Raw genomic sequence first — 57,671 nt, 5'->3', positions numbered from 1 at the left:
GCTGTGACCGTCGCCGCAATGCGCCACGGCGCGGCACGCGCGGAATGCCGAACCGCTCGGCGAACTCGATTCAGGCGGCGGCGAGCAGGGTCTTCGTGCGGCCAGGGTGGTTGGTCGCGACCCAGCTGACGCCGAGGTCCGCGCACAGGCGCACGTCCTTGGGATCGTCCACGGTCCAGCAGTAGGTGGCGCGGCCCGCGGCGGCGGCCTTGTCCACCAGATCCGGATGCTCGCGCAGCGTCTTCACCGAAGGACCGACGGCCGTCGCGCCGACGGTGGTCGCCGCACCGCCGCCGAGGTAGCGCGAGGACTCGCCGAGCAGCACCGTGGGCAGCAGCGGCGCGGCGCGGCGGATACGCCACACCGCGGTGGCCGCGAACGACATCACCACGGCGCGTGAATGATCCGCCGACGCCGGCGTGGCGATGCCGAAGCGCTGGAGCTCGGCGAGCAGCTTGTTCTCCACCAGCGCGCCGTAGCGGACCGGGTGCTTGGTCTCGATGAAAAGCTTGGTCGGCCTGCTGCGCCAGTCGAGCACCAGCTCGATGAGCTCGCTGAGGGTGAGCACGGAGGCGGGTTCGCCGTCGGCGCCGAAATCGAGCGAGCGCAATTCGTCCAGCGTCATCTCGCTGACCAGTCCGGAGCCGGTGGACGTGCGGTCGACCGTGCGATCGTGCACGCAGACCAGATGTCCGTCCCTGGTCAGCCGGACGTCGCACTCGACGCCGTCGGCGCCCTCTTGGAGCGCGAGATCGTACGCGGCGAGCGTGTGCTCCGGGAGCGCCGCCGAGGCGCCACGGTGCGCGACGACGAACGGTGCGCGACTGCTCTGGCTCACTTGGCCATGACCTCCTCGTGCTGAACAGCACCGTTGTCGGTATCCAGATCATCGGCGATCTCGGCGTCCGCCGCATTTCGCGCCTCGGTGGTGCGCGCGGCGCCGCCCGGATGAACCGGCTCGATGACCGGTACCGCCGGGTCGACCGCGACCACCCAGCGGCGGGCCAGCCTCACCCTGCCGAACAGGTCGCGGCCGTCGAGCAGCCGCAGCATCCAGAGCGTCAGCACCGTCACGGCGGCGGCGACCGCGTCCGTCCACGCCGTGAACAGGACGCCGTCCGCCTTGACCTGCAGCGAGTCGGCCGTCCGCCAGATCAGCGCCGCCGCGGCCATCAGTCCGCCGAAGACCCAGGCGCACCACCAGATCCGGATCGCGCGCAGCGCCCTCGGGTCGGCGCGCGCCACGGCGATCTCGGTGAGGAAGACCCCCGGCCACACCAGGTTGACCACCGGGATCAGGCAGCCGAGCACGAGCAGCGGCACCGGACGGGAATCGCGGCGGCCCACCCGCGCGAACACCGCGCTCCTGGTCTCGATCAACCAACCGAGCAGAGCGATGCCGCTGCCGAGCGCGAGGGCCAGCGCCAGCGCCGACGACCCGGTGAGTAGCCAGTCCGAGAACCGCAGCACCAGCGGGTCGATGAGACGCGTCCGGTTGACCAGCAGAATCACATAGCGCACCAGTTCGGCGACCGCGGCCAGCGCGAACATCCCCGCGGTGCCGAGCAGCAACGGCGTGACCCAGCTCGCCAGCGCCGCGGCGCGACCGCGCGACGCGGCCGTGGCCGAAGCGGGCGTCTCGTCGCGCAGGCCCCAGCGCGGGATCTGCGTGTAGCGCGGTGTCGGTGCGGGGGGCCTGCGTCGCGGCGCCGCGACGGGTCTGCCGTTCCGGTGATCGGGGCGGCGCGCGACCCAGCGATAGTTACGCCGTTCGGCGGGCGCGTCGATGGGGGCGGGTGAGAGCAGCACGCCGTGGCAGCGGGGGCACCAGTGCATCGGTGTGCCGTGCACGGCCCACCGCGCGCCGCAGCGGGCGCAGGGTTGCAGCACGGTACTCACAGCATGTCCTTCGCTCGCCCTGCGTTGTCCCGCGGGCTGCCGCTTCCCGGCCTGACGCTCATTGCCTGGGCACCTCGCTCTTCCGTCAGTAGATTTTGGCCGGATGGTCGCCCTCGGCGACCAGCGGGCGACCGATCCGCTGCCAGGCCACCATCCCGCCGGTCACCTGGACCACTTCGAAACCGATGTAGGCCAGATACTTCGCCACCTCGATGGACCGGCCGCCCTGCCTGCAGATGACGTAGACGTCGGCGTCGTAGTCCAGCTCGTCGGTGCGCGCCGGCACGTCGACCATCGGGATGTGGATCGCGCCTGGGGCGTGCCCGAGCTGCCATTCGTCGTCTTCGCGCACATCGAGCAGAATCGCCCGGACCGGGTCCGGCCGCTCGCCGTGGTCGAATTCGCCGGGCAGGTCTTCCACCGACACCGACGGAATCTCGGGGCTCGTCACGATACGATCCTGCCATGATCGCCGCACCGCCGGGGATCAGGCGTACTTCCCGCATTCGGTCCGGTCCGGCGGGGGTTTTCGGGCGGACTACCGGGCGGGCTCGCGGCGGGGTCCGCGCGGCTCAATAGGGCCGGTAGCGGGGCAAACCGTATCGCCAGGGGGTTGCGGGCTCGGCACTGGGCCGGACTATTTCATACCCGAAGTCCGTTTCCGCCGCGGTTGACATAACCTCGCCCCACTCTCCCACCACCTGTGCATATCTTCACCGAAGTTATCCACACAATCCACAACCTGATCCACAGGCGGTGCCTATCACTATCCGGGACAGTCACAGGGCGCGACTATAAGCAAACGTCACGCGAACCCAATCCCTTCCACGCGGAACGGGATCGGGACCCACACGGCCCTGTCCAGCTCATCCTCAGCGAAGCGGGGGTCTCCGAACGACCGATCCGGGACTCCCCTCCTTGTCCATCCCGGAGCGGTCGTTCGCCGCTGCCTCGGAACCGCGGCCGAGCGGGTCCCGACATCTACTTGGACGGTGCGCCGGACGATTCGGTTCCAAAAAAACGACAACACTAGTGAAAAACTCAAATACCGGGCTTCAGCGGGGGTCGTCGGTAGCCTGGGTGCATGAACGCGCGCAGGGGGCTATTCGACGGATTGGATTCGACCGGACTCAACACCGCGATCTCCGAGGCGACCTGTCTCGGGCTCGAGGTGGATACCAAGGCGGCCACACTGCGCCTGGATCTGACAGTCATGACGGTGCCCGCCGACGGCGCCGCGCCACAGGACCATCAGGTCCGGCTCGACTTCACCGGCGTCAGCCGAGTCGCCGCTTCGCTGCGCATCCAGCGCTGGGACGACATCGAGGCCCAGATACTTCCGCTCGAGCTCGACGGCCTCGACGAGGCGATCCGCAGCTTCGGCGGCGGCCGCCTGCACGGCTGGGAATTCATCGACGTGGACGACAGCGGCTGGTCGCTCTGGCGGGAACTGCTCAGCTTCGACACCAAGATCGACGATCACACCCCGTCGCACGTGCTGGAGTTCTCCCAGGAGGAGGGCATCGACCCGCGCGAACTCGACGTGCGTGTGTGGTTCGACAGCGTCACCGTGTACGACGCAAAGGGCGAGGAGATCGCGCCCGCCGACTTCATCGCGGGCGGCGTGCGCTGGTGGAAGGCCCATGACGCGGGCGATCCGCGCACAATCCGCCCCGGCGTCGTGCCGCCGCTGTAAACCGAACCACGGCGACCGCCGCGCGTCCGATCACACCGGATGCGCGGGTTCGCCTTCCGCACAGTACTTTTCAGGCCCCGAGCCCGACCGGACAGGTCACGCCCGTGGCGTGCACCGGGCAGTAACCGCCGGGGTTCTTCGCGAGATACTGCTGGTGGTAGCCCTCGGCGTAATAGAACCCGGACAGATTCGGCGCTGGACCCGCTTTCGGTGTGGGCAGGGGCGTGATCTCGGTGGTGATGGACCCGTATCCCGCCTCGGCGAGCCGCTTTCCGTACGTCTCCGCGGTGCTTCTGGCCAGGGCGGCCTGTTCGTCGCTCAGCGTGTAGATCGCCGAGCGATACTGCGTGCCGCGGTCGTTGCCCTGACGCATGCCCTGCGTCGGATCGTGGTCCTCCCAGAAGTGTTTCAGCACGGCGGTGTAATCCAGCACCGCGGGATCGAAGACGACGAGCACCGCCTCGGTGTGCCCGGTGCGGCCGCTGCACACCTCCTCGTAGGTGGGGTTCGGCGTGTATCCGCCCGCGTAGCCGACCGCGGTCGTATAGACGCCGTCGAGCTCCCAGAAGCCCTTCTCTGCGCCCCAGAAACAACCCATCCCGAGGACCGCCACCCGCATGTCGTCGGGAAACGGCGGACGGATGGGATTGCCGTTCACGAAATGGGTATCCGGCACCAGAATTGGTTCCTCCCGGCCAGGGAGCGCCTGCTCGGGCGTCACCATCGCCGGCTCCGGGAGACGGATCCGTCCGACCAGTTCGTCGAAGAACGACATGGTTTCGATGCTACTCACCAATGATCGTGCTCGAATCACCCTTCTGCTCACGCCGGAACCAACCACTGCGTTATCGATCGATCTCCGATGGAATGAGGGGGCACACGGCCCGGTTGGAACCGAGCGGGTGTACGAATGATGGTTGGAAGCGCTCGAATCTCCGAGCGTCACAGCCCGACAACTGAGAAAGGGACATCGTGGCTGAGTACACGCTGCCAGATCTGGATTACGACTACAGCGCCCTGGAGCCCCACATCTCCGGGCAGATCAACGAGCTGCATCATTCCAAGCACCACGCCGCCTACGTTGCGGGCGCGAACACCGCACTCGAGAAGCTCGAGGCGGCTCGCGAGTCCGGCGATCACGGCGCGATCTTCCTCTACGAGAAGAACCTCGCGTTCCACCTCGGTGGCCACGTGAACCACTCCATCTGGTGGAAGAACCTTTCCCCCAACGGCGGTGACAAGCCGGTCGGCGAGCTGGCCGCCGCGATCGACGACCAGTTCGGTTCGTTCGACAAGTTCCGCGCGCAGTTCACCGCGGCCGCCAACGGCCTGCAGGGCTCCGGCTGGGCCGTGCTCGGCTACGACACCCTCGGCCAGAAGCTGCTGACCTTCCAGCTCTACGACCAGCAGGCCAACGTCCCGCTCGGCATCATCCCGCTGCTGCAGGTCGACATGTGGGAGCACGCCTTCTACCTGCAGTACAAGAACGTCAAGGCCGACTACGTGACCGCGTTCTGGAACGTCGTCAACTGGGAAGACGTGCAGGAGCGCTTCGCCCGCGCCATCAGCCAGGGCAAGGGCCTCATCTTCGGGTGAGTCTCCGCGCGCCGAGGCGCGCGGCTGGAGGCCCGCCGGGTAGTGGAATCGCCCGGCGGGCTTTTTCGTGTCCGCTGCCCGATCCGCGCATGCACTGCCGGGTTAGCACTCATTGGTACTTGTGTGCCAGTTGATTCGTGAGTCATCCTCTGAATCCATACAGTTCGAGGACGGGCAAGGCCGCCCCGGTTTCATCTCGGGAGGCACGATGCGGACCAACGGGCCGATCGGCGTCACGCCGTTCCACTCGCGCGGATCGCTGCGCGGGTTCGTCATTTCCGGTCGCTGGCCGGACACCACCAAGGAATGGGCGCAGGTCCTGGTGCTAGCCGTGCGGGTGGCGAGCCTGCCCGGCCTGCTCGCCACCTCCACCGTCTTCGGCGTCCGCGAGGACCTGCCCGACGACCCGGAGCCGGGCACGGTCGGGCTGGTGCTGGCCGAGGGCACGGTGCTGGGCGAACAGGCGCTCGAGCCTGGCCGGTTCGCCGATCACGTGCCGCCCGCGCTGCTCATGCTGCATCCGCCGTCGGAGACCCGCCCGACGCTGCCCGAATGCACGGGCGCGGCCTCCGGCTGCGTGCTGCTGCCCGGCGTGCCGCATCTGGGACTGGAACACCGCGCCGCGTGGGTCGAGGCGGAATCCGACGGCACCGTCACCTCGCTGGTCAGCCGGGTCGGGCTGGACCCGATCAGCGATCCCGATACCGCCGTGCTCGCGATGCTGCTCGCGGCCTGAGGATCGCCCATCGAAGCTCGGCGAATGCGGACGCCGATGCGTCGCTCGGCTGCGGCCTCGAACACTTTCGGGCACAGACATATTCGCGCGCGTTGGTGGTTTGCGAGGGGGCTACGCAGTTAGCCTGTCACGGTCGAAAGGATCGTGGAACATGTCCGGTAATCCCCTCGCAGCCGCCGAACCGTGGGACTTGGTCGCCGACGGCTACGCCGAATCCGCGCTCGCGATCATGGCTCCGTTCTCCGACCGCGCACTCGAACTCGCCGATCTACCCGCCGACGCGCGCGTCATCGATGTCGCGGCCGGGCCCGGCACGCTGAGCCTGCCCGCCGCGGCGCGGGTGCGCAGGGTGCAGGCCGTGGATTTCGCCGAGCACATGCTCGAACGCCTCAGCGACGCCGCGCGGGCAGCCGGTATCACCAATATCGATGTGCGAGTTGGCGACGGTCAGGCGCTGCCGTTCGAGGACAACGGCTTCGACGCGGGCTTCTCGATGTTCGGCCTGATGTTCTTCCCTGATCGGATCAAAGGCTTCGCCGAATTGTTCCGGGTGTTGCGACCCGGCGGTGTCGCGGTGGTGTCGAGCTGGGCGCCGGTGGCCGAATCCCCTTTGATGCGGATGATGTTCGGCGCGTTGGCCGCGGCCGATCCGACCGTGCAGGAGCCGCAGCCGAACTTCCTCAGCCTGGAGAATCCGGAGGTCTTCGCCACCGAGATGCGCGAAGCGGGGTTCGCCGGGGTGTCCATCCAGCGGCACACCACGTCGGTGTCCTATCCGGACGGGGACCGGCTGTGGGAGGAGATGTCGCGCAGCAGCGCGCCGATGATGCTGATGCGACGCTCGATCGGTGAGGACGCGTGGGCCGCGCGCTCCGAGGCGATGCGGGCCTACCTCGCCGAGAACTACCGGCCCAACACCCCGCTGGCCACCACGGCGTTCCTCGGCACCGGCCACAAGCCCTGACCTGATCACGCAACCTGATCACGCAACCGAAAAGGCCGCCCCCGAAGCGAATCGGAGGCGGCCTTCGCGTGGCGGGCCGATTACCGCGGCGCCATGCGCAGCGCGCCGTCCATGCGGATGGTCTCGCCGTTCAGGTAGTCGTGCTCGACGATGTACTGCGACAGCTGGGCGTACTCGTCCGGGCGGCCGAGACGCGACGGGAAGGGCACGCCCGCCTCGAGACCCTTGCGGTACTCCTCGGTGACGCCCGCCAGCATCGGGGTGTCGATGATGCCGGGGGCGATGGTGTTCACGCGGATGCCGAACTGCGCCAGGTCGCGCGCGGCCGGAACGGTCATGCCGTGCACGCCGCCCTTGGAGGCGGAGTACGCGATCTGGCCGACCTGGCCCTCGAACGCCGCGACGGACGCGGTGTTGATGACGACGCCGCGCTGGCCGTACTCGTCGACCGGATCGGTCTTGGCGATGGCGTCGGCGGCCAGCCGCATGACGTTGAAGGTGCCGAGCAGGTTCACGGTGATGACGGTGCGGAACAGCTCCAGATCGTGCGGGCCGTTCTTGGACAGGATGCGACCGGCCCAGCCGACGCCGGCGCAGTTGACCACGATGCGCAGCGGCGCGCCCGACTCGACCACCTTCGCGACGGCGGCCGCGACCTCGTCGTTGCTGGTCACGTCGGCCGGAATGAGGGTGACCCCGGCGGGCACGTTGTCACCGGCGCGCTCGATCGACTGCGGCACGTCCAGGCCGAACACAGTGGCGCCGAGCTCGGCGAAACGCTTGGCGGTGGCGGCGCCGAGGCCGGATGCGCCTCCGGTGACGATGGCGGCGGAACCCGAAATCTCCACGATGGTCCTCTCGTTCGTGACAGCCAGTTGGCCCTCTGTCAATTGCACACTAATAGATGCCGCGGGCCGAAGTCCGTCCCCCGACCCGGGCATCGGCCGCGTAGTCTCGTGAGAGACAATGCACGATTGTCTCTCACGCCCCGTTCGAGTCGAAAATATTTGCGAACATCACTGTTCATCGGTGGTATCGTCGCCGCATGAAGCTGTTCTCCGGCCAAGACGTCGCCGGTAGAAGGGTGTTGATCACCGGGGCCGCGCGAGGCATCGGGGCCGCGCTGGCCAAGCAGCTGCACGCGCACGGAGCGTCGGTCGCGCTGCTCGGCCTCGAACCCGATCTGCTCGCCGAGGTGGCGCGCGAATGCGGCGACGCGCCGTGGCGCTATTGCGATGTCGGCGACCATGCCCAGGTCGAGCGTGTGGTGACGACGCTGGCGAGCGAGCTCGGCGGCCTGGACGTGGTGGTCGCGAACGCCGGGGTCGCGAAGCAGCTGGCGCTGATCGGCGGAGATCCCTCGATCATGGAGGAGACGCTGGCGGTGAACGTGCTCGGCGTGTACTACACGCTGCGCGCCGCCGGTCCGCACATCTGCCATCCACGGGGTTACGCGCTCATCGTCTCGTCACTGGCCGCCGCCGTCAATCTTCCGCTGGCGGGCGCGTACAGCGCGTCGAAGGCGGGCGTCGAGGCGCTCGGCCACACCCTGCGCCACGAGATCAGGCACACCGGCGCCAAGGTCGGCGTCGCGTACTTCGCCGAACTGGACACCGACATGACCAGCCGCGGTTTCGGCACGGCCGCGGCACGCGCCATCCTCGGCCGCTCCACCGTCTCGGGCGTAGCGCCGCTCGGACCCGCCATCGATGCCACCGAACGGGCCATCGCGCGCCGTCGGCGCCAGACCGTCTCGCCGTGGTGGGTGGCGATAGTGCTGCCGTTCCGCCCACTCGCCCAGCGCATCGTCGACGCCGCGCTGCGCCGCGGGGTGGCCGAGGCGCTGGAGATCGCCCGCGCCGAGGACGCGCCCTTCACCACCGATCAACCGAGCAGGCCACGCAGAATGGAGCGACCCGCCTGACGGGCGCGGCGCCGAGCGAACGGCGCCGTTCCCGTCGAAAACCAGTGCCCGCCGAACATCTGCCCACCGAACCATCCGGAGCCACCGCATGACCGACACCCCAGGCACCGCCCGCCAACTCCCCAGGGGCAGGCACGGTTTACCTCGGGAGCAGGTGATCGCGTCGCAACGGGACCGGATCCTGGACGCGATGGCCGAGACGATGGCGGTCACCGGCTACGTCGGGACCTCCGTCGCGGCCGTCCTCAAACTGGCAGGCGTTTCCCGGGAGACCTTCTACGAGCAATTCCGTTCCAAGGAGGACTGTTTCACCGCCGCCTACGAGCGGGCCGTCGAGCGGCTGGTCGTCCGGATCGCGGCGGCATCAGGACCGCTGGAGGACGAGAACGGCCAGGGCGGAACGCATCTGCACCGGATGGAGCGCCTGCTCGACGCGTATTTCGAGGGGCTGATCGAGGACCCCGCCTACGCCAGGCTCTACCTGGTCGAGGTCTACGCGGTGGGTTCCGACGCTTTGGCGCGCCGCGCGCAACTCCAGGACTCGTTCGTCGCGTTGATCGCCGAAGTGCTCGACGCCCGCACCGAGGAACAGCGGTTCGCCTGTCAGACCTTCGCAGCAGCGGTGAGCGCTATGGTTACCGCGCGGATCGCCGCGGCCGATCTGGAAGGGCTGCGGGGGCTTTGCGCGCCGTTGCTGGACATGGTGCGGCGCAGCGGAGACCTGTACGGCTCGGCGATGACCGAGGAAGTGCGCGCCTCAACTCGGTGACTGGGTCTCGCGCGCTCGGTCCATGACGGGAGCTTCGGCCTTCGGCTCCACCCGCGAGCGCCGCGTCAGGAACACCACCGCGACCACCGCAGGAACGACAGCCGCCAAGCCGGCACCCGCCAGCACGCCCAGCGACGGCGCTGCCGCACCGAGCAACGTGGCGCTTCCGAAGTACAGGAACAGCAGGCCGGAGCAGATGCCGATCAGGCGTTCGGGCAGGTGCTTGCCCACCGCGATGCCGACCGCGATGGCGAGGGCGTCGGCGGCGACCATGCCGATGGTGGAGCCGAGCCATACGCCGAACCAGCTGTTGTCGGTGGCGAGGGCGGCCGTGGCGAACATGGTGCGGTCGCCGAGTTCGGCGAGCAGGAAGGCCGAGAGGACGACGAGGAACGGGGCGGCGGTCGAGCGGGGCGGGCGCGGCTCGTCGTCATCGTCGGGAGCGCCGAAGTGTTCGCGCAAGGACCACAGGCCGACGGCCAAGAAGGTGAGGGCGGCGACCAGTGAGATGGCCCGGGTGGGCAGGGCCGCGCCGAGGAAGTAGCCGACGGCGACCGAGATCAGGTGCACGCCCGCGGTGGCGGTCGCGATGCCGCCGATAACCACCCACCAGCGATAGCGCAGCGCGAACGTCAGCGCCATGAGCTGGGATTTGTCTCCGAGTTCGGCGAGGAAGACGATGCCGATACTCAGCAGGATGGTGGCGATCATGTGTGGCGTACTCCCGGTCTCCGGCCTGCCTGCCGGAGATCTGGGTACGCCTCCGGCCGACAACGTGGGTTGTTCAGGCCGAAGGTCTCGCCCACCGGATGAAAACCCGGTTCACACAACCGGACCCGAGCCTCGGGAGGCAGCGGGCCAGTATGTCGACTGCGTGATTGGGGGCTACTCCCCTTCGCTGTCTCCGACCTTACCCCAGCAACCTCGGCGACGCCAACTCGCTGTAAGCCAAATCGCAATGCGCACAATAAGTTTGGAGCACCTGTCGACCAGTTTCGGTAACCCTTATTAACCGGGCAGCAAACCCTTATCGCCGAGGCAGGGATGCTGAACGAAGGCATCCGGGAACCCGTCCGGGAACGACGAAGGCCCCTCCCGATGCGGGAGGGGCCTTCGAGGAGTGCGTTTACAGAGTGCGGGTGAGTCGGTCGGTGAGGATGTGCGCGAAGCGAGCCGGGTCCTTCAGTTCGCCGCCCTCGGCGAGCACCGCGGTGCCGTAGAGCAGTTCGGCCGTCTCGGTGAGTTCCGGAACCTTGCCTTCGTCCGCGTCCTGCTTGCGGGTGTCGTAGGCGTCGCGCAACCCGGTGACCAGCGGATGGGTCGGATTGAGCTCGAGGATGCGCTTGGTCTCCGGGAGGATCTGGCCCGAGGCGCGGTACATCCGCTCCAGCATCGGCGTGAAGTCGAAGACATCACCGACCAGGCAGGCGGGCGAGGTGGTGAGCCGGTTGGTCAGGCGCACCTCCTTGACGCTCTCGTCGAGGGTCTTGCCGAGCCAGGTCAGCAGCTCGGCGAAGTCCTTGTCCTGCTGCTCGCGCAGCGCCTCGGACTCCTTCTTCTCCTCCTCGGTCTCCAGATCCACCTCACCCTTGGCGATGGACTGGAACCGCTTGCCGTCGAACTCCGGCACGGAACCGACCCACATCTCGTCGACGGGATCGGTGAGGATGAGCACCTCGAGCCCCTTGGCCTGGAGCGCCTCCATGTGCGGGGAGCTCACCACCTGCTGGCGGGACTCGCCCGTCATGTAGTAGATGGCGTCCTGGCCGTCCTTCATCCGCTCGACGTACTGCGCGAGCGTGGTCAGCTCGGTCTCGGAGTGCGTCGAGGAGAACGAGGAGACCTGCAGGATGGTGTCGCGGTTGTCGAAGTCCGAGAGCAGGCCCTCCTTGAGGACGCGACCGAACTCCTTCCAGAAGGTCTGGTACTTCTCCTGATCCTCGGCGCCCTGCAGTTCCTTCACCGTCGAGAGCACCTTCTTCACCAGGCGCTTGCGGATCATCTGGATCTGCCGGTCCTGCTGCAGGATCTCGCGGGAGACGTTGAGCGAGAGATCCTGCGCGTCCACCACGCCCTTGACGAAGCGCAGGTACTCCGGCATCAGCTCTTCGCAGTTGTCCATGATGAACACCCGCTTGACGTAGAGCTGCACGCCGCGCTTGTGCTCGCGGGTGAACAGGTCGAACGGCGCGTGCGACGGAATGAACAGCAGCGCCTGGTATTCGAACGTGCCCTCGGCCTTGAGCGGAACGATCTCCAGCGGGTCGTCCCACGCGTGGCTGACGTGCTTGTAGAACTCCTTGTACTCCTCTTCGGAGACCTCGCTCTTCGGACGCGTCCAGAGCGCCTTCTGCGAGTTGAGGGTCTGCTCCTCGAGGACCGTCTTCTCCTGCTTGTCCTCCCCCTCGCCCTCGGTGACGGTCCGCTCGACCTGCATGCGGATCGGCCAGGCGATGAAGTCGGAGTACTTCTTGACGATCTCCCTGAGCTTCCACTCCAGGGTGTAGTCGAAGAGGTGATCCTCCTCGTCGGCGGGCTTGAGCTGGAGCGCGACCGAGGTGCCCTGCGGCGCGTCGTCGACGGCCTCGATGGTGTAGGTCGAGCTGCCCGCGCCCGCCTCCCATCGAGTGCCCTCGGTCTCGCCCGCTTTGCGGGTGGTCAGGGTGACCTTGTCGGCCACCATGAAGGTCGAGTAGAAGCCGATGCCGAACTGGCCGATCAGCTCCTCGGCCGCGGCGTCGGTCTTCGCGTCCTTCAGCTGTCTGCGCAGGTCCGCGGTACCCGACTTGGCGAGGGTGCCGATCAAGTCGACGACCTCCGCGCGGGACATGCCGATGCCGTTGTCACGGACGGTGAGTACCCGGTTGTCCTTGTCGACCTCCAGCTCGATGCGCAGGTCGGACGTGTCGACGTGCAGGTCCTTGTCCTGAAAAGACGCCAGCCGCAGCTTGTCCAGCGCGTCGGACGCGTTCGAGATCAGCTCCCGCAGGAACGTGTCCTTGTTGGAGTAGACGGAATGGATCATCAGCTCGAGCAGCTGATGGGTCTCTGCCTGGAACTCGAGTTGTTCGACGTGCTGAGTCACGTCGCGATGTTACCGCCGCGGACCGACGGCGCGGTTGCGCACCCGATCAGGCGCCCCGGCCGAACGAGGAAGCCGAGCCGCCGCCCGGCAGCTGCGGCACGCGACCGAAATCGGCGAGTGCGGGCACCTCCAGCTCCGCGCAGTGCGGGTTCGGCACCCGCGGCGACATCCATTCGCGCAGGACCTGGGTGGCCCGCACGTCGTCCTCGTTGTATTCGAGCAGCCGGGTGCGCTGGGTGAGGTCGGGCGCGCCGTCGTAGCCGACGGCCTGGCGGTACCAGCTCATCGATGCCTCGCCGCCCGCCTCCGGGTCACGCCAGGAGAAACCGGCGACCGGCGCGATCTTCTTGAGCCCCTTGCCGTTCGGGCAGATGAACTGGTCCGTTACGGCCTGGAACATGTCCACCCACTCGGGTCCGTCCACGAACGCGCGCACCTGCTCCACCGTCGGCACGCCGGGACGTCCCGCGAACCTGCGCGCCGACTCGTACAGCCACTTGTCCTCGGCGGTGCGCGAATAGCAATAGGCGGCAAAGGTTTTCCCGCTCGTCGCGGCCTCGGCGCGCACCGTCATCAGCCAGGTCCAGAACTCGCCGAAGGAACGGCCCTCGTCCTCGGTCGGCAGCGGGTCCCAGGTGACGAACGGCCGGTAGCGCCCGTCGAGCAGGGTGCCCCACAGGTAGGCGCCGTGCTCCTGGAAACTCTCCAGGTCGACATCCACCTCGACGTCGGCGCGGCGCACCTGCACCCGGTCGTAGCGACGCACCAGCGGCGCGCCCGCGAGCCAGGCGCGTGCGGTGACCACGGCCTCGTCGAAGGGGCCGTGCTGCCAGTCCTCCGGGTCCTCGCCGGTCCACGCGGCCAGGTCGTCGATGGTCTCCACGCCGTGGCCGCGCAGCACGTCGGCACGCGAGCCCGGCGCGACCAGGCTGACGTCGCGGTGCTCGGCCAGCCAGCTCTCGCAGCTCGCCCCTTCGACTCCCCTTGTCCACCAAGGGCATTGCCTGCATTCGGGCACCTTGGACGGCACCGTCGGCAGTTCGCCGCGCACCACCGCGATGCGGTCGGCGTAGCGGCGGTCGTATTCGTCGAGCAGCGGGCCCAGGTCGTGCACGAGGATGCGGTCGAAGTGGTAGCCGATGACGCCGCCGACCAGGGACGGGCTGGCCAGCCCGTGGCGCTGCAGCATCCGGTAGAGGTGCGCGAGGCGCTGCTGATCGCGCGGCTGCTGGCGCAGCTTGCGGGCCGGGTCGGGGCGCGGGTCCCAGTGATACGGATCCGAGGTGGTCGGGTGGAAGTCGGCCGGTTCCGGTTTACGCGGATCGGTCACCTTGTGGTTGACCACGATGATCGGGATGTAGCCGCCGCGATCGGGGTCGCGCAGCAGGATCTCCGAACCGCCGCGCCTGCCGGTGTCGGGCTCTTGCGGCAGCAGTCCACCCCAAATGTTCCGCGCCCCAGCGGCGCACGCGCTCATGGTGGCCGCGGCGCGGTCCGACGCCCGCAGCGCGGGGTCGATGATCACCCAGTTGTCCGGATCGGCGGCGACGAGCGCGTCGCGCACCCGGTTGCGATGCGCTGTCGCCGCCTCGCGCCGCTGGCGCACACCCGGATCCTCGAGTATGCCCGTGAGCATCTGCGGATGTGCCGCGTCCAGGTGCAGCCGGTGCCTGCACCCGATCAGCGCTCGCGCGTCGATGAACGCGACCTGCGCGTTCACCGCCGGATCGCGTTCGATCGGCTCGTTTCCGGCCGGCTCGTTCTCGATCGGCGCGTTCTCGATCGGCGCAGCGGCGAGCTCGCCCGACCGGTCCGCGGCCGAGCCGTCCACCTTGCGACCCTCACGGTCACCGCTGCCCGAATACACGTATGCAGTATGGTCCAGACCCCCGACAGGACACGGTGTGCCCTCGCTGCCGCCGCCCTCGACCGGATAAGGTGGGCGCAAACCGCGTGGTAGACGGCAGAGGGCCTCGCGCCGACAGCGCTGCCCTGGCACACAGCATTGACGGAGGGCCTTCCGATGGGGTTGTTCACGAAGCGAAAGCGGCGTCCGAGTCGCCGGGCCGAGGCGAAAGCCCTCAAGCACAAGGCCGCGATCGAGGCCAAGCTGTTCGCCAAGAACGATCGCAAGGCCAAGCGGGCCGAGGCCCGCACCCAGGCCAAGGTCGCCAAGCAGCAGATCGCCACCTTGCAGGCCGAGGAGAAGGCCGCGCAGAAGATTGCCGCCAAGGCCGAGCGTGACGTGTTCAGCGCGAGCCAAGTGCGCAAGTACCTCGGCGTGGCCCGGGTCCTCGTTCCGGTGCTCGCTCCGTTGGCCTACCGCGGCGCCACCTTCGTCCGCGGCCGGCTCGACACCCGGCGCGCGCAGCAGCTCGGCATCGGCATCGACCAGCTCGGTGATTACACCGGGCACGGTGCGAAGCTCCAGGCCCGGCTCGCCAACGCCGAGGCCGCGCTCGGCAAGATCGAGGACAAGGGCGAGGGTCAGAAGTTCGTCATCGCCACCAGGGCCCGGCTCGACAGCCTCGGCGCTGCGGTCCGCACCGCCGAGCAGATGCCCGCCTCGCGCAGGCGCGCCGTGCACACCTCGATCTCGCACGAGCTGTCCGGCATCGAAGCCGATGTGCTCGCCCGCCTCGGCGTGAGCTGAACGCGTCTCCGCGATGAATCCCGGCCCAGGCACCGGCTGGCCGCGCGGCGGCCTGGTCGGCGCGCTGGTCGGCCTGCTCAGCGTCGCCGCGCACGGCGTCGCGGGCGGTCGCTATCCCGATTCGCCGGAATTCGCACTGCTGCTGACGGTTTCGGCGCTGGCGGGATGCGCGGCGACGGGTTTCTCGCGGAGTTCGGACCGCGGCGAATGGCTCGAGGATGTTCGCCGCCGTGCGGGACTGGCGTACGCCGCCGGGCCCGTGTTCGGCGCGCTCGCGGCCGGACAACTCGCCGGGCACGCGGTGCTGACCGGACTGATCGGGCACGCGCACGGCGAGCGAGACGCGCATATCGCGGTCGGCGACGCGCCGCCGGCGGGCTTCCTGCCGACCGGCTGGATGCTGTTCGCGCACCTTCTCGCGACCCTCGTCTGCGTGGTCTCGCTGCTGGCCGCCGAACGTCTCTACGGGATCGTCTCCAGCGCCGTCCGCTCCGCGCTCGGCGGACCGCACCACCTCCCGGTCGCACGATCGAGCCGCTGGTCCGACGCCGGGACATCGACCTACCGCTTTCCGCCGCACGGACCCGCCGGGCCGCGCGCACCACCGGCGTTCGCCTGATCCGCGCACCCCAATTCCTTTCGGACAGAAAGCCTCTCATGCGAAGTTCGCTTTCCCATGCCTGCGGCTCGGTCGCGACCGTCGGCTTCGTGCTGCTCTCCGGCGGTGTCGCCGCCGCGCACGTGACTGCCGACGCGCCGGGCGCCCAGCAAGGCAAGTACTCCGTCGTCACCTTCCGTGTGCCGACCGAATCGGACACCGCCTCGACGACCGCGCTCACCGTCACGCTGCCCAACGTGCGCAGCGCGCGCACCGAACCCATGGCGGGCTGGACGGCCCGCGTCGAGCGCAACGACAAATCCGAGGCCGTCGCGGTGACCTGGACCGCCGACCCTGGCGCGCCCGGCGTCGGCCCCGGCCAGTTCCAGCGTTTCGTCGTATCGCTCGGCCCGCTGCCCGCCGCGGAGACGGTGAGCTTCCCGGCCAAGCAGACCTACAGCGACGGCAAGGTGGTCGACTGGAATCAGCCAGTCGGCCCCGACGGCGCCGAACCGGAGCATCCGGCGCCCACGCTGACCCTCGCGGCAGGCTCGGGCGATCCCGCCGACGGCCACCGCGTCGACAACGGCGCCGCCGCGCAGGCCGACACCGCCGACAACACGGCGCGCTGGCTCGGCGGCATCGGCTTGGCGCTCGGCGCGCTCGGCGCCGCGCTCGGACTCGGCAGCTTGCTCAGGAGGCGCTCATGAAGACCACCCGACGTCTCGGCGCCGCGCTGGTCGCCGTACTGCTGCTCTTCGGCGTGGGACTGGCGACCGCGGGCGTCGCCGCGGCACATTCCGCCGCCGTCGGCAGCGTGCCGGAGGACGGCTCGACGGTGGAAACCAGCCCCGGCCGGATCAGCGTCACCTTCAACGAGGAGTTGCAGCCGAACTTCCCGTCGCTCACCCTCACCGGCCCGGACGGCAACCTCTGGTCCAAGGGCGAGCCGGTCGTCGACGGCAAGACGGTGAGCATCGAGGTGGGCGAGCTCGGCCCGGCGGGCGACTACGTCATCGCCTACCGCGTGACCTCCGCCGACGGTCATCCGGTCAGCGGCAAGCGGACGTTCACGCTCAGTCAGCCGGGCAAGGGCACGCCCGGCCCGCGTGCGGACGCGAAGGGCAGGGCCACCGAGGACGGCGGCTCCGATGGAATCCCGGTGTGGATCTTCGTGCTCGGCGCGGTCGTGCTGTTCGGCGGTGGTCTCGCCATCGCGCTGATCGGTTTCCGCGGCGGTCAGCGCCGATGAGCACGCGGTGAGCAGCGGGGCGACCGGCGTCCGCGAGACGGGAGCGCTGCTGCTGATCGTCCCGGCCGGGCTGCTGGGTGTCGGGTTGGCTTGGCTGCTCACCACGGGATCGGCGCCGGCCGAAGCCGCCGTGCGTGTCCTCGCGGACGGGCTGGGCGCGACGGTGCTCGGACTCGCCGCGCTTCCCCGTCTGCACGAGCGGCTCGCGCCGCCGTGGCGCATGCTCGCCGCACTGGCCGGGGCTTGGTGCGTGATCGAGTTCGCCGTGCTCGTCTTCGAGGCGGCCGAGGTGGTCGGCGTTCCCGCGCGGCGACTGGCGGCCGGGCAGTTCGGCACCTTTCTCACCGAGATCAGCGGCGGTCAGGTCGGCATCGCCATCCTGACCGCGACCGCCGCGGTGGCCGGCTATTCGACGCTGGCCTTCCGCGGCGCCGGCACGGCCTCGACCGACCTGGTGCTGGTGTTCGCGGCGGTCGCCGTCGCGCTGCGCCCGATCACCGGGCACATGTCGCAGCAGGCGTTCGGCTCGGTTCTCGCCGCGATGCACGCGCTCGCGGCGGGAGCCTGGTTCGGACTGCTGGTCGCGCTGGCGTTGGTGGTCCGCACACGCGGCGAATGGGCCGCGACGCTGCCGCGTTATTCGTCGGTGGCGCTGCCGCTGATCGGCGTGGTCGCGGCGACGGGCGTGGTGAACGGACTCGTCCGCCTCGGCGGCCTCGGCCCGCTGCTCGACACCGGGTACGGCCGCATCCTGCTGGCCAAGACCACGGTGCTGACGGTGCTGCTCGCGCTCGGCTGGTGGTGGCGGCGCGGCTGGGTCCGCCTGGCCGCCGACCATCGCATGGACGCGTCGGGCTCGCTGCGCCGCGCGGTGCTCGAGGTCACCATCATGGCCGTGGCCTTCGGTTTGGCGGCGACCCTGGCCGTCACCGCGTGATCCGACGGCGCGACGAAACCCGTTACAGTTGCCCGCATGACCGAAGTGAAGATCGTCGAAGACTGTGCGGGGTCGGCCGAATCAGCGTTCCAGTACGTCAACGATTACCGGAACCTGCCCAGTTTTCTGCACGGCATTCAGTCCTTCACACCGGTCGGCGAGCAGACCGAGGGCGTCGGCGCCGTCTTCGACGGGCACATGAAGCTCGGCCCGGCCTCGCTGCACTCGCGGGTCGAGGTGGTCCGCTGGGAGGAGAACTACGCCATCGGCATCAAGTCGATCAAGGGCTTCGAGATCGTGTCGACCTTCCTGTTCCACCCCAGGAGCGACGACCTGTGCACCGTCGACGCCATCATCGACTTCCGGGTGCCCGGCGGGCTGGCCGGCAGGGCGCTCGGCAAGACCATCGAGCCGTTCGTGAAGATCGCGGTCAAGCACACGACGGACAATCTCGTGAAGGAGATCGCCGCGTACCACGCGAGCCGCGCCTGATGGCTCCGGAGCCGGGCGAGGGGCGAGGCACCGCGCGGACGATGAGATGCTGAAAGCATGAGCGAGCGCACCACCCCGACCTTCGCCCAGCGGATGGGCTACATCTGGGGCCGGACGTTGCCCCCGACGATGTCGGAGTGGGTGGTCGCCGACCTGACCGGCCCCGGGGCCACCCGCCGCTACCTGCTGCGCATCCTGGTACCGATCATCCCGGTGCTGAGCCTTTTCCTTCTGGTGCCAGGCCCGCTGTGGATGGGCTTGGCGATGATGGCGCTGCTCTACCTGCCGCTGATCTATTTCACCGTGGCGCTGATGTACGTCTTCCGGCGGCACCGCCTGATCAAACACGGGCTCGACCCAGCGCTGGCCGACGCCGACGCCAGGGAGCGGGCCGCCGCGGACCGGCTGGCCTACGAGCGCAAGCACGGCCGCGCCTGACGCCCCGTTCAGCGGCCGGAAAAACGCATCGTGGGAACGCCGTCGATCGCGAATACGAGGCTGGCGGTGACTTATATCACGGGCATAGCCTGTAGACATGAAAAAACCCACATTCGGGCAGCGGATCACCTACGATCTGGGCCGCGAGCTCCCGGAGGAGTTTCACGAGTGGGTCGTCCACGACCTCGTCGGACACGGGGCCTCGGAGCGTTACCTCGTCCGATTCGTCGTGCCGATCATCCCGTTCTTCGCGCTGGTGCTGCTGTTCCCCGGACCGATGCCGCTCAAGATCGGCATGATCGTAATGATGATCGTGCCGCTGATCGTCTTCACGGTGGCGCTGACCTACGTGTGGCGCCGCTTCCGCTTGATCCAGCACGGACTGAGCCCTGACCTGTTGGACCACGGCCGAATCTCCGACATCGACCGCGAGAAGTACGAACTGCGCTACCGGCACCATTGACGCCGGACATCACCGCCGAACACCGGTGACCGCGAGGGCGAGCGGCCACCGCCGGAGGCGGCCGCGGCCATGACAGCGACCGAGCTCACATCGAGCAACCGGCCGACGCCACCGCTCGGCCCCGCACCCTAAGCTGACATTCGTGACCGAATCAGTGAACATTGCCACCGCCGATCTGGCCGACGAGATCGGCCCCGAGATCCGCAGCTGCGACACGCAGTTCATTCAATTCGGCGGCCGCGAGGTGTTCTCCGGGCGCATCACCACCATCCGCTGCTTCCAGGACAACCTGCTGGTCAAGCAGACGCTGAGCGAACCGGGCAATGGCGCGGTGCTGGTGGTCGACGGCGGCGCGAGCGTGCACACCGCGCTGGTCGGCGACATCATCGCGGGCCGCGGCGTCGACAACGGCTGGGCAGGCGTGATCGTCAACGGCGCCGTGCGCGATTCGGCGATCCTGCGCACCCTCGACATCGGCATCAAGGCGCTGGGCACCAACCCGCGCAAGAGCACCCAGACCGGCAGCGGTGAACGCGACGTCACGGTCGAGTTCGGCGGCGTCACCTTCGTGCCGGGCGAGATGCTCTACAGCGACCACGACGGCATCGTGGTGCGCGCCGAATCCTGAACCGCCCCGGCTAGTCCGGGGCGACCCGCGCCTTGTGACCGGCGAGGGCGACGACGTCGCCGACGTGCAACTGCCGTCCGCGCCGTAGTTCGACCTCGTCGTTCACCCGGACCAGGCCCGCGGCGATCACCGTCTTGGCCTCCGAACCGGAATCGATCAGATTCGCCAGTTTCAAGAACTGGCCGAGCCGAATGACGTCGTCATCAATCGGCACATCGACTGGATCCGACATGGCGTACATCCTCGCGCCAGGAACCCCGGATCGGCAAACCGCCTGCCAGCGAACACGCCGCGCGAAGGCTCGGCAAACAATCCCGGCAGCGTCCACACTGGATTGGTGACTACCACGCAAGCCGGTGAGCGCACCGAGATCGAACGCCTAGCGGAAAAGCCGACTCCCCCGGTTCCGCACCGCGGGCACGGCCGGTTCGCGCAGGTCCCGCACATCGCGGGCACCGTGCTCGGCGTCTTCGCCGTGTCCTGCTTCCTGTGGAGCCTGTCGCCAGCTCTGCGATTCCTGACCGAGGTGCCCCGCCGCTACCTCGACGACTACTACTTCGACGCGCCCGACACCAACCTGATGTGGGCGCTGATCGTCGGCCTCCTCGCCGGCGCGATCGCCAGCCGCAAACGGATCGCCTGGTGGCTGCTCGTCGGTTATCTCGCGCTGTTCGCGCTGACCAACGCCGTGGCATTCGTGACCGAAGGCAATATCGACGCGCTCGTCGCGTTGATCGTGCAACTCGGCGTGATCGGCGTGCTGGTCGCCTCGTGGCGGGAGTTCTACACAAAGGTGCGGCGCGGCGCGGCATGGAAAGCGCTCGGCGTCCTGGTCGGCGGGCTGGCGGCAGGCTGTCTGCTCGGCTGGGCCTTGGTCGAGCTGTTCCCCGGCACGCTGCCCGTCGGTGTGCAGCGGCCCGCGTGGGCGGTCTACCGGGTGACCGCGGCGATCCTGGTGGACAACGAGCATTTCGATGGCCACCCGCGCCCGTTCGTCAACTTCCTGCTCGGCCTGTTCGGCGCGATCGCGCTGCTGGCCGCGGCGATCACGCTGCTGCGCTCGCAGCGCGCGCAGAACGCCATGACCGGCCTGGACGAGTCGGCGATCCGCGGCCTGCTCGAAACCTCCGATGTGGACGATTCGCTCGGCTACTTCGCCACCCGCCGCGACAAGGCGGTGGTCTTCGCGCCGAGCGGAAAGGCGGCCGTCACCTATCGTGTCGAGCTGGGCGTCTGCCTGGCCAGCGGCGATCCGATCGGCATCCGCGAAGCGTGGCCGCAGGCGATCGACGCCTGGCTGTGGCTGGCCGACCGATTCGGCTGGACGCCCGCTGTCATGGGGGCAAGCGAAATCGGAGCGACCGCCTACCGCAGGGCCGGGCTTTCCGCGCTGCGCCTCGGCGACGAGGCCATACTCGACACCAGAAGCTTCTCGCTGGCGGGCCCGGAGCTCAAGCAGGTCCGCCAAGCCGTGAACCGGCTGCGCAAGCACGGCATCACGGTGCGCATCCGCAGGCACGGTGACATCCCCGCCGAGGAGTTCCCGCAGATCATCGCCAGGGCCGACGCCTGGCGCGACACCGAGACCGAGCGCGGCTTCTCGATGGCGCTCGGCAGGCTCGGCGATCCGCTCGACGGCGACTGCCTGCTGGTCGAGGCGGTGAATCCACAGGACCGGGTGCTCGGCATGCTGTCGCTGGTGCCGTGGGGCCGCACCGGCGCGTCACTGGAGTTGATGCGCCGCGATCCGCAGAGCCCCAACGGCGTGATGGAGCTGATGATCTCGCAGCTGGCGCTGAACTCCGAACAGTACGGCGTCACCAAGGTGTCGCTGAACTTCGCGGTGTTCCGCTCGGTGTTCGAAGAGGGCGCGCGGATCGGAGCCGGCCCTGTCCTTCGGCTCTGGCGCGGCGTGCTGATGTTCTTCTCGCGATGGTGGCAGCTGGAGGCGCTGTACCGGTCGAACGTGAAATACCAGCCGCACTGGGTGCCGCGCTTCTTCCTGTTCGAGGAGCGCAGGCAGTTGCCGCGGGTCGCGGTGGCCAGCGGCTTGGCCGAAGGCTTCCTGCCGCGCTTCGGCAAGGAACCCGAGACCACCGTGCACACCGGTCTGCACAGCGCGGTCCCCGACACCATCACCGGCCTGAACGCCGACGGCAGCGCGCCAGACGTTCCGGAGGTCGGTGTCGCCGAACACCTCACGCGCCGCCCCGAGCAGGTCCGGGTGCGGATGGACAAGCTGGACCGGATGACGGCGGCGGGCATCGACCCGTATCCGGTCGCCTATCCCCCGACGCACACGGTGGCCGCGGCCCGGCGCTCGCCGCGCGGCACCACGGTCAGGGTGTGCGGCAGGCTGCTCCGCATCCGCGACTACGGCGGGGTGATCTTCGCGGTGCTGCGCGACTGGTCCGGCGACATCCAGCTGGTCATCGACCGCGATCGGGTCGGCGTCGAGCGCAGCGCCGAGTTCGGCGAGTATTTCGACCTCGGCGATCTGATCGAGGTGAGCGGCCAGATCGGGCTGAGTCGGCGCGGCGAACTCTCCCTGCTGGCGTCCGACTGGCGGATGATCGGCAAATGCCTGCACCCGCTGCCGGACAAGTGGAAGGGCCTCGCCGATCCCGAGGCCAAGGTGCGACAGCGCTACGTCGACATGTCGATCAACCAGGAGACCCGCGAGGTAATCGCCAAGCGCAGCGCGGTGGTGCGTTCGCTGCGCGACTCGCTCAATTCCTGGGGCTACCTCGAGGTCGAGACGCCGATCCTGCAGCGGGTCCACGGCGGCGCCAACGCGACCCCGTTCATCACCCACATCAACGCCTACGATCTCGACCTCTACCTGCGCATCGCCCCCGAGCTCTACCTGAAACGACTATGCGTCGGCGGCATGGAGAAGGTCTTCGAGCTGGGCCGCACCTTCCGCAACGAGGGTGTCGATTTCAGCCACAACCCGGAATTCACCATTCTCGAGGCGTACGAGGCGCACAGCGATTACGAGCGCATGATGCACACCTGCCGCCACCTGATCCAGAACGCCGCGATGGCCGCCAACGGCGCCGAGGTCGCTCTGCGGCCGACCGACGACGGTTCGTTCGAGGCCGTCGACATCTCCGGCGAGTGGCCGGTGAAGACGGTGCACGGCGCGGTGTCGGAGGCCATCGGATCGACCATCACACCGCAGACCTCCGTGGCGGAGCTGCGCAAGCTGTGCGACGGTGCCGACATCCCATACCAGCACGGCTGGGACGCGGGCCAGGTGGTGCTGGAAATGTATGAGCACCTGGTGGAATCGCAGACCAGGGAACCCACCTTCTATATCGACTTCCCGACTTCGGTGTCGCCGCTGACCCGCGCGCACCGCAGCATCGCCGGTGTCACCGAGCGCTGGGATCTGGTGGCATGGGGCGTCGAACTCGGCACGGCCTACAGCGAACTCACCGATCCGGTCGAGCAGCGGCGCAGGCTCACCGAGCAGTCCATGCTCGCGGCGGGCGGTGATCCGGAGGCGATGGAGCTGGATGAAGACTTCCTGCAGGCGCTCGAACACGCCATGCCGCCCACCGGCGGTCTCGGCATGGGCGTCGACCGGATCGTCATGCTGATCACGGGCCGCAGCATCCGCGAAACGCTGCCGTTCCCATTGGTGAAGCCCCGCTGAGGATCTCACTATGAGGGACTGCACCGTCGAAGGATTAACGGTGATCGACAGCTGCCGATAACCTTTGAGACTCGGCTCCGGGAGGAGGCCGATACCTTCGACGATCGGGATGGGACATATGTACGTTGACCTGTTGACCAATGCCGGCCTGCTGGATCCGTCCGTGTGGGCGAGCCCGGACACCTGGACAACGGCCATGGAGTACGCGGCGAAGAAAAAGAAGAAGAGCAACAGCGGTCTGCTCTTCGGCGGCATCTGCTGCCTTCTCGTGGTCGTCGCCATCGGCGTTGGCATCTACCTGCTGCTCAACAAGCGCAAGCAGGGCAACCAGCAGCCTCCGAACGGCCAGCCGCCCTACGGCCAGCCGGGCCAGCCGCCCTACGGCCAGCACTGATCGGGTCGCTGTTCGCGCGGAAAGCCCGGGCCGCGTAGGCATTCTAGGCTTTCGTGTGCGGCGCGGAATCGGCTCGGTCCGCGTGGAGGTCGGCGGCCGAGTCGGTTCGGCCGGACTACCTCCGGCCGATCCCGGTCAGGTCGATGTCGATATGAAACGGGACGCTCAGGCGCAGGCGGTCGTGGTGGATGCCGGTGAGCGCGTAAGTCTTTGTCGCGGGGTCGAGTTCGTACACGTAAACGACCGGGTGCCCGTCGCCGTTCTCCACTCGCCAGAAGTATGCGATACCGGCCTTGGCGTACAGCTGAGGTTTCCGCTCGCGATCCCGAGTCCGGGATTCGATCGACACGACCTCAACGGCCAGCACGACTTCATCGGGCCAATAGGTGGTCCTTTCCAGACCGCCATCGGTGTGCGCACGCACCACCAGCACATCCGGCTCGGGCCGCTGGTCCCGGCCGAGCGTGACGGTCATCTCGCGACGAACCCTCATGCCCGCGGGCGCCAGGCGACCCAGGGCCGATTCGAGCAATGAGATGACCTGCACGTGGAACTTCACCCGCGGGGACGCGAAGACGAAGCTCCCGTCGATCAACTCGGTGTGTGGTGGCAGATCGGGCAGGCGGTCCAGGTCCTCGGCGACGAACCCGCCGGGCGGCGGACGCAACCACTGCGGAAACGGTTCGGCGGTCACGGCGACGAGTATGTCACCGCACTTCGACGCGATGTATCCGAAAAGCACTGCCTGAAGTGAACAACAGAGATGCATAGCGAAAACCCGAGTCGAAGCCCGGGCCCCAGAGCTTCTCCCGCCTGACAACGCCACCTGGGCCGGACGGCCGCGGGAGCATGCGGCACAGTGGGTGGGTGCAGTTGATTCTCGTTCGCCATGCGCAGCCGCTTCGGGTGTTGAGCGCGTCCGGTCCCGCCGATCCCGAGCTGTCGGAGGTGGGGCGTGAGCAGGCGGAGCGCGTGCCCGGCGCATTGAGCCACCATCGGATCGCGCGGGTGTTGAGCAGTCCGCAACGGCGGGCGCGGGAGACCGCGGCGCCGACGGCCGCCAAGCTGGGCCTGCCGGTGGAGATCGTGGACGACCTGGCCGAATACGATCGCGACCTGCCCGCCTACATTCCGATCGAGGACGCCAAGCTGGAGTTCCGCGACGCCTACGAACGGATCAAGGCCGGATATCTGCCGGAGCAGATCGACGGTCCCGCGTTCGTGCACCGGGTGCGCGATGCCGTGACGGAGATCGCCGCGAGCACCGATCCGGCCGATACCGTGGTCGCCTTCGCGCACGGCGGCGTGATCAACGTGCTGTTGCAGGAAGTACTCGGCCTGCCGCGGCCGCTGACCTTCCCGATCGACTACTGCTCGGTGACCCGAATCCTGTTCTCCCGCACCGGCCGCCGCTCCGCCGCGACCGTCAACGAGAACGGCCACGTGTGGGACCTGTTGCCCCGTAACATCGGCCGCTGATCGCGGGCGGGGCCGCCCAAGTCGACCTCGGCCGCGGATTCAGTGGGACCTACCGCCCACAACATCGACCGCCGGGATCGCGGAAGAGCCCGCCGACATTAACGTCGGCCGCGGATCGAGTGGGGCCTGTTGCCTCGCGACATCGACCGCCGGGATCGCGGAAAGCCCGCCGCTGTTAACGTCGGCCGCGGATCGAGCAAAACCTGTTGCCTCGCAACAGCGGCCGTGGAATCGCAGGCAGACGCGCCGCCGTTAACGTCGGCCGCGGATTCACAGCGAAGCCCGCCCCTCACAGCCGACTACCAGAATCGTCGCACCCCGGTCACAGCGCCAAGCCCTTCGATGGGAGTTCGTGAGTCACCCGCGACTCACGCTCTGAGAGAAGGGAGTTGCGAATGTTTTCCAAGACGAAGAATGCGCGCCGAGGAGCCATCCGAGCCGCCGTGGCGGGCGCGATGGTGACCGTTCCTTTGTCCGCGGTGGCGGCGACGGCCAGTGCGGAAGCGCCCGCGGCCGACACCGCTCAGGTTCAGCAGGGGACGGAGGGTCTGGCGCTGGAAGGCACCGATGTCAGCCGCCCGCATTCGGGTGGGTACCCCGGGCGACCGGGCAACAGGCCGGACCACGACAGGCCGAATTCCCACGAGGCGGACTACTACACCACGCCCGGCGCCGGGCCCCGCGTTCACCGGGAGGGAATCCCGCCGACCAAGTAGGGCGGCGGCAGTGTGGGCTGATCAGCAACGACGAAGGCCACCCTCCGCACGGGGGAAGGTGGCCTTCGCTGTGTCCGTGGACCGATCAGGCCATGCCCGCGAGCCAGTTGTGCATCCAGGAGATCGCGGTCTGCCCGCCGCCGACCGAGTAGCTGCCGTACACGGTGTGCGCCTGCGAACGGTAGAAACGCTCCAGGTCCTTGGCGCGCTGCTGGTTCGCCGTGTCGGTGAGCTGCGACTGGAGGGTGGGCACGCCGCCGAACGCCATCAGGTCGTTGATGATCGCGCCCGCCTCGAGCTGGTAGCGCCAGATGTTGGCCGGGTTGGCGTCCGAGCTCTGGGCGAGGAAGCCGGCGAAACGGGTGACGAAGTCGTCGGTCGCGGTCGCGCAGTACAGGTCGTCGACCGCGCAGATGGTGCGAGTGCGGTCGCTCACCCAGCCGAAGCCGCCGACCCGGGCCCCACCGGCGCCCGCGCCGGGCGCCACCGGACCGACCTGGACGTCGGTCGGCGAGCGGCGCGGGTCGGAGATCAGGCCGACGCCCGCGACGCGATCGGGCGAGACAACGCCGAGGCCGGTGCCGATCTCGGCCGCGAGATCACCGGCGGCGTCCGCGCCCTGGCTGTAGCCGACCAGCGCGATCTTCGTCGCGCCGCAACGCTGGGCCACCTCGCCGATCAGCCCGCGCGCCGCGCTGACCGCCTCTTTCTTCGAGTTGCCGTAAACCTCACCCTCCCAAGGGAAGGCGGTCGCCGCGTAGGTCACGTAGTCGACGTCGACCGAGCGGGGCAGGCCGCGAGTGACGCCCGCCAGCATGCCGGGCTGCGGCGTCTTGTCGTGACCGGTCTCCCAGGTGCCGGGAATGGCCACCACATAGAGGCTGGGGCAGTTGTCCGCGGCCGCGGTTCCACTGCCGAACACCAAGCCGGACGCGATCGCCGCGGACGCGCCCATGGCCGCGACAAGCTTCTTCAACTGCATACTGCTCCAGTTCAACCTGGCCCCGGTGATGGGGCGCTCCCCGTCGAGTTGCCGCTCACATGCTGAACGCGATGGATGTCGTCCCAATGCGAAGTCGACCCGAGTCACCCACCGCGTTAACGCCTGTACGACGTGCACGAGCCCGCAGGTCGGCCGCACGCCGTTGATCACAATAGGGCTCGCGCGCCCCATTCGCCATTCAGGCTCGCCATGTGTCCGATTTCCGACAGCGAATACAGGAAAGCGCCCGTGGACGAGTTGTCCACGGGCGCCTTACGTTTGCTTCAGGCGAAGATCAGCGCTGGGCGACCATCGTCGGGGTGACCGGCGCGGGCAGCGCCGTCTCGCCCTCGAGGAACTGGTCGACCGCGGAGGCCGCGGCGCGGCCTTCGGCGATGGCCCAGACGATCAGCGACTGGCCGCGGCCCATGTCACCGGCGACGAAGACGCCGGGAATGTTTGTGGCCCAGTTCTTGTCGCGCTGGACGTTGCCACGCTGGTCGTAGCCGACACCGAGATCGCTGAGCAGGCCCGGCTTCTCGGGTCCGACGAAGCCCATGGCCAGCAGCACCAGATCGGCCTCGAGGGTGAAGTCGGTGCCGTCGACCTTCTCGAAGCGGCCGTTGACCATCTTGACCTCGTGCGCCTCCAGGCCGGTGACCTTGCCGTCCGCGCCGACGAAACGCTCGGTGTTCACGGAGAACACCCGCTCGCCGCCCTCCTCGTGCGCCGAGGAAACCCGGTACATCAGCGGGTAGGTCGGCCACGGGGTGGAGGCGGCGCGCTCCTCCGGCGGACGCGGCATGATCTCGAACTGGTGCACCGACTCGGCGCCCTGGCGGTGCGAGGTGCCGAGGCAGTCGGCGCCGGTGTCGCCGCCACCGATGATGACGACCTTCTTGCCCTTGGCGTGGATCGGCGGCAGGCCTTCGGCGTCGGTGACGTCGTCGCCCAGTTGCACCCGGTTGGCCCAGGGCAGGAACTCCATCGCCTGGTGGATGCCGTCCAGCTCCCGGCCGGGGATCGGCAGGTCGCGGGCCAGGGTGGCGCCGCCCGCCAGCACGACCGCGTCGAACTGCTCGCGCAGCTCATCGGCGGTGATGTCGACGCCGACGTTCACGCCGGTCTTGAAGATGGTGCCCTCGGCCTCCATCTGCGCGAGACGGCGGTCGATGAAGCGCTTCTCCATCTTGAATTCCGGGATGCCGTAGCGCAGCAGGCCGCCGATGCGGTCGGCGCGCTCGAACACGGTCACGGTGTGACCTGCGCGGGTCAGCTGCTGTGCGGCGGCGAGGCCGGCCGGGCCGGAGCCGACGACGGCGACCTTCTTGCCGGTGATGCGGGTCGGGTAGACCGGGGTCACCCAGCCCTCGTCGAAGGCGTTCTCGATGAGCTCGACCTCGACCTGCTTGATCGTCACCGGGTCCTGGTTGATGCCGAGGACGCAGGACGCCTCACACGGCGCCGGGCACAGGCGACCGGTGAACTCAGGGAAGTTGTTGGTCGCGTGCAGGCGGTCGATGCCCTCCCGCCACTGGCCCTTGTACACGAGGTCGTTCCACTCGGGAATCAGGTTCCCGAGCGGACAGCCGTTGTGACAGAACGGGATACCGCAGTCCATGCACCGGCTGGCCTGGGTCTGCAGAGTGTCGTGGGAGAACTTCTCCTCGTAGACCTCTTTCCAGTCCATCAGGCGCAGCGGAACCGGACGCCGCTTGGGCAGTTCCCGCGAGGTGTGCTTCAGAAATCCTTGTGGGTCAGCCACGTGCGGCCTCCATGATCGCTTCGTCCACGTCCTTGCCGCTCTTCTCAGCTTCGGAGATGGCGAGCAAAACCTTCTTGTATTCGCGCGGCATGACCTTGACGAAGTGGTTCACCTGCTGCGACCAATCGCTCAGGATGCGATCGGCGACAGCCGAACCCGTCTGGTCACGGTGCTCGGTCACGATGTCGTGCAGCCAGGTGAAGTCGTCACCCGCGAGCTGCTCGAGCGCGTCGGTCTGTTCCGGGTTGACCCGCGCGGCGAACGTGCCGTCCGGGTCGTACACGAACGCGACACCGCCGGACATACCGGCGCCGAAGTTGCGCCCGGTCTCGCCGAGGATGACCACCCGGCCGCCGGTCATGTACTCGAGGCCGTGGTCGCCCACGCCCTCGACCACCGCGGTGGCGCCCGAGTTGCGCACGGCGAACCGCTCGCCGACCACGCCGCTGATGAACGCCTTGCCGCTGGTCGCGCCGAACAGGATCACGTTGCCCGCGATGATGTTCTGGTCGGCGACGAAGTCCGACGGCGCGCTCTGCGACGGGCGCACGATGATGTGACCGCCCGAAAGACCCTTGCCGACATAGTCGTTCGCGTCACCCTGCACCCGCAGCGTGATGCCCGCCGGCACGAAGGCGCCGAAGCTGTTGCCCGCGGAACCGGTGAACGTGATGTCGATGGTGTCGTCGGGCAGGCCGGTGCCGCCGTACAGCTTGGTCACCTCGTGGCCGAGCATGGTGCCGACCGTGCGGTTCACGTTCGTGATCTTGGTCTCGAACTTCACCGCCTGGCCGCGCTCCAGCGCGTCCCGGCTCTGGACGATCAGCTGCTGGTCGAGTGCCTTGTCCAGGCCGTGGTCCTGCGACTTGGTGCAGCGGCGGTCCTGGTACATGAACGCCGTCTCGACGTCGTCCAGGATCGGCGAGAGGTCCAGCTTGCTGGCCTTCCAGTGCTCCTTGGCCTTGGAGGTGTCGAGCATGTCGACCCGGCCGATGGCCTCGTCCAGCGTGCGGAAGCCGAGCGATGCCAGCAGTTCGCGGACCTCTTCGGCGATGAACAGGAAGAAGTTCTCGACGAATTCCGGCTTGCCCGTGAAGCGTTCGCGCAGCAGCGGGTTCTGCGTCGCGACACCGACGGGGCAGGTGTCCAGGTGGCAGACGCGCATCATGATGCAGCCCGATACCACCAGCGGAGCGGTCGCGAAGCCGTACTCCTCGGCGCCGAGGAGCGCGGCGATCAGGACGTCGCGGCCCGTCTTCATCTGACCGTCGACCTGCACCACGATGCGGTCGCGCAGGCCGTTGAGCAGCAACGTCTGCTGGGTCTCGGCGAGGCCGAGCTCCCAGGGACCGCCCGCGTGCTTGAGCGAGGTCAGCGGGGACGCGCCGGTGCCGCCGTCGTGGCCGGAGATCAGCACGACGTCGGCGTGCGCCTTCGACACACCGGCGGCGACGGTGCCGACGCCGGGCTCCGCGACAAGTTTCACGTGAATCCGAGCCTGCGGGTTCGCGTTCTTCAGGTCGTGGATCAGCTGCGCCAGGTCCTCGATCGAGTAGATGTCGTGGTGCGGCGGCGGCGAGATCAGGCCGACGCCCGGCGTCGAGTGCCGCACCTCGGCGACCCACGGGTACACCTTGTGCGCGGGCAGCTGACCACCCTCGCCCGGCTTGGCGCCCTGGGCCATCTTGATCTGGATGTCGGTGCAGTTGGTCAGGTAGTGCGCGGTGACGCCGAAGCGACCCGAGGCCACCTGCTTGATCGCCGAACGACGCCAGTCGCCGTTGTCCTCGACCTCGAAGCGGGCCGGGTGCTCGCCGCCCTCACCGGAGTTCGAGCGGCCGCCGAGCCGGTTCATCGCGATCGCGAGGGTCTCGTGCGCCTCGGCCGAGATGGAGCCGTAGCTCATCGCGCCGGTGGAGAACCGCTTCACGATCTCCGAGGCGGGCTCGACCTCGTCGATCGAGATCGGCGCGCGCTGACCGGTCTTGAACTTGAACAGGCCGCGCAGCGAGGCCAAGCGCTCGGACTGATCGTCGACCAGCTTGGTGTACTCCTTGAAGATCGAGTACTGGCCCGAGCGGGTCGCGTGCTGCAGCTTGAAGACGGTGTCCGGGTTGAACAGGTGGTATTCGCCCTCGCGGCGCCACTGGTACTCGCCGCCCACCTCGAGGTCGCGGTGCGCGCGCTCGTTGCGGTTCTCCAGGAACGCCACCCGGTGCCGCGCCGCCACGTCGTCGGCGATCTCGTCGAGGCCGATGCCGTCCAAGTGCGAGCGCAGGCCGGTGAAGTACTCGTCCACCAGGTCCTGCGACAGGCCGATCACCTGGAACAGCTGCGCGCCGTTGTAGGAGGCGAGGGTGGAGATGCCCATCTTGGACATCACCTTCAGCACGCCCTTGCCCGCGGCCTTGTTGAAGTTCGCGACCGCCTTGCGGAAGTCGGACTCCAGGCTGCCGGTGCCGAGGTCGAGCGCGCCGCGCTCCAGCATGTCCTCGATGGTCTCGAAGGCCATGTACGGGTTGATCGCGGCCGCGCCGAAGCCGACCAGCATGGCCATGTGGTGCACCTCGCGGGCGTCACCGGCCTCCACGATCAGGCCGACCTTGGTGCGGGTGCGCTCGCGCACCAGGTGGTGGTGCACCGAGGAGGTGAGCAGCAGCGAGGGGATCGGCGCCAGCTTCTCGTTGGACTCGCGGTCGGAGAGCACGATGATGCGCGCGCCGCCGTCGATGGCCGCCGACACCTGGGTGTTGATGGCCTGCAGCGCCTTGCGCAGGCCCTTGCCGCCCTTCTTCACCGGGTACAGGCCGCGCACGACCACCGAGCGCAGCTCAGGACGCGAGCCGTCGTCGTTGATGTGCACGAGCTTGGCCAGCTCGTCGTTGTCCAGGATCGGCTGCTCGATGGCGATCTGCTTGCACGACTCGGGGCCGGGGTGCATCAGATCGGCCTCCGGGCCGATGTTGCGCTTGAGGCTGGTGACGACCTCTTCCCGGATCGCGTCCAGCGGCGGGTTGGTGACCTGCGCGAACAGCTGGGAGAAGTAGTCGAACAGCAGGCGAGGACGCGCCGAGAGCACCGCGATCGGCGTATCGGTGCCCATCGAGCCGAGCGCCTCGAGGCCGGACTTGGCCATCGGGGAGATCAGCAGGTTCAGCTCTTCGTTGGTGTATCCGAAGATCTGCTGACGGATCAGCACCCGGTCGTGCGACATGTGCACGTGCGGGCGGTCCGGCAGATCGGCGAGGCGGGTCACACCCTCGTCCAGCCACTGCTGGTACGGGTGCTCGGCGGCCAGCTCGGACTTGACCTCGTCGTCGGTGACGATGCGGCCCTTGGAGGTGTCCACCAGGAACATGCGGCCCGGCTGCAGGCGGGCCTTCTTGACGACCTTGGACTGGTCGATGTCGAGCACGCCGACCTCGGAGGCCATCACGACGAGGCCGTCGTCGGTCACCCAGATGCGGCTCGGCCGCAGGCCGTTGCGGTCGAGCACGGCGCCGATCACGGTGCCGTCGGTGAAGCACACCGACGCGGGGCCGTCCCACGGCTCCATCAGCATCGAGTGGTACTCGTAGAACGCCCGCCGCTGCGGGTCCATGTTCTCGTTGCGTTCCCAGGCCTCGGGAATCATCATCAGCACGGCGTGGGGCAGGCTGCGGCCGCCGAGGTGCAGCAGTTCGAGCACCTCGTCGAAGCGGGCCGTGTCGCTCGCCCCCGGGGTACAGACGGGGAAGATCTTCTCCAGGCGGTTCTTGCCCGCGGAGTCGGTCCCGAAGACGTCGCTGTTCAGCAGCGCCTCGCGGGCGCGCATCCAGTTCTCGTTGCCGGTGACGGTGTTGATCTCACCGTTGTGCGCCACCCGGCGGAACGGGTGCGCGAGGGGCCACGACGGGAAGGTGTTGGTGGAGAACCGGGAGTGCACGATGCCGAGGGCGGACTCCACCCGGCCGTCCTGCAGGTCCAGGTAGAAGGCGCGCAACTGGGGCGTGGTGAACATGCCCTTGTAGACGAAGGTCTGGCCGGACAGGCTCGGGAAGTACACCGACTCCCTGCCGACGGCGCCCTCGCCCGCGCCCTGCGAACCGAGCTCGTGCTCGACGCGCTTGCGGATGACGTAGGCGCGACGCTCCAGGTCCATGCCGGACAGCTGCTCGGCGGCGCCCTTCGGGGAGGCGATGAAGATCTGGCGGAAGGTCGGCATGGCGTCGCGCGACAGCGCGCCGAGCGACGACTCGTCGATCGGCACCTCGCGCCAGCCGAGGACCTCGAGGCCCTCTTCCTTGACGATCTTCTCCACGCCGTACGCGGCGCGCGCGGCCTCGCGACGGGCCTGCGGCAGGAAGGCGATACCCGACGCGTAGGACCCTTCGGCGGGCAGCTCGAAGTCCACGATCGCGCGGAAGAAACGGTCCGGGATCTGGATCAGGATGCCCGCGCCGTCGCCGGAATTCGGCTCGGCGCCCGCAGCACCACGGTGCTCCAGGTTCAACAGGGCCGTAATAGCCTTGTCCACGATGTCGCGGCTGCGGCGGCCGTGCATATCGACGACGAATGCGACACCGCAGGCGTCGTGTTCGTTCGCCGGGTCGTAAAGACCGATGGGTCCAGGTGACCTGTGGCCAGGAAGTTGCGTCATGCCTCTGCCTTCAAGAAAGTGGCCTTCGAAGAAAAACGGCCTTTCGTCGAACGCCTCCGTCAAGACTGCGCCCGTACGTTCCGAATCCAGCCGCGCTGATGGTCTTCGGCGTGCAGTCACGTCTCCAGTTGTCCACCCGCGATGGATAAGTGGGTGCTCGTAGGTAACGGAACGCTTACGTGTTCCTAACCTCCGCGCGGGTGTTCGCCCGCTACTCTGGGCACCTGCCTGGTGAGCCCGAGCGGGCGATGGTCGCCGAGCTTTTCGTGTTCGGCGTAAGAGCAAACGATAAGTCAGGTCCGGGGCCCAACCAACTTAGGTAGCACTAATAACCTGGTCTAGCTGGGCTTCTTCATACGGTCCTCCACGTGTGCGCGTCGTCCAGTGTAAAGCAGCGAACGGGCCTGGATCGAGCCCCCGGCACTCGGTGCCGAGCGGAGCGGACACGGCTGCGCCCGCCCGTCCTACGAGGCCGCACAACCCCGAGAACAGGCGCTCACCTGCATCGAAGATGATTTCCCCCGCCCGGAGGACGGCAAACCATCTGTGCCGCGGCTAACTCGTCCGCGACCTCGATGAGACATTTCCGACAGGGGTGTGACAAGCCTCAGACGGTATCCGACCGTCCGGGTTCTTTTGTTTCTTGTGCTTTTCAGCACATTTTCAGCAAACAAGATCAGTGGCGTTGCACACACCGCGCGCGATGACCGACGGCAGCCGCTCAGCACAGGGCGGAAACTGCGCGGATCAACGCCAGCCGATGCAGCGGATCCATGCTCTCGAGCAGGGAGAACACGCCGTGCGCCAGTCGTTCCATGCAATCGGGCGCGGCCAGTTCGGCCCGGTGCTCGGCGAGCTGGTCCATGATCGCCGCGTTCAGCCGATCGATCGCCGGACGCACGTCGGTCAGATCCGGTGGCGTACTCGGGGCGGCGACGGGGTCGAAGCGCCACCGCGCGATCAGGCCGTACTGCACCGTCTTGCTGGCCTCGATCTGGCCGAAAAACACCCTCCTGACCCAGTTTTCGGGCAGGCCGCGGGCCGCGCCGATGCGCGCCATGGCGTCGTAGACCTCCGCCTCGCGCGCCGGGTCGTCGATGACAGGGGCCGATCCGTCGCGCGCGGCGTCAGCCCACTTGGCGGCCGCGACGGCGTCGGCGGTGTCGAGACGCTGGGCGATCAGGAGGACGAGCGGGTCCAGTGACCTGTACAGCGGCTCGCCGGGAACCGGCCGATCGCTACCGGCGGCCCACACCAGCAGCACCGCAGACAGCAGTGCCACCGCGACTGCGCGCATGCTCCCGCCCGTTCGCTCGACAACGAATCACCCAGTCAGATTAGGTGAAACCGCCGTTTCCGCTGTGAGCCTTGCCACATCCGCCCCGCCATGCTCGGTGTGTCGGGGTTCTGCCTGTCACGCTGGGACAACGAATCTGTGACAGTTTCGCCAAGCTGCCAAACGACTGGGACGACGTAGAGGATGTGAGATCCCCATGACCGTCACCGGCTTGTTCACCTGGCTCGGCGGAGGTCAGACCGGTGAACTCACCGAACGCCACGAACGCGCCAGCTATGCCGTCACCGGCGCGGCGGTCGCGCTGTTCGCCCTGGTGGCGGGGGTCGTGACGACCTTGGCGCTGGCCGTGACCGACGGCTGGCCGCTGTTCGCCGTCGTTCCGGTCGCGCTGATCGTCGCGCTGCTCGCCAGCACCGTCGGGCGTGCGCTCGCCACCGCGCGGCCCGGCCGCATGCCAGACCGGCTCGGTCTGGCCGGACGGATCGCGGTGGCCGTCCTGGCGGGCGCGCTGCTCGGCGAACTGGCGAGCACGGCGCTGTTCGGCGGCTCGGTGAACCGTGTCCTCGACGAAAAGGCCCATGCCGCCGTCGAATCCGCGCCCGCGGTGGCCGAGGCCCGCGCCGACCTGGACCGGGCGCGCGCCGACCGCACCGCACTGGATCAGACCATCACCGCCGCGCAGGCGGATATCGATCGCTCGCTGGTGATCGCGCGGTGCGAATTCAATCCCACCCCGGAATGCCCGCAGACCAGGATCACCGGCGTGCCGGGCCGGGGACCGGAATCCCAGACCGCCAACGAGATGCTCGATGATGCCCGCGCCCGGCTCGCCGCGGCCCGCGACCGCGCGGCCGCGCTCGACCGGCGCGTGACCGACGCCGAAAGCGCGACGGCCGCAGCCCGATCCGCCGCCTTCACGGACGGTGATCGGGGACTCGGCGCGCGCTGGGTCGCGATGAACGATCACGCGGCGACGGGCGGCGCGCTGCTGCTGCGGTTGGCGAGCCTGATCGCCTTCGTACTGCTCGCCCTGCTGCCGCTGCTGCTGCGCTGGTGGCGCGGGGAGACCTCGTTCGACCGGCACGCCGCGGCCCGCGCCGTGGTCGACCGCGCCGAACGCGAGGCCGACGCGGCTATCGCGGTCAAGCAGGCCGAGGTGCGCGCCGAGGCCGAGCGCCTGCGCGCCGAACAGCAGCTCACCGCCGCAAAGCTGGCCGTGGAGGCCGACACCGCCATCGACAGGGAACGCCAGCGCACCCGCGTCATCGCGGCCATCGGCGGCCTGGAGATCGGCATCACCGAACCACGCGGCCTCGACAAGCCGAGGCACCACGAACTGCCGGCCGGACCGGCTGCCGATCGAAAGGACAGCTCCGTGTCTCAGGACGGGATCGTGACCCCGAACCTGCCGGCGACCGTCGGGACGGCCGTGCCCGCGCCGACCACGAGCCCCGGCCAGCTCGCCCCTGCCGCGCCGCGCGCCGAGGAGCCCAAGGGCGGCGGGCTGGAGCTGCCGATCATCGGCACGGTGCCGTTCACCGACACCGCCGCGCGCTGGATACGGCCGCTGGTGCCCTCCTTCGTGGCCAACGCGATCGACACCGCGACGCACCCGCTGCGCACCGCGCGGCAGGCCTTCGAAGAAGTGGAGGAGATCACCTTCACGCTGCGCCGCACCAGAAAGGTGACGGTGGACTCGCATGATTCGCACGCCCAGGCCCAGCCACATGCGGTCGCGCCGCAGGTCGGCTACCAGCTGCCGCCCGGCTCGCCGGAGGCCTGGCACGCGCACCGCATCGCCTCGGCCGTGGTCGACGTGCCGCACCCGGCCGGGCACGACCCGCGGTACTCCGCGCTCGCCCAGGGGTACGGCCCCTACTACGGCCTGCCGCCCGTCGCTCACCCTGGCGAGCTGACCGCTCGTGAGCAGCGAGAACTGCCGGGCTCCGGTCGGCGGGAGCTTCCTCCCGGCCGCTGATCGAGCGATCGGCGCACGATCCTGCCGGTGTCGCGCCGTTCGTGCCGAGACCCGATCGCGCCGAGCTCTGATCGGCGTGCATCCAGCCGTCGGGAGATCTCCGAGTGGGTTCGCGCCGGGCGTTCTACTCTGCACGCATGCCGGTGGTGGGTGAGGTGACGACGCGGACCGCGCCGTGGGGTTCGCGGCTGCTCGGGTCAGCGCAGGAGTCCTCGGGTGCGCGACGGATCCGCATCCAGCTGCTGCTCACGGTGCCGCTGCTGACCGCGAACTTCACCGGCATGATCGTCTCCATCGCCCTCGGCGGCTTCGTGCTGCCCGGTCCCTCGGTGTTCACCCGCGAGCTGCTGCCGCTCGACGCGATCGCCGCGCCCGTCTATGCCGCGCTGGCGACTGTGTTCGGCATGGTGTGGGGCACGACGCGCGGACTGCGCGCACTGCGCTGGGCGACCGATCTCGACCACGTTCCCACCGAAGCCGAACAGGCCGCCGCGGCCGCGGTGCCGCGCAAGCTGGTGGTGCACCAGGGTTTGCTGTGGTTCGGCGGACTCGTCCTGCTCACGCCGCTGTACGGGTTGGCGGATCCGGAGCTGATCCCGAAGGTCGCGTTCGCCGTGGGGATCAGCGCGATCGTGGTGTGCGCGAACAGCTATCTGATCATCGAGTTCGCGCTTCGGCCGGTGACCACGCGGGTGCTGGAAGCCGCGCAGGCCCATCGCCGCCGCGGCATCGGCGTCTTCGGTCGCTCGCTGCTGGCCTGGATGCTCGGCTCCGGCGTGCCGGTGGCCGGACTGATGGTGATCGCCGTGCTCGCGCTGGCTCGTTCGGATGTGAGCGCCGAGCGGTTGGCCGTGTGCGTGCTCGCGCTCGGCGGCGCGACGCTGGTGTTCGGCCTGTTGCTGATGACCCAGACCCTGGCCGCCACCGTCGCGCCGATCCGCGGCGTGCGGCAGGCGATGCGTCAGGTGGAGAAGGGCGATCTCGACGTCTGGCTCGCGGTGTACGACGGCACCGAATTGGGCGAGCTGCAAAGCGGATTCAACCACATGGTGCACGGCTTGCGGGAACGCGAGCAGATCCGCGACCTGTTCGGCAGGCACGTCGGCCAGGACGTAGCGGACGCCGCACTGGCCGCCGAGCCGGAACTGGGCGGGGTGGAGACCGACGCGGCGGCGCTGTTCATCGACATCATCGGCTCGACGACGATGACCGCGACCCGGTCCGCCACCGAGACCGTCGCCCTGCTGAACCGCTTCTTCGGGCTGGTGGTCGACGAGGTCGAGCGCTGCGGCGGGCTGCTCAACAAGTTCGAGGGCGACGCGGCGCTCGCGGTCTTCGGCACTCCCACTCCCCTGCCCGACGCGGCGGGCGCCGCACTCGCCTGCGCCCGCGCCATCCGCGCGCGCCTCGGTGAGATTCTCGAACTCACCGCGAGTATCGGCGTGGCGGCGGGACGGGTGGTCGCGGGCAATGTCGGCGCGCACCAGCGCTACGAATTCACCGTCATCGGCGACGCCGTCAACGAGGCCGCGCGGCTGTGTGAACTCGCCAAACAGGATTCGGGGCTGCTCCTGGCGTCCGGGTCGACCGTCGGCGACGCGGACGCGGAAGAGGGCGAGCACTGGCAGCTCGGCGAGTCGGTCACGCTGCGCGGCCGCATCGCGCCGACGACCCTGGCACGGCCCCGCTGAACCACCACGGCGGTTCCCGATCGGAACACGGGACCCGCCGCGCCGCCCCGGCAGGCCCCACCATCCACTCGCGACGAAGGCCGAGTCGCCCTGCCGCGCAGCTGCCGGTGGCGCTGGGTCGATGATCCGCTGGACCACCGAATTCGACACCGCCGCCGACCCGGCCCTGGCACGGCAGCCAGTAGCGATGGGTCAACGATGTGTCGAATCACCGAATTCGCCTGGCCACCAACGCGCCCGGACCCCGCACGGCAGCAAGTAGCGCTGTGACGACGATGCGTCGAATCACCGAATTCGCCTGGCTACTAACAAGCCCGGCCCCCACACGGCAGCCAGTGGCACTGGGCCAGCGATGCGGTGGATCACCGAATTCGCTCGCGCCGCCGACACGCCGGGCCATCGCACGGCTGTCGACGCGCTGGCGCCACCCACACGCTCGGCCTCAGCGCTGAGTGCTGAAGCGATCACACGACCGCCCGCACCGGACTCGCACCCCGCCAGGAGCGCGAGTCCGGTGCCGGATCAGGACCGCGCCGCGCGCAGGCGGAACGCCACCACGGCGGCGATCAACAGCACCGACGCGGTGCCGAGCGCGGCCAGGTGGATGCCGGAGACGAAGGCCTCGTGCACCGAGACCAGGAAGGTCTCGGCCGCGGCCTCCGGCAGCTGGCGGGCGAATTCGGTGGCGGCGCCGAGTGATTCGGACGCGACGCCGACGGACTCCGCGGGCAGCTCGGACACGTCGAGGCCGTTGCGGAAGATCGCCATGACCACACTGCCGAGCAGCGCGACGCCGAGGGCGATGCCGGTCTCGTAGGCGGTCTCGGAGACCGCCGCGGCCGCGCCGGCCCGCTCAGCCGGAGCGGAGCTGACCACCAGATCCGACGACACCGTCAGCGCGACACCGACGCCGGCGCCCACGCCGAGGAACCCGAGGATGAACAGCACCGTGCTGGTCGCGGCGTCGGGACTGAGCCAGCGGAACAGCAACGCGCCGAGCGCCGCCGTCACCAGTGCGCCCGCCAGCACCGCGCCCGGCCGGAAGCGCCGCAGCAGCCAGGCCGCAGCCAGCGACGCGACCACGCTGGCCACCAGACCCGGCAGCAACAGCAGACCGGCCTGCATCGGCGACTTGCCGAGTACCAGCTGCAGATACTGCGAACCGAAGAACAGCACACCCGCCAAGGCGAACACCGCGAGCAGGTTGGTCACCACCGCGGTACGGAACCTGGGCAGTGCGAACAACTTCAGGTCCAGCATCGGATGCGCGAGCCTGCGTTGCCTGCGCACGAAGAGCACGCCCGCGAGCAGGCCCATCGCGGCTGCGGCGACCAGCGGCGCGGTCGGACCGTGCGCCGCGGCTTCCTTCACCGCGTACACGATCGGCACAAGGGCCAGCATGGAGAGCACCGCGCTGGGCAGGTCGAAGCGGCCGGGGTTGGGGTCGCGCGATTCCGGGATCAGCACCGGGCCGAGCGCGACGAGTACCAGCATGACCGGCAGGTTCACCAGGAACACCGAACCCCACCAGTAGTGCTCGAGCAGCCAGCCGCCGAGCAGCGGACCGGCCGCCGCGCCACCGCCCGCCATCGCGCTCCACACCGCGATCGCGACGGTGCGCTGGCGCGGGTCGAGGAACATCGACCGGATCAGGCCGAGGGTCGCCGGCATCAACGTCGCGCCGGCGACGCCCTGCAGCACGCGGGCCGCGATGAGCATGTGCGGCGAGACCGCCCATGCCGCGACGGCAGAGGCGAGGCCGAAGCCGACCGCGCCGATGAGCAGCAGCCTGCGCCGCCCGATCCGGTCGCCGAGGTTGCCCATCACCACGAGCAGACCGGCGAGCACGAACGAGTACACGTCGATGATCCACAGCAGCTGCGGCGTGGTGGGGGCGAGGTCGGCGCTGATGGCGGGCACCGCGAGGTCGAGAACGGTGGCGTCTACCGCGAGCAGCAGCAGGGCGAGGGCTAGTACGGCGAGGCCCGCCCACTCGCGCGCGGTGGCGCGCGACGGTGCGGTGCTGTTCTTCGGCGCGGCGGTGGCCGCGGTCGTCGTCTGGGCGTTCATCGACTTTCTCGACTTTCGTCGTCTTCGGTAGTTTACCGTCCAGACGGTACAGTACAGGACGTTACCGTCCAGCCGGTATAGTTCGCGGGGTGACGGCAAACACCCGCGACCGGATCCTGGACGCATTGGAGACATTGCTGCTGGACAAAGGCATGTCGCAGGTGACGCTGGAGAACGTGGCCGCCGCGGCGGGCGTCTCCAAGGGCGGGCTGCTCTATCACTTCAAGAGCAAGGACGCGCTGCTCGCGGGACTGGTCCGCCGAGTCGCCGACCGGGCCACCCAACAGCTCGACGACGCGCGAGCCAAAGGCATCTCGGCTGCGGAGTGGTATCTCCAGACGCCCAACCAGGACAACGCCGCCGACGCCGTGGAACTCGAGCTCTACCGCTCGCTGCTCGCCACCATGCGCACCATCGACGCCCATGCCGGTCCCGAGCTCGACGACATCCAGCGGGCGCTGGCCGAACTCATGGCCACCTGGTCGGACGGACTGGACGCCGAGATCGACGACCCGGTGCGCGCGGACGTCATCCGGCTCGTCGGCGACGGGGTGTACCTCCGCGCACTGCTCGGCATACCGCAGATCGACCCGGAGCGGTACCGCCGAGTGATCGCTCGCCTGCTGGAAGCCTGACGTACGCGGGGCCCGCGTGGTCACGCTGCGCTGCCTCCGCCAATCCCGACGCCCGGCCGCGGCGCCCATTAGACTCGGCCGCGTGTTACCAGCCGCTGACCCGGCCGGTGCCGTCGGGGCGGGGAGCGATCCGGTACCAGGGTCCCCTGGAACGACGGTGCCGATCCGGCCGCTGACCTTCCGCGAACTGCTCGACCTGCCGTTCGCCCTGATTCAGGCCAACATCGCCACGCTGGCCGGTACGGCGGCGGCCGCGCTCGTGGTGTCCGAGGTCGTTGTCGTGGTGATCACCGCGAGCGTCTCCGACGCGACCGGCGGGTCCGACGCGGGCACGGCGTGGGCGGCGATCCTGTCGACCGTCGCGTGCGCGTGGTTGCTGCGTCTGCTGCTGCGCGGCGTGACGGTGCCGGTCGGGTTGGCGAGTATCGCGGGTGAGCGGATCGGCTGGCGGGCCGCGCTGGTCCGGATGCGCGCGACCGCGCCGGGGCTGCTGATCGGTCAGCTGTTGTTCACGCTCGTCGGCGTCGGCGTCTTGGCTCTCGGCGCGCTGCTGATCATCACCTTTCCTTTCGCGGTGATCTGGCTCGGCTACCTGCGCGCCAAGCGATTCCTGGTCGCGCCGGTGCTGTTCGCCGAACGCGGCTCGCACGGCGACGCGGTGCGCCGCACGAAACTCCTTGTGGGCGGCTCGGAATGGTCGCTGACCAGCCTGTGGCTGAGCCAGCGCGTGCTGTTCACGCTGCTCGCCGTTCCGCTCCTCGCGATCCCTTGGTTCGTCTCGGATTTCTCCGGCACCCATCGCTGGCCGGTGATCGTGCTGCTCACCTCGGCGGTGCTGCTGCTCGTCGCGTTCGGCGAGATCGTCGAGGCCAGCACGCGGGTGGTGTCCTACATCGATCTGCGCTGCCGCCGCGAGGGTCTCGACATCCGGATACCGTCCGGAGGCGCGCGGTGACGCATCCCGAAACCCCGCCGCCCCCGCGTCTCGGTCCGGCCGCCGACCATCGCGCCGCCGCCGAGGAGGCCGCTCAGCGCCGCGACTTCGACCGGGCGCTGCGCGAGCGCTTCCGTGCCGTGCTGCGCGGCATGGAACAGCGCGGTGTGCTGGAGGTCCGCCGCTCCCGGACCGCCGACGAGACGGTCGACGACGTCTCGGCCGTGCTGCCGCTCGAGGTCACCACCGAACTCCAGCCCGCCGCACGCAGTTTCGACGAGGTCGTCTACGGCGGCCGCGCGGCCACCGAGGACGAGTACCGCAGGCTCGAATACGCCGACCGCTTCTCGGCCGCGGCTCCGCCGCCCGCCGCCGAACCCACCGAGCTGACGCCGGTGGAGACCGCGCCGCGCACCCGCCGCAAGCTGCCGCCGCTGCCGAAACTGCTGCGCGATCCGAAGTTCTGGGCGGCGCTCGCCACGGTGGCCGTGATCCTGCTCCTCGTTTACGGCGCCATGCAATCCTGCGGCGCGCCCAACGCGCCGAAACCACCGCCGGACATCCCGCCGCAGCCGCCGCCCTCCAACGGCGACATCGACCGGCCAGACATCGGCCCCGGCGAGGACTCGATCTTCTCCCGGCTGCCTGCGCCACTCGCCTTCGGCGGCTTGCAGTTGCTGATCGCGGCCGCGCTGCTGGTGTGGTGGCGGGCCAGGCGGCGCGGCGCGCTGGTCGGCGAACCGCGGCCGGTGGAGGTCGCGGCCAACGAACTGCTCGCGGGCCAGGCCGCGCTGTATCGCCGGTCGCGCGACCACGATTACGTCGCCGCGAAACTGCGCGCGGCCACCCTGCGCAGGCTGCGGCCGTTGCTCGGGATCGGCGCCGACGCGCCGCCCGACCTGCTCGTCGCGGCCATCGCGGCACGCATCGGCGCGGACCGGCAGCTGATCGGGAACGCGTTCTTCGGCCCGGTGCCGAACGCTGACGCGCTGCGCGTCGTCGCCGCACAACTGGAATGGATCGAGACGGAGATCGGATGACCACGGACATCACCAAGGCCGCCACCGCCGAGCAGGCCGTCGCGGCGTTCGGCGCGCTGCGCGCGGAGATCGGCAAGGCGGTGGTCGGCAACGACAACGCGGTCATGTACCTCGTGCTCGCGCTGCTGTGCCGCGGTCACGTGCTGCTGGAAGGCGTGCCAGGCGTAGCGAAGACGCTGCTGGTCCGGGCGCTGGCCACCGCCCTCGATCTGGACTACGCGCGGGTGCAGTTCACGCCCGACCTGATGCCGGGCGACGTCACGGGATCGCAGATCTACGACCCGCATTCGGCCGAGTTCACCTTCCGGCACGGTCCGGTGTTCACCAATCTGCTACTCGCCGACGAGATCAACCGCACGCCGCCGAAAACCCAGTCCGCGCTGCTGGAATCGATGGAGGAGCGGCAGGTATCGGTCGACGGCAAGCCGCAGCCGCTGCCCGACCCGTTCGTCGTGATCGCCACGCAGAACCCGATCGAACAGGAGGGGACCTACCCGCTGCCCGAGGCGCAGCTGGACCGGTTCCTTTTCAAGGTCGATATCCAATTGCCTGGCCGCGACGACGAATTCCGCGTCCTGCAACGGCACGCGGCCGGTTTCGACCCGCGCGATCTCGCGGCGGCCGGACTGCGACCGGTGGCCGGGCCCGCGCACATCGCCGCCGCGCGCGCCGCCATCGCCACCGTGACGATCAGTCCGGAGGTGCTGGCCTACACCGTCGATCTGTGCCGGGCCACCCGCACCGCGCCGGCCGTGCAGCACGGTGCGTCGACGCGCGGCGCGACCGCGCTGATGGCGGCCTCGCGGGCGTTCGCCTGGTTGAACGGGCGCGGCTTCGTCACGCCCGACGACGTGAAGTTCGTCGCGGTGGCCGTGCTGCGGCACCGGCTGCACCTGCGGCCGGAGGCGGAGCTGGACGGCGTCACCACCGAGGGCGTCATGTCCTCGCTGCTCGGCTCGGTCCCGGTTCCGGTCTAGCAGTGGTCGTCACCGGTCGTCTGGTCGCCGTCGCCGCGGTGCTCGGGTTGTTCGTGGCTGTCGTGCTGCCGTCCTGGTACGGGGTCTCCCTGGCGTGCGCCGCGCTGGCGATCGCGGTGCTGTTCGACCTGGCCGCGGCGGGCGGGTCGGGCGATCTGACCCTGACCAGGCCGGAGCTGACCACCGTGCGGCAGGGCCGCGCCGCCGAGGTGGAGCTCACCGTGGTGAATACCGGAGCGCGCACGGTGCGCGGCCTGCTCTGGGACGACTGGCCGCGCAGCGCGCGCACCGAAAACCGCAGGCACACCCTGGAACTCGCGCCCAACACCAAGGTGCGGCTCGGTACGTCGCTGCGGCCGGTCCATCGCGGCGACCGCGTCGCCGGTCCGGTGACGCTGCGGCTGCTCGGCCCGCTCGGCCTGGCGGGCAGGCAGGCCAGGCGCACCGTGCCCGCCAGGGTGCGGGCGCTGCCCGCGTTCCGCAGCGAGCGGCTGATGCGCTCGAAAGTCAAACGGCTGCAACATCTCGAGGGGCGCAACGTCGCCAACACCCGCGGCCAGGGCAGCGAATTCGATTCGTTCCGCGAGTACGTCGCGGGCGACGACGTGCGCTCCATCGACTGGCGCGCCACCGCGCGCGCCACCGATGTGCTGGTGCGCACCTGGCGCCCGGAACGAAACCGGCACGTGCTGATGCTGCTCGATACCGGCCGGGTCAGCGCGGGACGGGTCGGCGAAGGCACCCGCCTCGACGCCGCCATCGAAGCCGCGCTGCTGCTCGGCGGGCTGGCCGCGGCGGCGGGCGACGGCGTCGATCTGCTCGCCTACGACCGCGCCGTCCGCACCGAGGTGCGCGGCGTGCGCGGCAACCGCCTGCAACTCCAGCTCATGCACGCGCTGGCGGGTGTGACCCCGGCACTGGTCGACACCGACAGCGCGGGCCTGGTGCGCGCCACCATCGAACGGGCCCGCCGCCGCAGCCTGGTCGTCTGGTTCACCAGCCTGGACGGCGCGGCCGTCGAGGAGAACCTGCTGCCGGTGCTGCCCGTCCTCGCGCACCGCCACCGCGTGCTCATCGTCTCGGTGATCGACCCCGACATCGCCGCGGCCGCCACCACCCGCGACGACGTCTACGCCGCGGCCGCAGCCGAAACCGTCCTCGCCGAACGCGCCTTGGTGCAGGAATCCCTGCGCCGCAAGGGCATTGCCGTCGTCTCCACACCTCCCGACCGCCTGCCAGAGGCCTTGGCCGACGAATACCTCGAGCTCAAGCAGTCCGGCTCCCTCTGAGTTCAGGAGTTTTCGCAGATTCCGTCGCGCGACGCACAGCTGTAAGCCTGCGCGGGCGGCGAAACAGTTCGCCTTGGGCGCGGTTGGCTGTGTACCGCGGTTGGCTGTGTACGAAGTAGCGGCGCGACGCCGACGAGACCTGCTGTGGATGGTTCTGTGTGGAGACCTGCCGTGAGCGCGTGGAAAGCGATTACGCGACACGGACGAGAGCTCGCGTGCGCGACTGCGGATGAAACGACTACGCGACGCGAACCAGGCCTGTCGTGGGCGGTGCGAGAGCGCGGCGTTGGCGTTCTGCGACGACCGCGCCGAGGATCTGGATCGGCGGGTAGCCCTGCGGAGCGGAGATCCGGAGGTGTGCGCAGAGGGCGGCGACGAGCGCTTGACCGAGGCTCGCCTGGGCGGCCGGGGTGAGGGTGCGCAGGCGGGTCAGGTACTGACGGATGGCCAGGGCCAGGTCCTCCGGTACGCCGGAGAGGTCGAGTCCGGCGGCCCAGCCCACGAGCCAGGGCGGCGCGAAGGCCAGGGCAGGAGCGGGCAAGGCGCGCTGGGCGTGCACCACGACCGTGCCGGCGAGCACGTCGCCGACGCGGCGGGCGTTCGGGGAGCACATCGAGGTGATCACCGCGATGGCGCCGAAACCGCCGAGCATCCAGAAGTCGACGATGACGCCGGCCAGGCCGCGCGTCATGGCGTGGCGGAAATCGATGGGTCCGCCGTCGGTGCGGACGACCCGCAGGCCGAGCGCCAGCTTGCCGACCGACCGGCCGCGGCTGAGCGTCTCCCACGCCACCGGATAGCCGACCAGCACCGCGACGACGGTCGTGAGCATGATCGCGTCACCCCACGCCGGGTCAGCGCCGCTGCGCACCACGAGCAGGCCCGCGAGCGCCACGCACAGCACGCCGAGCGTGAGCTGCACCACCAGGTCGATGAGGAACGCGGTGGCGCGTGTGGGTATCCGCGCGATCGGAAGCTCGAGGGCGACCGCTTCGCCGGTGGTGAACTCAGCCATCTCGATAGCATTCTTGCGACCGGCGGTAGTGGGAGGCAACCGATATGGACGTAGACGCATACAGTTACGCGCACCGGCGGTCCTGGGACCGGCTCGATCAGCTGGCGCGCAGGCGCAAGCTGAGCGGGGCCGAGTCCGACGAACTGGTAGCGCTGTACCGGCGGACGTCACAGCAGCTGGCCAGGCTGCAATCGCACAGCCCCGATCCGGAACTCATCGCCGGGCTCAGCGCCTTGCTGGCCAGGGCGCGCGGACGGGTCCTCGGCACCCGGACCGACACCTGGGGTGAGATCGGGCACTTCTTCGCGCACCGCTTCCCCGCCGCGGTCTACCGCGCGTGGCCGTGGTGGGCGTCGGTGGCCGCGCTGTTCGTCGCGGTCTCGGCATGGCTGGCGATCTGGATCGAGGGATCGGGCCGGGCCCGCGAGCTGTTCGGCATCACCTCCGACAACTCCGCGATCACCGCGCCGGGCGGCGCGTTCGAGACCTACTACACCGAGCACCCGAACGACGCGTTCGCCGCGCAGGTGTGGACAAACAACGCGTGGGTGGCTGCGATCGCGCTGTTCACCGGCGTGCTGATCCTGCCCGCGGTGTATCTGCTGTTCATGAACGCGCTGAACGTCGGCATCACCGCCGGGCTGATGGCCGAGGCGGACCGGCTCGATTCGTTCTTCGGCTTCATCCTTCCGCACGGAACCCTCGAACTGACAGCGGTTTTCGTGGCGGGCGGCGCGGGACTGAAGCTGGGCTGGACCCTCATCGATCCCGGTCGGCTGAGCCGCGTCGAGGCGGTCGCCCGGCAGGGCAGGGCGACGGCGACGATCGCGCTCGGTTTGGTCGGGGTGCTGTTCGTGTCGGGACTGCTGGAAGGTTTCGTGACGCCGAGTCCGCTTCCGGCCCCCGTGCGAATCGGTATCGGCTTCGCGGCCGAGGCGCTTTTCCTCGCCTATGTGTTCGGCGCGGGGCGAAGGGCGGCGCTCGCGCAGGACGCGGCGGCGGCTTTGCCGGTCGAAGAATCGGAGCTTTGGCAGACAACCTCGGGCACACGCTGAGTGGAACGGCTCCGGACAATCGGTAGCAACGCCATGCGGCAGATCGGTTGCGATATCCCCCATTTGAGTTCCGCTGGCCGCAGCGAGTCGCTGCTCAGCTGCGGCCAGCGTTGCCGTCAACTCTACACAATCGTTATGCCCGCGCAACCCTCCACGCCAGTGTCGAGCGTATAAAGCAGCGCGCCAGCAAACCCCTGTGACCACCCACTTTTTCAGACTGGCAGCTAACTCTTGGCTGACGCTCGGTTGCCCGAATTCGACCCTTCCGAACGCGCCCGAAGTGCCCTTGAAAGCCACTCGGTCGACCCTTTCTCGCGCCGAACAATTGGCTACGGAATGGTTAGCCAAAGCTTCCTTCGCGCACCGGTATGTAGCCGCAACAACGCATCTACCAGCACTTTTGTCAACTCTATTTTTGATAACTACGGGTTCCAGGAGCGAAAAGAGACCCTAAGTTTGTTTACTGCGCCTCAAACAAGATCATCACCTAGTCATGGCGGCATATGACGTACTCGAATCAGGCGGAAGTGGATGGTTGCCAGGCGCGGAATTGCCCGCCCGCGTCCGAACATCGAGCGGTACCCCAGCACCGAAACCGCAATCGAAACCGGTCGTGTGATCTTCGCCTCACCATCCCGCTCACCGATCCAAAAGACCAGGGCCGGGCCGGTTTCGGGTATTGAAACGACCCGCGTCCGGCCGAGCGGGAAACTCGGCCGGACGCATTCAGGTGTGTTGACAATCACGCCTCGGCGAGACCGATTCGCGCGTGCACCAGCCGCAGCGGGCGCGGCGCGAACCAGGCCGCCGGGCCGAGCAGCCGCATCGCCACCGGAACCAGCACACCGCGCACCAGTGTCGCGTCGATCAGGATGGCCAGTCCGGCGCCGAGACCGAAGAACTGGATGAACCGCACGTCGCTGGTGACGAAGGCGAGGAAGCTGATCGAGATCAGCGCCGCCGCGGTGGTCACCAGCCTGCCGGTGCGAGCCAGCCCCTCGACGACGGCGTCGTGCGTCGACGCGCCTTTGTCGTGCATCTCCTTGATCCGGCTGATCACGAAAACCTCGTAGTCCATGGACAACCCGAATGTGATGCAGAACAACAACAGCAGCATCGACACGTCCAGCGGAGCCGGCGTGAAGCCGAGCAGACCGGACAGGTGCCCGTCCTGGAAGACGAAGACCATCAACCCGAGCGTGGCCGCCAGGCTCAGCACGTTCGACAGCAGCGCACGCAATGGCTGCACCACGCTGCCGGTGAAGAGGAACAGCAAGACGAAGGTGGTGAGCACGATCCAGGCCACCGCCACCGGCAATCGCGATCCGATCGAAGCCAGGCTGTCGCGCAGCTCGGCGACCTGCCCGCCGACCAGAGCCGTTGCCGGAGCGGGCACATCGCGCACCCGGTCGACCAGCTCGCGCGCCTCGGCCGAGTTGCGGTCGAGATCGGTGAGCACGGTGAGGCGTTGGGCATCGGGCTTGGCGAACCGGGCGTCCGCAGGCGAACTCGCGGTGCGCACGCCGCGCACGAAAGTGCCAGCGCTGGAATCGACCTGGGTGACGTGCGTCACTCTGGACAGCGCGGCCGCGTAGTCGGCGAGCGGAGCCGTCTCGACCCCCGAGGAAGTGACGACGGACAGCGCGTTGGCGTCACTGCCGCCGAAATCATCGCGCAGCGCGTCGCCGACCTGTCGAACGTCGGTGCTGGTGGGGAGCACGCGATCGTCCGGCGTGCCGAACTGGACATTCAGCAGCGGCGCCGCGGCCAGCAGCAGCGCGGCCACCACCGGAATACCGGTGACCAGTGGACGTCGCATCGCGAAGCTCGCCACGCCCGCCCAGAACGGCGCCGCGTCACCGCGAATACCGCGCACGCCCGGGATCTTCCACGCGTCGGACTTGGCACCGAGCGCGACGAGCAGCGCGGGCAGCGTGATCACGGCGGCCGTGGCCGAGATGGCGACCACGCCGATGCCCGCGTAGGCGAACGAGCGCAGGAAATACTGCGGGAAGATCACCAGCGAGGAGAGCGCCGCCGCGACGGTGGCGGCGCTGAACACGATGGTGCGCCCTGCCGTCGACACCGCACCGACGACCGCGTCGTCGGTCGACGCGCCCGCCGCGCGCCGTTCACGGAAGCGGCTGACCATGAGCAGCCCGTAGTCGACGGCGAGACCGAGACCGAGCGCGGTCGTCAGGTTCACCGCGTACACCGACACATCGGTCACCGACCCGAGGATCGACAGCTCGGTGAAGGTACCGAGGATCGCGACACCGCCGACCACCATGGTGAGCAGCGCGGCGACCACATTGCCGAAGGCAAGCACGAGCAGCGCCAAGATCAGCGGCACCGCGATGCCCTCGGCCAGGCCGAGATCCGCGCCGATCTGTTCGGTGATGGCGTGGAAGATCGCGTTGGTGCCGCCGATCCTGACATCAGCGATCGGGCCGTCGGAGCGATACTCGGCGACGATGTCTCCGGCGATCTCGGTTCCCCTGGTGGGATCCTGATCGGCCCCGCCCGCCAGGATCACCGCGGCCGTTCCGTCTCCCGACCGCATCGCGGGAGAGCCGGTGTCCCAGTACGACACCACGTTGACCAGCCGGTCGTCGGCCGCCAGCCTGCGCGCGAGCTCCCTGCCGAATCCGGCCGTCGCCTCGGCGTTGACGTTGCCCTGCTCGGCACGGATCAGGAAGACGTAATCGGTATCGGCGCCGAACTCGTCGGCCAGTTGAGCGGTCGCGGTGCTGGATTCCGCGTTCGGATCCTCCTGACCGCCGGGTTGCATCTTGCTGAAAGCCGTGACGCCGAGCGCACCGCCCGCGATCAGGGCGAGCACGCTCGCCACGAGTATCCAGCGTGCGTGGCCGGCCACGAAACGGCCGAGTCGTTCGAACATATCGAGCCTCCGGGTAGCATGTGTTCATGCGTAAACTTTATGGGCGTTAACTTGCCACCAATGTGTGCGAGTGTCAACATCGAAGAGGTGACGACATCGGAATCAGCGACCGAACAGGCGGCGCGGCGACCCCATCGTGAAGGCCCCTATCACCACGGGGACCTGCGCAATGCCTTGGTGCGCGCGGCCGCGGAACTCGCCGAGAACGGCGGGCCTGAGGCGGTCACCGTCCGGGCCGCCGCCCGCCGCGTCGGGGTCACGCCCACCGCCGCCTACCGGCACTTCACCAACCACGAGCAGCTGCTCGGGGCCGCGCAGGAGCAGGCGCAGCAGACTCTGTTCGACGCCATGGCCGAGACCATCCGGATGTTCCCGCCCGACGCCGACGCCGTGACCCGCCTGTTCGCGGTCGGGCGCGGATACATCGTCTTCGCCATGCGCGAGCCCGGCCTCTTCCGCACCGCGTTCTGCAACCGCGAGCAGGACGGACCGGAGGACTGGAACTCCCCCGCCTTCGACCTGCTCTCGAATCTGCTGGACGAGCTGGTCGAGATCGGCTTCACCGATCCCGCGCACCGGCCGGACGCCGAGTTCGCGGCCTGGTCCGCGGTGCACGGCATGGCCTCGCTGCTCATCGAGGGTGCGCTGCCCGACCAGGGCCGGGAGGCGAAAGATCTCGCCATCGCACGCACCCTCGCGATGGTCGAGCGCGGACTGGCGACGGGGCCGAACGCCGCGCACTTCCCCCGGAGCGCGCAGCTCGCAGCAATGCTCGACGAATCGGACTGATCGACGCGGTGCGCACAACCTGTGGATAAACGCGCGGATGTCGTTGTGAGCGGACGCGGTTGTGTGTGCGCGACGCAGCGCCGACGGGTTATCCACAGGTCGGGCAGTGGGGCAACACTCCGCAAACAAGCGTTCTACCAGCGAAAACAAGGATCTTGTCTGGTGCGGCTCCAGGATCCCCGCTGGCGCGCAAAGAGTTTCACGTACCCTCCGCCAAGTTGTCCACAACCTGGCGCACATCCCCTGCGCCGCACACGTTTTCCACAGAAACGCCCGGGATATCCACAGGCCTGTGCGTAGCGATCAGCCGACCCGCAAAACGCCGGTAACCGTGCCTTGCAGCACCCGCCCGCTCGCGGTGATCAGCGGGGACATCTGGAGCGGATCGTCCACGACGGTGCCGGGCAGCGGCGTGTTCGAGACCACCGCTCCGGTGCCAGGATCCGACGGTGAACGCGTAGCCGTCGAGCGGCGTGGTGACGTCGAGGCCGCGCCTGGTCACCGTGTAGAGGAATCCGTCCGCGGTGGACAGGTGCGGCACGGCCGCGCTGCGAACGGTGTTCTCCCAAACCGTGCGGCAGCCGCCTGCGGCATCGATGTCGACGCGGGTCATCCCACCGGAGAACGGCGCGCTCGGCGGTACGGCAGGGCCGGCGTCGTCCGGCACCGCGGGATACGGATAGCCATAGGTGCTCGCCACGAACACGGACCCGCCGACCCCGATCGGCGAATTCTCGCTGCCCGCGCCGCCCTCGGTCAGCACCGGCTGTGCGCACACCAGCTGCCCGGTACCCGAGGCGTAGACGAGCACCCGCACCTGTCCGTCGGCGTTGTCCACGATGGTCAGGTAGTCGGCGCCGGTGCGCGGGCCGAAGTAGGTCGGGGTGGAGCCGGTGCCCCAGCTCAGCTGCCCCGGTTTGCGCGCGGAGCCGCGGTCGTAGGCCGCCCGCCAGACGACCTCCGGCCGTCCGTAAGCGTCGGCGTGTAGTTCGTAGAGGGCGTGCGTGGTCGCCACGGCGATCCGCCCGCTGGGCGCCGCGGAAATGCTGTTGGCCACCAGCTCTCCGGCGGGCAGCGCCACGGTCGAGGCCGCGCCGGCCGGAGTGACCGAGCCGACGACCCCCTTGCCGGTGGCGAACCAGACATTGCCCGCCCAGTCCGGGACCAACCCGGTCACGTTGTCGTCGGCCGGAATCGCGCCGGAGAGATCGATGCGTGTGTCGACACGCAGCTGCCAGCCGCCTCCTGAGTCCTTGGTGTGCGCGACGCGCAACAGCGCGCGATCCCCATCCACCACGACGAGTCGGTCGGCGTTGTCCAGGTACGCGTATACGCCGCCGAGCAAGCTGCCCTTGGACAGTTCCAGCGAGGCGAGCGAGCGGCCGACCGGCCCGGCGCCCGGTTCGAGCAGGTGCACCGTCGGGGCACGTCCGACGATGGCCGTGCACAGCGCGACGACGAGCCCGTCGGAGCCTTGTAGCAGCGTCGGGCACGCGGCGCCCAGCGGATAGGCGCCGACCGCGCGAAGACCGGGGCCCGGCCCCGCCAACGGCGTCGCGTCCGAAGACCCCGCGTCGCCGTGCATGGTCGACGTGCCGTTCGGGCCGAGATGCGGATTCGGTGGCGCGAGCGGCCCCCACTGCTCGGCCGCCCGCGCCTGGCCCGGCGACCCCAGCGCCAAGAGGCAGGCAGCGAACAGCACGAGCGACCGACCGTGCCGCGAAGGCACGCCAGAGGTGTTACCCATGGGAGGTACGTAATCAGACGGCGTGTCCGGGCGTGGCCAGGGGAACCTCGACGGCCCTTACATCAACGCGCCGCCGTCGATGCGGATCTCGGTGCCGGTCATATAGCGGCCGTCGTCGGAAGCGACCATCGCGACCACGCCCGCGATGTCCTCCGGCGTGCCGAGCGCGCCGCCGTTGAGCCAGCCCGTCAGCCGGGCGAACAGGCTGTAGTCCACGCCCTCCGGCTGGTCGAGGATCGATTTGGTGGTGATCCCACTGGTGATGCCGGCGGGCACGATGTTGACCGCGCGTAAACCCTGCTTGGCGTATTCCAGCGCGATCGAATGCGTGAACGCGCTGACCCCGCCCTTCGACGCGGCGTAGGCGGCGAGGTACGGCGCGGCACTGTAGGCAGCGGTCGAGGACAGGTTGACCACCACACCGTGCCCCGAATCCACCAGTGCGGGCAGCGCGCTCTGCGTCATCAGGAAGGTCCCGGTCAGGTTGACCGTGATGACCTGGTTCCACGCCTCCAACGGCATCTCGTGCGTCCGCGCAGGCCGCAGAATCCCCGCCGCGTTGACCAGCACATCCAGCCCGCCGAGAAACTCGAGCGCCGCCGCGGTCCCCGCCCGCACCGACTCCACGTCGGCGATGTTCACCTCGAACGCGCGAAACCGCTCCCCCGCGTCCCCCGCCTTTTCCGCGGTGACATCCAGCCCAGCCCGATCGATGTCGAACCCGACCAGCTGCGCCCCCTCGTCGAGCAGCCGCAGTGCGATTCCCTGCCCGATCCCCGACCCAGCTCCGGTGACGACAACCCGACGACCCTCGTATCTACGCATGCCCAAAATTAGAACAGGTTCCTACAAGGAATCAACCCATCCCGCCACCATATTTCCCATTTCCCCACCTGCAACCGGTTCCAGAACCCCTACAGCCTCAGCCCTCGCGCAACGCACACATATAGATAAGGCCCCACACCCAGCCCCACCATCAACCACATCCACGAACAACCCGCCGAAACGCAGCGATCGCCACACTCCCCCAGCCCCGAAGAACAGCAGCAACACCGCCAAAAGCGCCCAATCGGTCCCCACCAGACAGTGCCCACGCCCCACCCGCCGAGGCCCCACTGGGTACCTACCAAATAGCGCCCACCCGGTACCTACCAAACGGGGGGCTAGGGGGCAGAGCCCCCAGGCGGGGTGCGGGGGCCGCGCCCCCACAAAACACACGAAACGATAAGAGGCTCACGCTCTCCGTGAGCATGAGCCTCTTATCGAGTGCAGTGGGCGAAGGGGGACTTGAACCCCCACGTCCCGAAGGACACTGGCACCTGAAGCCAGCGCGTCTGCCATTCCGCCACTCGCCCGAGCGACTCCGGAACAGTATCACGGGGTCTGTGGAGAAACGAAATCGGCAGGTCAGTGGGGCTCGAGAGGCTCAATGGGCAGCACGGGAACCCGCCGGGGTTTCCAAGAGTTACAGGTGTGGAGGATCGTGGATATCATGCAATGAACGTGGTCGTTGCGCGACACGCCATGCGCGTGTGTCGTTGTTATGAAGCTGGGAACGAGATAGGAAGACGCTCACCGAAGGGAGGCCGAGATGGGCATCGTTTCGCGGTTCGAGCGTCGTCTGCAGGGCGCCGTCGGTGATGTGTTCGCCCGGGTCTTCGGGGGCAACGTCGTGCCCCAGGAGGTGGAGGCGGCGCTGCGACAAGAGGCCGCCGACCACGTCCAGGACTTGGGCGGTGGTCATCTGCTGGCGCCGAACAGCTATGTGATCACCATCAACTCGTCCGATCGCCAGCAACTGGACGCCGACCACGACCTCACGACCCGCGCGTTCGCCAAGCATCTCCAGGACTACATCCGCGATCAAGGGTGGCAGACCTATGGCGAAGTACACGTAGCGTTCGAGGCATCACCTACGCTGCACACCGGACAGTTCAGGGCGAGCGGCCGCGTCGATCCGGACGTCGGCCGTCGAGCTGCACCCGCTCACAGCCCGGAACCCACGCCACAACGACCTGCACACCCGCAACCAGGAGCTGGCCCCATGACGCAGAACTCTGGCTACGACCCGAGCCGTGAGCCCGCGGAGTCCGATCCACGCAATCGCGGGTACGCACCTCCGCCCGGCGGGCGGGCAGGTGGTCCCCAGAACGGTGCGTACCGCGACGATTACGGGCGCGGTGCCGCGCCGTACGGAGCCTCCGAATATCAGGCGCCGGACTCGCAGCAGGCCTACGGCGACTATCAGAACGGCTACGACTACCAGCAGGGCGGCCAGGGCTACGGCGGCGCCCAGCAGGGCTACGCCGACCAGGGTTACGGCCAGCAGGGCGGCGCGGGCTACGGCGACCGCGGCGGCTACGGCCAGGGCCAGCAAGGTTTCGGCGACCAGGGCTACGGCGCGCAGGGCTATCAGGAGCCGGGTTACGGCCAGCAGGGCGGCGGCTACGGCGACCAGGGCTACGGTCAGCAGGGCTACGGCCAGCAGCAGGGCTACGGTGACCAGGGCTATGCCGATCAGGGCTACGGCCAGCAGGGGTATGCCGGTCAGCAGGGTTACGGTCAGCAGGGCTACGCCGAGCCCGGCTACGGAGATCAGGGTTACGCCGATCAGGGCTACGGTTCCGAGGAGCAGGGCGGCTACGGCCAGGCCTATTCGCAACAGCCCGGCTACGGCGGTCAGCAGGCGGGTTACGCCGCACCGTCGTACGGCGGCGGCGCCGCGGCGGGCTCCGGCTACTCGGCCACGCTGCAACTGGACGACGGCAGCGGCCGCACGTACCAGCTGCGCGAGGGCAGCAACATCATCGGCCGCGGCCAGGACGCCCATTTCCGGCTGCCCGACACCGGCGTCTCGCGCAGGCACATCGAGGTCCGCTGGGACGGCCAGACCGCGATGCTGTCCGATCTCGGGTCGACCAACGGCACGCTGGTCAACGGCTCTCCGGTCCAGGACTGGCAGCTCGCCGACGGTGATGTGATCCGCGCCGGGCATTCCGAGATCCTGATCCGTATCGTCTGATCCCGTAAGCTCGCGATGCAGGTCACGACATGGCCCTCACGGATTCGTCGGTCGTATCGTGATCGGAATCGACTGACGGCCCTATGATGCTGCCAACGCGCGCGGCCCCGAACCACGGGGCCGGCAAGCCGAGCAGGCTGTGGGGGTGGGTCGAACCGCACCTACGGCACCGACGTACCTACGGTCGAACAGGAGGTGGAACGCCGTGCAGGGACTGATCCTGCAATTGACCCGTGCGGGGTTCCTGCTGCTGTTGTGGCTGTTCGTCTGGGCGGTACTGCGGACCTTGCGCAGCGACATCTACGCGGCATCCGGCATACGGATCCAGCCCAGGGCCGCACGCGGTTCCGCGGTGCTGCCTTCCTTCAGCCGAGGCCAGAAGGGCGCCAAATATCTTGTGGTGACTCAAGGTTCACTCGCCGGCACCCGCATCTCACTCGGCACCCAACCGGTGCTGATCGGGCGTGCGGACGATTCGACGCTGGTGCTCACCGATGATTACGCCTCCACCCGACACGCGCGACTGTCCCCGCGCGGTGACGACTGGTACGTCGAAGACCTCGGCTCGACCAACGGCACCTATCTCGACCGCGCGAAAGTCACCACCGCCGTCCGTGTTCCGCTCGGCACCCCGGTTCGTGTCGGCAAAACAGTGATCGAGCTCCGATCGTGACACTCGTTCTCCGCTACGCAGCGCGCAGCGACCGCGGTCTGGTCCGAGGCAACAACGAAGATTCCGTCTACGCGGGCGCCCGCCTGCTCGCACTCGCCGACGGCATGGGCGGGCACGCGGCGGGTGAGGTCGCGTCGCAGCTGATGATCGCCGCGCTGGCGCATCTCGACGACGACGAGCCCGGCGACGATCTGCTCGGCAAGCTCGACACGGCGACGCGGGCGGGCAACGCCGCCATCGCCGATCAGGTCGAGGAGGAGCCCGAGCTCGACGGTATGGGCACCACGCTCACCGCGATCCTGTTCGCGGGCAAGAAGCTCGGGCTGGTGCACATCGGCGATTCGCGCGCCTACCTGTTGCGCGGCGGCGAGCTGGCGCAGATCACCCGCGACGACACCTTCGTACAGTCGCTGGTCGACGAGGGCCGGATCACGCCCGAACAGGCGCACACCCATCCGCAGCGTTCGCTGATCATGCGCGCACTCACCGGCAACGAGATCGAGCCGACGCTGATCATGCGGGAGGCGCGCGCGGGCGACCGTTATCTGCTGTGCTCGGACGGTCTTTCGGACGTGGTGAGCGACGAGACCATCGCCAACACCATGCGCGAGGGCAGCACCGACGAGTGCGCCGATCGACTGATCGAACTCGCGCTGCGCAGCGGCGGTCCCGACAACGTCACCGTGGTCGTCGCCGACGTCATCGATCTGGACTACGGCCAGAGCCATCCGATCGTGGCGGGCGCGGCCTCCGGCCAGGACGAGGACAGCCCGCCGCCGAACACCGCGGCC

General features: G+C 68.8%; 49 protein-coding genes, 1 tRNA gene and 1 pseudogene. 31 read left to right on the top strand and 20 right to left on the bottom strand.

Annotated elements, in window-relative coordinates:
- Positions 1 to 70 precede the first annotated feature (70 nt).
- From NX1_RS28950 to NX1_RS28940, 3 genes are all read right to left on the bottom strand, one after another.
- Positions 71 to 838, bottom strand: coding sequence for a glycerophosphodiester phosphodiesterase (locus tag NX1_RS28950; RefSeq protein WP_068066192.1), 768 nt, complete (start codon positions 836 to 838; stop codon positions 71 to 73).
- Positions 835 to 1,899, bottom strand: a complete 1,065-nt coding sequence (locus NX1_RS28945; protein WP_068066189.1) for a DUF4328 domain-containing protein — start codon at positions 1,897 to 1,899, stop codon at positions 835 to 837. The genes NX1_RS28950 and NX1_RS28945 overlap by 4 nt, the downstream gene beginning before the upstream one ends.
- Positions 1,900 to 1,984: 85 nt before the next feature.
- Positions 1,985 to 2,350, bottom strand: a complete 366-nt coding sequence (locus NX1_RS28940) for a rhodanese-like domain-containing protein (protein ID WP_157120166.1) — start codon at positions 2,348 to 2,350, stop codon at positions 1,985 to 1,987.
- A gap of 633 nt (positions 2,351 to 2,983) precedes the next feature.
- Here NX1_RS28940 and NX1_RS28935 point away from each other — a divergent pair.
- Positions 2,984 to 3,595, top strand: a complete 612-nt coding sequence (locus NX1_RS28935; protein WP_068066186.1) for a hypothetical protein — start codon at positions 2,984 to 2,986, stop codon at positions 3,593 to 3,595.
- 70 nt (positions 3,596 to 3,665) lie between these two features.
- On the opposite strand, the gene msrA is transcribed toward NX1_RS28935, so the two are convergent.
- On the bottom strand, positions 3,666 to 4,370 hold the full coding sequence (msrA, locus tag NX1_RS28930; protein ID WP_068066183.1) for a peptide-methionine (S)-S-oxide reductase MsrA: 705 nt from the start codon (positions 4,368 to 4,370) through the stop codon (positions 3,666 to 3,668).
- Positions 4,371 to 4,567: 197 nt separating this feature from the next.
- On the opposite strand from msrA, the gene NX1_RS28925 reads away from it, so the two are divergent.
- The 3 genes from NX1_RS28925 (at position 4,568) to NX1_RS28915 (ending at position 6,891) form a co-directional block, all read left to right on the top strand.
- A complete protein-coding gene (locus NX1_RS28925) occupies positions 4,568 to 5,191 on the top strand; it encodes a superoxide dismutase (protein WP_068066181.1) in 624 nt (207 codons plus the stop codon).
- Between the two features lie 208 nt (positions 5,192 to 5,399).
- Complete coding sequence (locus NX1_RS28920; RefSeq protein WP_068066178.1) at positions 5,400 to 5,927, top strand: peptidase; 528 nt, start codon at positions 5,400 to 5,402, stop codon at positions 5,925 to 5,927.
- A 151-nt stretch (positions 5,928 to 6,078) separates the two neighbouring features.
- Positions 6,079 to 6,891 (top strand): class I SAM-dependent methyltransferase, encoded by an 813-nt coding sequence (locus NX1_RS28915; protein WP_068066175.1) that lies wholly within the window; start codon positions 6,079 to 6,081, stop codon positions 6,889 to 6,891.
- Positions 6,892 to 6,971: 80 nt separating this feature from the next.
- Here the strand turns inward: NX1_RS28915 and NX1_RS28910 are convergent, their stop codons facing one another.
- On the bottom strand, positions 6,972 to 7,739 hold the full coding sequence (locus NX1_RS28910; RefSeq protein ID WP_068066222.1) for an SDR family NAD(P)-dependent oxidoreductase: 768 nt from the start codon (positions 7,737 to 7,739) through the stop codon (positions 6,972 to 6,974).
- A 197-nt stretch (positions 7,740 to 7,936) separates the two neighbouring features.
- On the opposite strand from NX1_RS28910, the gene NX1_RS28905 reads away from it, so the two are divergent.
- Entirely contained in the window at positions 7,937 to 8,815 is an 879-nt protein-coding gene (locus NX1_RS28905; RefSeq protein WP_068066172.1) for an SDR family NAD(P)-dependent oxidoreductase, read from the top strand.
- An 88-nt stretch (positions 8,816 to 8,903) separates the two neighbouring features.
- Positions 8,904 to 9,584, top strand: a complete 681-nt coding sequence (locus NX1_RS28900) for a TetR/AcrR family transcriptional regulator (RefSeq protein WP_068066168.1) — start codon at positions 8,904 to 8,906, stop codon at positions 9,582 to 9,584.
- Here the strand turns inward: NX1_RS28900 and NX1_RS28895 are convergent.
- The 3 genes from NX1_RS28895 to NX1_RS28885 form a co-directional block, all read right to left on the bottom strand.
- Positions 9,573 to 10,295: a TMEM165/GDT1 family protein gene (locus NX1_RS28895; RefSeq protein ID WP_068066165.1), complete on the bottom strand. Its 723-nt coding sequence runs from the start codon at positions 10,293 to 10,295 to the stop codon at positions 9,573 to 9,575. The two genes, NX1_RS28900 and NX1_RS28895, sit on opposite strands and share 12 nt — an antisense overlap.
- A 415-nt stretch (positions 10,296 to 10,710) precedes the next feature.
- Positions 10,711 to 12,669, bottom strand: coding sequence for a molecular chaperone HtpG (gene htpG, locus NX1_RS28890; RefSeq protein WP_068066160.1), 1,959 nt, complete (start codon positions 12,667 to 12,669; stop codon positions 10,711 to 10,713).
- Positions 12,670 to 12,715: 46 nt separating this feature from the next.
- Complete coding sequence (locus NX1_RS28885; protein ID WP_245668720.1) at positions 12,716 to 14,389, bottom strand: TM0106 family RecB-like putative nuclease; 1,674 nt, start codon at positions 14,387 to 14,389, stop codon at positions 12,716 to 12,718.
- Positions 14,390 to 14,692: 303 nt separating this feature from the next.
- Here NX1_RS28885 and NX1_RS28880 point away from each other — a divergent pair, with 303 nt between their 5' ends.
- The 9 genes from NX1_RS28880 to rraA all read left to right on the top strand — a co-directional run bounded on the left by NX1_RS28880 (position 14,693) and on the right by rraA (position 20,130).
- A complete protein-coding gene (locus NX1_RS28880; protein ID WP_068066154.1) occupies positions 14,693 to 15,322 on the top strand; it encodes a DUF6474 family protein in 630 nt (209 codons plus the stop codon).
- Between the two features lie 13 nt (positions 15,323 to 15,335).
- Positions 15,336 to 15,941 carry a hypothetical protein gene (locus NX1_RS28875; RefSeq protein ID WP_068066150.1) on the top strand — a complete coding sequence of 202 codons (606 nt, stop codon included), beginning with the start codon at positions 15,336 to 15,338 and terminating at the stop codon, positions 15,939 to 15,941.
- Between the two features lie 38 nt (positions 15,942 to 15,979).
- Positions 15,980 to 16,630 carry a YcnI family copper-binding membrane protein gene (locus NX1_RS28870; protein WP_068066147.1) on the top strand — a complete coding sequence of 217 codons (651 nt, stop codon included), beginning with the start codon at positions 15,980 to 15,982 and terminating at the stop codon, positions 16,628 to 16,630.
- A complete protein-coding gene (locus NX1_RS28865; RefSeq protein WP_068066144.1) occupies positions 16,627 to 17,172 on the top strand; it encodes a copper resistance CopC family protein in 546 nt (181 codons plus the stop codon). Before NX1_RS28870 ends, NX1_RS28865 begins: the two co-directional genes overlap by 4 nt.
- 7 nt (positions 17,173 to 17,179) lie before the next feature.
- Positions 17,180 to 18,109: a CopD family protein gene (locus NX1_RS28860; RefSeq protein ID WP_068066141.1), complete on the top strand. Its 930-nt coding sequence runs from the start codon at positions 17,180 to 17,182 to the stop codon at positions 18,107 to 18,109.
- 36 nt (positions 18,110 to 18,145) lie between these two features.
- The gene (locus tag NX1_RS28855) at positions 18,146 to 18,601 is read left to right on the top strand and encodes an SRPBCC family protein (RefSeq protein WP_068066138.1); all 456 of its coding nucleotides are present in this window, start codon (positions 18,146 to 18,148) and stop codon (positions 18,599 to 18,601) included.
- Between the two features lie 57 nt (positions 18,602 to 18,658).
- Positions 18,659 to 19,039 (top strand): DUF5313 family protein, encoded by a 381-nt coding sequence (locus tag NX1_RS28850; protein ID WP_068066135.1) that lies wholly within the window; start codon positions 18,659 to 18,661, stop codon positions 19,037 to 19,039.
- Between the two features lie 97 nt (positions 19,040 to 19,136).
- A complete protein-coding gene (locus tag NX1_RS28845) occupies positions 19,137 to 19,502 on the top strand; it encodes a DUF5313 family protein (RefSeq protein ID WP_068066132.1) in 366 nt (121 codons plus the stop codon).
- A 142-nt stretch (positions 19,503 to 19,644) separates the two neighbouring features.
- Entirely contained in the window at positions 19,645 to 20,130 is a 486-nt protein-coding gene (gene rraA / locus NX1_RS28840) for a ribonuclease E activity regulator RraA (protein WP_067786464.1), read from the top strand.
- A gap of 10 nt (positions 20,131 to 20,140) precedes the next feature.
- Here rraA and NX1_RS28835 read toward each other — a convergent pair whose 3' ends face one another.
- Entirely contained in the window at positions 20,141 to 20,362 is a 222-nt protein-coding gene (locus NX1_RS28835) for an RNA-binding S4 domain-containing protein (RefSeq protein ID WP_068066219.1), read from the bottom strand.
- Positions 20,363 to 20,467: 105 nt separating this feature from the next.
- Here NX1_RS28835 and lysX point away from each other — a divergent pair, with 105 nt between their 5' ends.
- Together lysX and NX1_RS28825 are read left to right on the top strand one after the other, a co-directional pair.
- Entirely contained in the window at positions 20,468 to 23,791 is a 3,324-nt protein-coding gene (gene lysX, locus NX1_RS28830; RefSeq protein ID WP_084501831.1) for a bifunctional lysylphosphatidylglycerol synthetase/lysine--tRNA ligase LysX, read from the top strand.
- A 133-nt stretch (positions 23,792 to 23,924) separates the two neighbouring features.
- Positions 23,925 to 24,185 (top strand): hypothetical protein, encoded by a 261-nt coding sequence (locus tag NX1_RS28825; RefSeq protein WP_157120164.1) that lies wholly within the window; start codon positions 23,925 to 23,927, stop codon positions 24,183 to 24,185.
- Between the two features lie 115 nt (positions 24,186 to 24,300).
- Here the strand turns inward: NX1_RS28825 and NX1_RS28820 are convergent, their stop codons facing one another.
- Entirely contained in the window at positions 24,301 to 24,879 is a 579-nt protein-coding gene (locus NX1_RS28820; protein ID WP_068066211.1) for a Uma2 family endonuclease, read from the bottom strand.
- Between the two features lie 173 nt (positions 24,880 to 25,052).
- Here NX1_RS28820 and NX1_RS28815 point away from each other — a divergent pair, with 173 nt between their 5' ends.
- Together NX1_RS28815 and NX1_RS28810 are read left to right on the top strand one after the other, a co-directional pair.
- Positions 25,053 to 25,664 (top strand): histidine phosphatase family protein, encoded by a 612-nt coding sequence (locus NX1_RS28815; protein ID WP_068066126.1) that lies wholly within the window; start codon positions 25,053 to 25,055, stop codon positions 25,662 to 25,664.
- A gap of 395 nt (positions 25,665 to 26,059) precedes the next feature.
- Positions 26,060 to 26,380: a hypothetical protein gene (locus NX1_RS28810; RefSeq protein WP_157120162.1), complete on the top strand. Its 321-nt coding sequence runs from the start codon at positions 26,060 to 26,062 to the stop codon at positions 26,378 to 26,380.
- An 85-nt stretch (positions 26,381 to 26,465) separates the two neighbouring features.
- Here NX1_RS28810 and NX1_RS28805 read toward each other — a convergent pair whose 3' ends face one another.
- The 4 genes from NX1_RS28805 to aroQ form a co-directional block, all read right to left on the bottom strand.
- Complete coding sequence (locus NX1_RS28805) at positions 26,466 to 27,362, bottom strand: cutinase family protein (protein WP_084501830.1); 897 nt, start codon at positions 27,360 to 27,362, stop codon at positions 26,466 to 26,468.
- 295 nt (positions 27,363 to 27,657) lie between these two features.
- Positions 27,658 to 29,127, bottom strand: a complete 1,470-nt coding sequence (locus NX1_RS28800; RefSeq protein WP_068066120.1) for a glutamate synthase subunit beta — start codon at positions 29,125 to 29,127, stop codon at positions 27,658 to 27,660.
- On the bottom strand, positions 29,120 to 33,766 hold the full coding sequence (gltB, locus tag NX1_RS28795; protein ID WP_068066117.1) for a glutamate synthase large subunit: 4,647 nt from the start codon (positions 33,764 to 33,766) through the stop codon (positions 29,120 to 29,122). Before gltB ends, NX1_RS28800 begins: the two co-directional genes overlap by 8 nt.
- Before the next feature lie 721 nt (positions 33,767 to 34,487).
- The gene (aroQ, locus tag NX1_RS28790) at positions 34,488 to 35,063 is read right to left on the bottom strand and encodes a gamma subclass chorismate mutase AroQ (protein WP_068066114.1); all 576 of its coding nucleotides are present in this window, start codon (positions 35,061 to 35,063) and stop codon (positions 34,488 to 34,490) included.
- Positions 35,064 to 35,259: 196 nt separating this feature from the next.
- Here aroQ and NX1_RS28785 point away from each other — a divergent pair, with 196 nt between their 5' ends.
- Together NX1_RS28785 and NX1_RS28780 are read left to right on the top strand one after the other, a co-directional pair.
- Positions 35,260 to 37,041: a DUF4407 domain-containing protein gene (locus NX1_RS28785; protein ID WP_068066109.1), complete on the top strand. Its 1,782-nt coding sequence runs from the start codon at positions 35,260 to 35,262 to the stop codon at positions 37,039 to 37,041.
- 137 nt (positions 37,042 to 37,178) lie between these two features.
- A complete protein-coding gene (locus NX1_RS28780) occupies positions 37,179 to 38,732 on the top strand; it encodes an adenylate/guanylate cyclase domain-containing protein (RefSeq protein WP_068066106.1) in 1,554 nt (517 codons plus the stop codon).
- A 522-nt stretch (positions 38,733 to 39,254) separates the two neighbouring features.
- Here the strand turns inward: NX1_RS28780 and NX1_RS28775 are convergent.
- The gene (locus NX1_RS28775; RefSeq protein WP_068066102.1) at positions 39,255 to 40,802 is read right to left on the bottom strand and encodes an MFS transporter; all 1,548 of its coding nucleotides are present in this window, start codon (positions 40,800 to 40,802) and stop codon (positions 39,255 to 39,257) included.
- Positions 40,803 to 40,891: 89 nt separating this feature from the next.
- On the opposite strand from NX1_RS28775, the gene NX1_RS28770 reads away from it, so the two are divergent.
- The 5 genes from NX1_RS28770 to NX1_RS28750 all read left to right on the top strand — a co-directional run bounded on the left by NX1_RS28770 (position 40,892) and on the right by NX1_RS28750 (position 45,677).
- Positions 40,892 to 41,437, top strand: a complete 546-nt coding sequence (locus tag NX1_RS28770; RefSeq protein WP_068066099.1) for a TetR/AcrR family transcriptional regulator — start codon at positions 40,892 to 40,894, stop codon at positions 41,435 to 41,437.
- Between the two features lie 157 nt (positions 41,438 to 41,594).
- The gene (locus tag NX1_RS36605) at positions 41,595 to 42,392 is read left to right on the top strand and encodes a hypothetical protein (protein WP_157120160.1); all 798 of its coding nucleotides are present in this window, start codon (positions 41,595 to 41,597) and stop codon (positions 42,390 to 42,392) included.
- Positions 42,389 to 43,411, top strand: a complete 1,023-nt coding sequence (locus NX1_RS28760; RefSeq protein ID WP_068066093.1) for a DUF4129 domain-containing protein — start codon at positions 42,389 to 42,391, stop codon at positions 43,409 to 43,411. The genes NX1_RS36605 and NX1_RS28760 overlap by 4 nt, the downstream gene beginning before the upstream one ends.
- The gene (locus NX1_RS28755; protein WP_068066090.1) at positions 43,408 to 44,388 is read left to right on the top strand and encodes an AAA family ATPase; all 981 of its coding nucleotides are present in this window, start codon (positions 43,408 to 43,410) and stop codon (positions 44,386 to 44,388) included. Before NX1_RS28760 ends, NX1_RS28755 begins: the two co-directional genes overlap by 4 nt.
- Before the next feature lie 2 nt (positions 44,389 to 44,390).
- Complete coding sequence (locus NX1_RS28750) at positions 44,391 to 45,677, top strand: DUF58 domain-containing protein (RefSeq protein ID WP_068066082.1); 1,287 nt, start codon at positions 44,391 to 44,393, stop codon at positions 45,675 to 45,677.
- Between the two features lie 238 nt (positions 45,678 to 45,915).
- Here NX1_RS28750 and NX1_RS28745 read toward each other — a convergent pair whose 3' ends face one another.
- Positions 45,916 to 46,692: an RDD family protein gene (locus NX1_RS28745; protein WP_068066080.1), complete on the bottom strand. Its 777-nt coding sequence runs from the start codon at positions 46,690 to 46,692 to the stop codon at positions 45,916 to 45,918.
- Between the two features lie 44 nt (positions 46,693 to 46,736).
- Between NX1_RS28745 and NX1_RS28740 the strand changes: the two genes are divergently transcribed.
- Positions 46,737 to 47,747 carry a stage II sporulation protein M gene (locus tag NX1_RS28740; RefSeq protein ID WP_068066077.1) on the top strand — a complete coding sequence of 337 codons (1,011 nt, stop codon included), beginning with the start codon at positions 46,737 to 46,739 and terminating at the stop codon, positions 47,745 to 47,747.
- 742 nt (positions 47,748 to 48,489) lie between these two features.
- On the opposite strand, the gene NX1_RS28735 is transcribed toward NX1_RS28740, so the two are convergent.
- Complete coding sequence (locus NX1_RS28735) at positions 48,490 to 50,649, bottom strand: MMPL family transporter (RefSeq protein WP_068066074.1); 2,160 nt, start codon at positions 50,647 to 50,649, stop codon at positions 48,490 to 48,492.
- Between the two features lie 60 nt (positions 50,650 to 50,709).
- Between NX1_RS28735 and NX1_RS28730 the strand changes: the two genes are divergently transcribed.
- The gene (locus NX1_RS28730; protein WP_068066071.1) at positions 50,710 to 51,438 is read left to right on the top strand and encodes a TetR/AcrR family transcriptional regulator; all 729 of its coding nucleotides are present in this window, start codon (positions 50,710 to 50,712) and stop codon (positions 51,436 to 51,438) included.
- Between the two features lie 303 nt (positions 51,439 to 51,741).
- On the opposite strand, the pseudogene NX1_RS28725 reads toward NX1_RS28730, so the two are convergent.
- From NX1_RS28725 to NX1_RS28715, 3 genes and pseudogenes are all read right to left on the bottom strand, one after another.
- Positions 51,742 to 53,185 (bottom strand): annotated as a pseudogene (locus tag NX1_RS28725) (hypothetical protein).
- Between the two features lie 57 nt (positions 53,186 to 53,242).
- Complete coding sequence (locus tag NX1_RS28720; RefSeq protein ID WP_068066065.1) at positions 53,243 to 54,010, bottom strand: SDR family NAD(P)-dependent oxidoreductase; 768 nt, start codon at positions 54,008 to 54,010, stop codon at positions 53,243 to 53,245.
- A gap of 447 nt (positions 54,011 to 54,457) precedes the next feature.
- Positions 54,458 to 54,540: transfer RNA gene (locus NX1_RS28715), tRNA-Leu, on the bottom strand.
- A gap of 236 nt (positions 54,541 to 54,776) precedes the next feature.
- Between NX1_RS28715 and NX1_RS28710 the strand changes: the two genes are divergently transcribed.
- The 3 genes from NX1_RS28710 to NX1_RS28700 form a co-directional block, all read left to right on the top strand.
- Positions 54,777 to 56,207 (top strand): FHA domain-containing protein, encoded by a 1,431-nt coding sequence (locus NX1_RS28710; protein WP_068066062.1) that lies wholly within the window; start codon positions 54,777 to 54,779, stop codon positions 56,205 to 56,207.
- Between the two features lie 205 nt (positions 56,208 to 56,412).
- Complete coding sequence (locus tag NX1_RS28705) at positions 56,413 to 56,880, top strand: FHA domain-containing protein FhaB/FipA (protein WP_067786390.1); 468 nt, start codon at positions 56,413 to 56,415, stop codon at positions 56,878 to 56,880.
- Positions 56,877 to 57,671, top strand: a 795-nt coding sequence (locus NX1_RS28700; protein WP_169812305.1) for a PP2C family protein-serine/threonine phosphatase, incomplete at its 3' end; no start/stop codon positions are given. The genes NX1_RS28705 and NX1_RS28700, both read left to right, overlap by 4 nt.

It is taken from the genome of Nocardia xishanensis NBRC 101358 (assembly GCF_001613365.1).
Taxonomy (GTDB): domain Bacteria; phylum Actinomycetota; class Actinomycetes; order Mycobacteriales; family Mycobacteriaceae; genus Nocardia; species Nocardia xishanensis.
This window is presented reverse-complemented; position numbering and strand designations above follow the sequence as displayed.

What these genes read in the sequence shown, in the direction of transcription:
- NX1_RS28905 (WP_068066172.1), top strand. Translation starts at nt 7,937, where the DNA reads ATGAAGCTGTTCTCCGGCCAAGACGTCGCCGGTAGAAGGGTGTTGATC.
- NX1_RS28710 (WP_068066062.1), top strand. Translation starts at nt 54,777, where the DNA reads ATGGGCATCGTTTCGCGGTTCGAGCGTCGTCTGCAGGGCGCCGTCGGT.
- NX1_RS28780 (WP_068066106.1), top strand. Translation starts at nt 37,179, where the DNA reads ATGCCGGTGGTGGGTGAGGTGACGACGCGGACCGCGCCGTGGGGTTCG.
- NX1_RS28895 (WP_068066165.1), bottom strand. Translation starts at nt 10,295, where the DNA reads ATGATCGCCACCATCCTGCTGAGTATCGGCATCGTCTTCCTCGCCGAA.
- NX1_RS28915 (WP_068066175.1), top strand. Translation starts at nt 6,079, where the DNA reads ATGTCCGGTAATCCCCTCGCAGCCGCCGAACCGTGGGACTTGGTCGCC.
- NX1_RS28785 (WP_068066109.1), top strand. Translation starts at nt 35,260, where the DNA reads ATGACCGTCACCGGCTTGTTCACCTGGCTCGGCGGAGGTCAGACCGGT.
- NX1_RS28900 (WP_068066168.1), top strand. Translation starts at nt 8,904, where the DNA reads ATGACCGACACCCCAGGCACCGCCCGCCAACTCCCCAGGGGCAGGCAC.
- NX1_RS28935 (WP_068066186.1), top strand. Translation starts at nt 2,984, where the DNA reads ATGAACGCGCGCAGGGGGCTATTCGACGGATTGGATTCGACCGGACTC.
- NX1_RS28880 (WP_068066154.1), top strand. Translation starts at nt 14,693, where the DNA reads ATGGGGTTGTTCACGAAGCGAAAGCGGCGTCCGAGTCGCCGGGCCGAG.
- NX1_RS28810 (WP_157120162.1), top strand. Translation starts at nt 26,060, where the DNA reads ATGTTTTCCAAGACGAAGAATGCGCGCCGAGGAGCCATCCGAGCCGCC.
- NX1_RS28845 (WP_068066132.1), top strand. Translation starts at nt 19,137, where the DNA reads ATGAAAAAACCCACATTCGGGCAGCGGATCACCTACGATCTGGGCCGC.
- NX1_RS28745 (WP_068066080.1), bottom strand. Translation starts at nt 46,692, where the DNA reads ATGGCTGAGTTCACCACCGGCGAAGCGGTCGCCCTCGAGCTTCCGATC.
- NX1_RS28855 (WP_068066138.1), top strand. Translation starts at nt 18,146, where the DNA reads ATGACCGAAGTGAAGATCGTCGAAGACTGTGCGGGGTCGGCCGAATCA.
- NX1_RS28835 (WP_068066219.1), bottom strand. Translation starts at nt 20,362, where the DNA reads ATGTCGGATCCAGTCGATGTGCCGATTGATGACGACGTCATTCGGCTC.
- NX1_RS28805 (WP_084501830.1), bottom strand. Translation starts at nt 27,362, where the DNA reads ATGCAGTTGAAGAAGCTTGTCGCGGCCATGGGCGCGTCCGCGGCGATC.
- NX1_RS28870 (WP_068066147.1), top strand. Translation starts at nt 15,980, where the DNA reads ATGCGAAGTTCGCTTTCCCATGCCTGCGGCTCGGTCGCGACCGTCGGC.
- aroQ (WP_068066114.1), bottom strand. Translation starts at nt 35,063, where the DNA reads ATGCGCGCAGTCGCGGTGGCACTGCTGTCTGCGGTGCTGCTGGTGTGG.
- NX1_RS28720 (WP_068066065.1), bottom strand. Translation starts at nt 54,010, where the DNA reads ATGCGTAGATACGAGGGTCGTCGGGTTGTCGTCACCGGAGCTGGGTCG.
- NX1_RS28735 (WP_068066074.1), bottom strand. Translation starts at nt 50,649, where the DNA reads ATGTTCGAACGACTCGGCCGTTTCGTGGCCGGCCACGCACGCTGGATA.
- NX1_RS28875 (WP_068066150.1), top strand. Translation starts at nt 15,336, where the DNA reads ATGAATCCCGGCCCAGGCACCGGCTGGCCGCGCGGCGGCCTGGTCGGC.
- gltB (WP_068066117.1), bottom strand. Translation starts at nt 33,766, where the DNA reads ATGACGCAACTTCCTGGCCACAGGTCACCTGGACCCATCGGTCTTTAC.
- NX1_RS28755 (WP_068066090.1), top strand. Translation starts at nt 43,408, where the DNA reads ATGACCACGGACATCACCAAGGCCGCCACCGCCGAGCAGGCCGTCGCG.
- NX1_RS28920 (WP_068066178.1), top strand. Translation starts at nt 5,400, where the DNA reads ATGCGGACCAACGGGCCGATCGGCGTCACGCCGTTCCACTCGCGCGGA.
- NX1_RS28740 (WP_068066077.1), top strand. Translation starts at nt 46,737, where the DNA reads ATGGACGTAGACGCATACAGTTACGCGCACCGGCGGTCCTGGGACCGG.
- NX1_RS28865 (WP_068066144.1), top strand. Translation starts at nt 16,627, where the DNA reads ATGAAGACCACCCGACGTCTCGGCGCCGCGCTGGTCGCCGTACTGCTG.
- msrA (WP_068066183.1), bottom strand. Translation starts at nt 4,370, where the DNA reads ATGTCGTTCTTCGACGAACTGGTCGGACGGATCCGTCTCCCGGAGCCG.
- NX1_RS28730 (WP_068066071.1), top strand. Translation starts at nt 50,710, where the DNA reads ATGTGTGCGAGTGTCAACATCGAAGAGGTGACGACATCGGAATCAGCG.
- NX1_RS28850 (WP_068066135.1), top strand. Translation starts at nt 18,659, where the DNA reads ATGAGCGAGCGCACCACCCCGACCTTCGCCCAGCGGATGGGCTACATC.
- NX1_RS28775 (WP_068066102.1), bottom strand. Translation starts at nt 40,802, where the DNA reads ATGAACGCCCAGACGACGACCGCGGCCACCGCCGCGCCGAAGAACAGC.